This is a genomic window from Cryobacterium sp. TMT2-4, assembly GCF_004402575.1.
Lineage (GTDB): Bacteria > Actinomycetota > Actinomycetes > Actinomycetales > Microbacteriaceae > Cryobacterium > Cryobacterium sandaracinum.
This window is the reverse complement of sequence record NZ_SOGE01000015.1, coordinates 1-42,409: the sequence shown is the minus strand read 5'-3', so window position 1 is coordinate 42,409 and position 42,409 is coordinate 1. Positions and strand designations below refer to the sequence as shown.

37 protein-coding genes are annotated in these 42,409 nt (G+C 68.4%); 13 read left to right on the top strand and 24 right to left on the bottom strand.

From position 1 onward, the window contains the following. Nucleotides 1–177: 177 nt before the first annotated feature. Genes E3O54_RS04920 through E3O54_RS04905 form a run of 4 tightly spaced genes read right to left on the bottom strand, consistent with a single transcriptional unit; the run spans nt 178 to nt 4,637 of the window. The gene (locus tag E3O54_RS04920; RefSeq protein ID WP_134343297.1) at nt 178–1,041 is read right to left on the bottom strand and encodes an aldehyde dehydrogenase family protein; all 864 of its coding nucleotides are present in this window, start codon (nt 1,039–1,041) and stop codon (nt 178–180) included. After that, entirely contained in the window at nt 1,038–2,588 is a 1,551-nt protein-coding gene (locus E3O54_RS04915) for an aldehyde dehydrogenase family protein (RefSeq protein ID WP_104100252.1), read from the bottom strand. The genes E3O54_RS04920 and E3O54_RS04915 overlap by 4 nt, the downstream gene beginning before the upstream one ends. A 52-nt stretch (nt 2,589–2,640) precedes the next feature. After that, entirely contained in the window at nt 2,641–3,660 is a 1,020-nt protein-coding gene (gene deoC, locus E3O54_RS04910; RefSeq protein WP_134343298.1) for a deoxyribose-phosphate aldolase, read from the bottom strand. A gap of 26 nt (nt 3,661–3,686) precedes the next feature. Then, nucleotides 3,687–4,637, bottom strand: a complete 951-nt coding sequence (locus tag E3O54_RS04905; RefSeq protein WP_104100254.1) for a sugar-binding transcriptional regulator — start codon at nt 4,635–4,637, stop codon at nt 3,687–3,689. Nucleotides 4,638–4,763: 126 nt separating this feature from the next. On the opposite strand from E3O54_RS04905, the gene E3O54_RS04900 reads away from it, so the two are divergent. Continuing rightward, complete coding sequence (locus tag E3O54_RS04900) at nt 4,764–5,696, top strand: ROK family protein (RefSeq protein WP_134401056.1); 933 nt, start codon at nt 4,764–4,766, stop codon at nt 5,694–5,696. Between the two features lie 229 nt (nt 5,697–5,925). Here the strand turns inward: E3O54_RS04900 and E3O54_RS04895 are convergent, their stop codons facing one another. From E3O54_RS04895 to truB, 5 genes are all read right to left on the bottom strand, one after another. Beyond that, nucleotides 5,926–6,171, bottom strand: a complete 246-nt coding sequence (locus tag E3O54_RS04895; protein WP_134343299.1) for a hypothetical protein — start codon at nt 6,169–6,171, stop codon at nt 5,926–5,928. Further along, complete coding sequence (locus tag E3O54_RS04890; RefSeq protein ID WP_104100257.1) at nt 6,137–7,066, bottom strand: bifunctional riboflavin kinase/FAD synthetase; 930 nt, start codon at nt 7,064–7,066, stop codon at nt 6,137–6,139. Before E3O54_RS04890 ends, E3O54_RS04895 begins: the two co-directional genes overlap by 35 nt. Beyond that, nucleotides 7,063–7,506 (bottom strand): hypothetical protein, encoded by a 444-nt coding sequence (locus E3O54_RS04885; RefSeq protein ID WP_104100258.1) that lies wholly within the window; start codon nt 7,504–7,506, stop codon nt 7,063–7,065. The genes E3O54_RS04890 and E3O54_RS04885 overlap by 4 nt, the downstream gene beginning before the upstream one ends. 67 nt (nt 7,507–7,573) lie before the next feature. Further along, complete coding sequence (locus E3O54_RS04880; protein ID WP_134401055.1) at nt 7,574–7,942, bottom strand: hypothetical protein; 369 nt, start codon at nt 7,940–7,942, stop codon at nt 7,574–7,576. Then, a complete protein-coding gene (gene truB, locus E3O54_RS04875) occupies nt 7,939–8,916 on the bottom strand; it encodes a tRNA pseudouridine(55) synthase TruB (RefSeq protein ID WP_134401058.1) in 978 nt (325 codons plus the stop codon). Before truB ends, E3O54_RS04880 begins: the two co-directional genes overlap by 4 nt. Nucleotides 8,917–9,045: 129 nt before the next feature. On the opposite strand from truB, the gene E3O54_RS04870 reads away from it, so the two are divergent. Further along, nucleotides 9,046–10,050 (top strand): ketopantoate reductase family protein, encoded by a 1,005-nt coding sequence (locus E3O54_RS04870; RefSeq protein ID WP_104100261.1) that lies wholly within the window; start codon nt 9,046–9,048, stop codon nt 10,048–10,050. A 29-nt stretch (nt 10,051–10,079) separates the two neighbouring features. Here E3O54_RS04870 and E3O54_RS04865 read toward each other — a convergent pair whose 3' ends face one another. Next, nucleotides 10,080–10,736, bottom strand: a complete 657-nt coding sequence (locus tag E3O54_RS04865; protein ID WP_134401054.1) for a hypothetical protein — start codon at nt 10,734–10,736, stop codon at nt 10,080–10,082. A 79-nt stretch (nt 10,737–10,815) separates the two neighbouring features. On the opposite strand from E3O54_RS04865, the gene E3O54_RS04860 reads away from it, so the two are divergent. Further along, nucleotides 10,816–11,670, top strand: coding sequence for an A/G-specific adenine glycosylase (locus E3O54_RS04860; RefSeq protein WP_166784823.1), 855 nt, complete (start codon nt 10,816–10,818; stop codon nt 11,668–11,670). 101 nt (nt 11,671–11,771) lie between these two features. On the opposite strand, the gene rbfA is transcribed toward E3O54_RS04860, so the two are convergent. The 4 genes from rbfA to nusA form a co-directional block, all read right to left on the bottom strand. Then, nucleotides 11,772–12,302, bottom strand: a complete 531-nt coding sequence (gene rbfA / locus E3O54_RS04855; protein WP_134401053.1) for a 30S ribosome-binding factor RbfA — start codon at nt 12,300–12,302, stop codon at nt 11,772–11,774. A gap of 98 nt (nt 12,303–12,400) precedes the next feature. Beyond that, nucleotides 12,401–15,259, bottom strand: coding sequence for a translation initiation factor IF-2 (gene infB, locus E3O54_RS04850; protein ID WP_134401052.1), 2,859 nt, complete (start codon nt 15,257–15,259; stop codon nt 12,401–12,403). 76 nt (nt 15,260–15,335) lie between these two features. Continuing rightward, complete coding sequence (locus E3O54_RS04845) at nt 15,336–15,593, bottom strand: YlxR family protein (protein WP_134401051.1); 258 nt, start codon at nt 15,591–15,593, stop codon at nt 15,336–15,338. Between the two features lie 8 nt (nt 15,594–15,601). Further along, nucleotides 15,602–16,615 (bottom strand): transcription termination factor NusA, encoded by a 1,014-nt coding sequence (gene nusA, locus E3O54_RS04840; protein WP_134401050.1) that lies wholly within the window; start codon nt 16,613–16,615, stop codon nt 15,602–15,604. 155 nt (nt 16,616–16,770) lie between these two features. Between nusA and E3O54_RS04835 the strand changes: the two genes are divergently transcribed. Next, complete coding sequence (locus E3O54_RS04835; RefSeq protein ID WP_134343307.1) at nt 16,771–17,592, top strand: DUF1206 domain-containing protein; 822 nt, start codon at nt 16,771–16,773, stop codon at nt 17,590–17,592. 21 nt (nt 17,593–17,613) lie between these two features. Here the strand turns inward: E3O54_RS04835 and E3O54_RS04830 are convergent, their stop codons facing one another. Continuing rightward, on the bottom strand, nt 17,614–19,365 hold the full coding sequence (locus E3O54_RS04830) for a proline--tRNA ligase (RefSeq protein ID WP_134401057.1): 1,752 nt from the start codon (nt 19,363–19,365) through the stop codon (nt 17,614–17,616). Nucleotides 19,366–20,012: 647 nt separating this feature from the next. Then, nucleotides 20,013–21,173: a flavodoxin-dependent (E)-4-hydroxy-3-methylbut-2-enyl-diphosphate synthase gene (gene ispG / locus E3O54_RS04825; protein WP_174720143.1), complete on the bottom strand. Its 1,161-nt coding sequence runs from the start codon at nt 21,171–21,173 to the stop codon at nt 20,013–20,015. 141 nt (nt 21,174–21,314) lie between these two features. Here ispG and E3O54_RS04820 point away from each other — a divergent pair, with 141 nt between their 5' ends. Then, nucleotides 21,315–22,514 (top strand): acetyl-CoA C-acetyltransferase, encoded by a 1,200-nt coding sequence (locus tag E3O54_RS04820; protein ID WP_104100269.1) that lies wholly within the window; start codon nt 21,315–21,317, stop codon nt 22,512–22,514. A gap of 149 nt (nt 22,515–22,663) precedes the next feature. Here the strand turns inward: E3O54_RS04820 and E3O54_RS04815 are convergent, their stop codons facing one another. Beyond that, on the bottom strand, nt 22,664–24,043 hold the full coding sequence (locus tag E3O54_RS04815; RefSeq protein ID WP_166784821.1) for an RIP metalloprotease: 1,380 nt from the start codon (nt 24,041–24,043) through the stop codon (nt 22,664–22,666). Nucleotides 24,044–24,139: 96 nt separating this feature from the next. On the opposite strand from E3O54_RS04815, the gene E3O54_RS04810 reads away from it, so the two are divergent. Genes E3O54_RS04810 through E3O54_RS04800 form a run of 3 tightly spaced genes read left to right on the top strand, consistent with a single transcriptional unit; the run spans nt 24,140 to nt 26,881 of the window. Then, on the top strand, nt 24,140–25,498 hold the full coding sequence (locus tag E3O54_RS04810) for a serine/threonine-protein kinase (protein WP_347232583.1): 1,359 nt from the start codon (nt 24,140–24,142) through the stop codon (nt 25,496–25,498). Continuing rightward, nucleotides 25,495–25,926, top strand: coding sequence for a hypothetical protein (locus E3O54_RS04805; protein WP_104100271.1), 432 nt, complete (start codon nt 25,495–25,497; stop codon nt 25,924–25,926). The genes E3O54_RS04810 and E3O54_RS04805 overlap by 4 nt, the downstream gene beginning before the upstream one ends. Nucleotides 25,927–25,951: 25 nt before the next feature. Next, a complete protein-coding gene (locus E3O54_RS04800; RefSeq protein WP_104100272.1) occupies nt 25,952–26,881 on the top strand; it encodes a hypothetical protein in 930 nt (309 codons plus the stop codon). An 18-nt stretch (nt 26,882–26,899) separates the two neighbouring features. On the opposite strand, the gene dxr is transcribed toward E3O54_RS04800, so the two are convergent. Then, the gene (dxr, locus tag E3O54_RS04795; protein ID WP_104100273.1) at nt 26,900–27,982 is read right to left on the bottom strand and encodes a 1-deoxy-D-xylulose-5-phosphate reductoisomerase; all 1,083 of its coding nucleotides are present in this window, start codon (nt 27,980–27,982) and stop codon (nt 26,900–26,902) included. Nucleotides 27,983–28,047: 65 nt separating this feature from the next. Between dxr and E3O54_RS04790 the strand changes: the two genes are divergently transcribed. Together E3O54_RS04790 and E3O54_RS04785 are read left to right on the top strand one after the other, a co-directional pair. Further along, nucleotides 28,048–28,842 (top strand): 1-acyl-sn-glycerol-3-phosphate acyltransferase, encoded by a 795-nt coding sequence (locus tag E3O54_RS04790; RefSeq protein ID WP_104100274.1) that lies wholly within the window; start codon nt 28,048–28,050, stop codon nt 28,840–28,842. A gap of 76 nt (nt 28,843–28,918) precedes the next feature. Next, nucleotides 28,919–30,256 carry an aminotransferase class III-fold pyridoxal phosphate-dependent enzyme gene (locus E3O54_RS04785; protein WP_104100275.1) on the top strand — a complete coding sequence of 446 codons (1,338 nt, stop codon included), beginning with the start codon at nt 28,919–28,921 and terminating at the stop codon, nt 30,254–30,256. A gap of 108 nt (nt 30,257–30,364) precedes the next feature. On the opposite strand, the gene E3O54_RS04780 is transcribed toward E3O54_RS04785, so the two are convergent. Continuing rightward, complete coding sequence (locus E3O54_RS04780) at nt 30,365–30,850, bottom strand: OsmC family protein (RefSeq protein WP_104100294.1); 486 nt, start codon at nt 30,848–30,850, stop codon at nt 30,365–30,367. Nucleotides 30,851–30,986: 136 nt separating this feature from the next. On the opposite strand from E3O54_RS04780, the gene gabT reads away from it, so the two are divergent. Together gabT and E3O54_RS04770 are read left to right on the top strand one after the other, a co-directional pair. Further along, the gene (gene gabT / locus E3O54_RS04775) at nt 30,987–32,369 is read left to right on the top strand and encodes a 4-aminobutyrate--2-oxoglutarate transaminase (RefSeq protein WP_104100276.1); all 1,383 of its coding nucleotides are present in this window, start codon (nt 30,987–30,989) and stop codon (nt 32,367–32,369) included. A 16-nt stretch (nt 32,370–32,385) separates the two neighbouring features. Beyond that, nucleotides 32,386–33,408 (top strand): asparaginase, encoded by a 1,023-nt coding sequence (locus tag E3O54_RS04770; protein ID WP_233191307.1) that lies wholly within the window; start codon nt 32,386–32,388, stop codon nt 33,406–33,408. Nucleotides 33,409–33,423: 15 nt separating this feature from the next. Here the strand turns inward: E3O54_RS04770 and E3O54_RS04765 are convergent, their stop codons facing one another. Genes E3O54_RS04765 through E3O54_RS04750 form a run of 4 tightly spaced genes read right to left on the bottom strand, consistent with a single transcriptional unit; the run spans nt 33,424 to nt 37,556 of the window. Continuing rightward, nucleotides 33,424–34,230, bottom strand: a complete 807-nt coding sequence (locus E3O54_RS04765) for an ABC transporter permease (RefSeq protein WP_174720187.1) — start codon at nt 34,228–34,230, stop codon at nt 33,424–33,426. Then, on the bottom strand, nt 34,227–35,141 hold the full coding sequence (locus tag E3O54_RS04760) for an ABC transporter permease (RefSeq protein WP_104100278.1): 915 nt from the start codon (nt 35,139–35,141) through the stop codon (nt 34,227–34,229). The genes E3O54_RS04765 and E3O54_RS04760 overlap by 4 nt, the downstream gene beginning before the upstream one ends. 1 nt (nt 35,142) lies before the next feature. Then, complete coding sequence (locus E3O54_RS04755; RefSeq protein WP_134343311.1) at nt 35,143–36,342, bottom strand: ABC transporter ATP-binding protein; 1,200 nt, start codon at nt 36,340–36,342, stop codon at nt 35,143–35,145. 2 nt (nt 36,343–36,344) lie between these two features. After that, on the bottom strand, nt 36,345–37,556 hold the full coding sequence (locus tag E3O54_RS04750) for a spermidine/putrescine ABC transporter substrate-binding protein (protein ID WP_104100280.1): 1,212 nt from the start codon (nt 37,554–37,556) through the stop codon (nt 36,345–36,347). Between the two features lie 345 nt (nt 37,557–37,901). On the opposite strand from E3O54_RS04750, the gene ald reads away from it, so the two are divergent. Further along, complete coding sequence (ald, locus tag E3O54_RS04745) at nt 37,902–39,017, top strand: alanine dehydrogenase (protein ID WP_104100281.1); 1,116 nt, start codon at nt 37,902–37,904, stop codon at nt 39,015–39,017. A 91-nt stretch (nt 39,018–39,108) separates the two neighbouring features. On the opposite strand, the gene E3O54_RS04740 is transcribed toward ald, so the two are convergent. After that, nucleotides 39,109–42,114, bottom strand: a complete 3,006-nt coding sequence (locus E3O54_RS04740) for an FtsK/SpoIIIE domain-containing protein (RefSeq protein ID WP_134401049.1) — start codon at nt 42,112–42,114, stop codon at nt 39,109–39,111. Between the last annotated feature and the right edge of the window lie 295 nt (nt 42,115–42,409).

The following is a 42,409-nucleotide window of genomic DNA, read 5'->3' as shown; positions in this document are numbered from 1 at the left end:
AGTTTCTTTCCTTTGACAGTCAGAAACCTAGACAGGAAGCGGCGTGCGGCCGTTAAGGCGCTCCGAAACACCCACGGATACAGCAGGGGAGCCGAGATTTTGGGGTTTTGAGGCCCGGAAGGCGGTTTTGCGCCGTTTTGGGCAAAATCTCCGTCGAATTCGTCAGGCGGGCGCGGGCTAGATCAGGCCCTTCGTGTGCCAGATCGTCTTCGTTTCGGTAAACGCCAGGACGCGCGCCAGGGAGGGACTCGCGGCATCCGGACCGTTCTCGGGCTGCAGCACCCGGGTGAGGGTCTCGGCCGCGTCGATCTCGAGGTGGATCCAGTCGAGATCGCCGGCGCCAACCAGGTCGAGGGCGTTGACGTCGGCGTGGCTGGCCAGCCACGGCGCCATCTCGGCGGGAGACCCGGTGAGGATGTTGACTACGCCGCCGGGCACGTCACTAGTGGCGAGCACCTCGCCCAGGCTGATCGCCGAGAGCGGCATGACCTCGTTCGCGACGACGACCACGGTGTTGCCTGAGACCAGCGCCGGGGCGACCGCGCTGACGAGACCGAGGAGGGAACCCCCGGTCTGCGGCGCGATGATGGCGACGACGCCCGTGGGCTCCGGCACCGAGAGGTTGAAGTAGGGACCCGAAACCGGGTTGGCGTTGCCGGCCACCTGCAGGTACTTGTCGGCCCAGCCGGCGTACCAGACCCAGCGGTCGATGGCCTCGTCGACCTGGGCGAATGCTGCCGCGGTGCTCACGCCTTCCGACTGCACGATTTCGGTGACGAACTGGGCCCGGCGCCCCTCGAGCAACTCCGCGATGCGGTAAAGCACCTGGCCGCGGTTGTAGGCCGTGGCGCCGGCCCAGCCGCCGAGGGCCGAGCGGGCGGCGACGACGGCGTCCCGGGCATCCTTGCGGCTGGCCTTCGCGGCGTTGGCGAGGAATTCCCCGTCGTGGGAACGGATCTCGTAGACCCGGCCCGACTCACTGCGCGGGAACTTGCCGCCGAGGTAGAGCTTGTAGGTCTTGGGAACGGCGAGGCGGGTCACTTGGCTGCCTTCTTTCGGGAAACGGGAGTCTTCTCCGCGGCCGGCGAAGCAACGGCCGGTGCGATGGATGCCGCGGGCGCGGCCGTCACGGTGCGCGCGGCCGCGCGACCGGCGGCGGGCTTGAGGTATGCCGCGAGCCCGTGGCGGCCGCCCTCGCGCCCGTAGCCGGACTCTTTGTAGCCGCCGAATGGACTGGCCGGGTCGAAGCGGTTGAACGTGTTCGCCCAGATCACGCCGGCACGCAACTTGTCGGCGACGGCCAGCATCCGGCTGCCCTTCTCGGTCCAGATTCCGGCGGACAGTCCGTACGGCGTGTTGTTCGCCTTGGCGATGGCCTCGGCCGGGGTGCGGAAGGTCAGCACGGAGAGCACCGGGCCGAATACCTCGTCACGGGCGATGCGGTGGCTGGTGGAGACGTTGGTGAAGATGGTCGGCCTGAACCAGAAGCCGGCCTCGGGCAGCACGCAGTCCGGACTCCAGCGCTCGGCGCCTTCCTGCTCGCCGATGTCGGTGAGTTCCCGGATGCGCGCCAGCTGCTCGGCGCTGTTGATGGCGCCGATGTCGGTGTTCTTGTCCATCGGGTCGCCGAGGCGCAGCGTGGACAGGCGCGCCTTGAGGCGGTCGATGACATCGTCGTGGATCGACTCCTGCACGAGCAGGCGGCTACCCGCGCAGCAGACGTGGCCTTGGTTGAAGAAGATGCCGTTGACGATGCCCTCGATCGCCTGGTCTATGGGCGCGTCGTCGAAGACGATGTTCGCGGCCTTGCCGCCGAGCTCGAGGATGACCTTCTTGTCGGTTCCGGCGACCGAGCGGGCGATGGCCCGGCCGGCGCCGGTGGAGCCGGTGAAGGCGACGAGGTTGACGCCGGGGTGCCCGACGAGGGCCTTGCCGGTGTCGCGGCCGCCCGTGACGATGTTGACAACGCCGGCGGGCAGGTCGGCCTGCTGCAGGATCTCGGCGAACAACAGCGCGGTCAGGGAGGTGGTCTCAGCCGGCTTGAGCACGACCGTGTTGCCGGCGGCGAGGGCCGGGGCGATCTTCCAAGCCAGCATCAGCAGGGGGAAGTTCCACGGGATCACCTGGGCGGCGACGCCCCGCGCGGACGGCGTGGGGCCGACCCCGGCGTGGTCGAGCTTGTCGGCCCAGCCGGCGTAGTAGAAAAACCAGGCGGCAACCAGAGGCACGTCGACGTCGCGGCTCTCCTTGATCGGCTTGCCGTTGTCGAGGGTCTCGGCGACGGCAAGCTCACGGGCCCGCTCCTGCACAAGGCGGGCGATGCGGAACAGGTACTTGCCGCGATCGCTGCCGGAGAGCTTCGACCAGGTCTTGTCGTAGGCGCGACGGGCGGCGGCCACCGCCGCGTCGACATCCGCCGCGTCGGCGTGGGCGATCATTGCGATCTGCTTCTCGGTGGCCGGGTTGATGCTCTGGAACGGCTCACCCCGACCGGCGACGAACTCCCCGTCGATGAAGAGTCCGTAGTCCCCCCGAAGGTTCAGCACGGCCTGGGACTCCGGGGCGGGAGCGTAGTCAAGAAAGCTCATGGTTATTCCAATCAAGGTTGATCGAGTTGTCGGTGATCGAGCTTGTCGAGATTCAATCGATCGTCACGTAGTCAAGGCCGGAGTAGTGTCCGGAGGTCATCTTCTGGCGCTGCATCAGCACGTCGTTCAGCAGGCTCGACGCCCCGAACCGGAACAGGCTCGGCGTGAGCCATTCCTCGCCCACGGTTTCGGCGACGGTCACGATGTATTTGGTGGCGTCTTTAGACGTGCGAATGCCGCCGGCCGGCTTCACACCGACCTTCGCCCCGGTGAGGCGATGCCAGTCGCGCACGACCTCGAGCATGGAGAGGGTCACGGGCAGGGTGGCCGCGACGGGCACTTTGCCGGTGGAGGTCTTGATGAAGTCGCCGCCGGCCAGGATGGCCAGCCACGACGCGCGGCGCACGTTGTCGTAGGTACTGAGCTCCCCGGTCTCGAGGATCACCTTGAGGTGGGCGAAACTGCCGTCGGGGCGGCGGCAGCTCTGCTTGACCGCCACGATCTCGTCGTAGACCTGGCCGAACCTGCCGGACAGGAACGCACCACGGTCGATGACCATGTCGATCTCGTCGGCGCCGGCCGCGACGGCGTCGTGCACGTCGGCCAGCTTGATCGCGAGGGACGCGCGCCCACTCGGGAACGCGGTCGCGACGGCGGCGACGTTCACGCCGGCATCCGTGCCCGCGGAGTGCGCGGAGCCGAGAGCGGCGACGGCGTGCGGCACCATGTCGCCGTAGACGCAGACCGCGGCCACGCGAGGGCAGCTGAGGTCACCGGCGTCGGGCGTGAGGGCCTTGCCGACCAGGGACTTCACCTTGCCGGGGGTATCGGCCCCCTCGAGGGTGGTGAGGTCGATCAGGCTGATGATCTTGTCGATCGCCCACTTCTTCGAGCTGGTCTTGATCGAGCGGGTGCCGAGGTCGGAGGCACGCTGCTCCAAGCCGACGGCGTCGATGCCGGGGATGCCGTGCAGGTAACGCCGCAGATTCGCATCCGTGGCTTCGCCGCCGATGAGCGCCAGGGCGCGTTCCCCGGTGTTCAGCTGGGCCATGGCCGTTTGGCTGGTAGTCATGAATTGTCCTTGCGGTCGGGGTGCGGTCATGCGTTTTCTCCGAGGATGGCGAGTGCGGTGTCTTCGTCGGTGACGAGCACTGTGCACAGGCCGCTGCCGACGACGGCGCGGGCGATGGAGTGTTTGGAGCCGCCGGTGATCACGGCGATGGCGGTCTTCGCGTGACGCAGCGCTTCGAGCTGGATGCCGACGGTCCGGCCGTTGAGTTCCGGGTCGACGATGTTGCCGTTGCTGTCGATGTACCGGCCGACGATGTCGCCGACCGCGCCCTTGCGTACGAGCTCGGCGACCTGTTCTGCGGTGAGGTAGCCGCTGTCGACGAGAGCCGAGTTTTGGTCGGCCTGGCCGGCGCTGAACAGGTAGGCGGATGCCGCGGCGCCGAGGTTCAGCACGGCGGCGACGGAGCGGTCGGCTTCGATCGCGGTCTTGGTGTCGAGGCGCTCGAGGATGGCGGGGCTCGGCAGCAGCGTCGCCGCCCCCGAGGCCTTGTGAGCAATGGTGACGGCCGTCGCGGCTGCGGTGCCGGCGCGCCGGTTGAGGCTGACTCCGCCGTTGATCTGCACGACGTTGACGCCGCTGGCCCAGCCCTGGGCCAGGTGCAGCGACACCTCGTGCAGGGTGCGGCCCCAGCTGATGCCGAGCGTTCGCGGCACCGGGCGGAGGCCCGTGAGGTAGTCGGCGGCAGCTTGGGCGGTGCGGGACTGGAGTTCCTCGTCAGTGGAGACGCCGGCAGAGGAGACGACGATGGCATCCGTCAGCTGCGTGGTCTCGCGCAGCCGGCGTTCGATGGAGAGACGACGGGCGCGCGGGTGAACGATTTCGATGCGGATGAAGCCACTGGCCTTGGCCTGGGCGAGGAGCCGGCCCACCTTCCAGCGGGTGAGGCGGAGAACGGTGCCGATTTCGTCCTGCGTCTTGTTTTCCTCATAGTAGAGCTCGGCCGCGCGAATGGATAAGAGTTCGTCGGTGTCCGTCATGGTGCTCCGTTCCGTTCGGGTCCAGCCTAAGTCGCCGGTCTCCCCCGATCAACGCCTGTTGGTCATGTTGCTCATCTGCGCATTCGAGCATCGACCCTGCAACTCTGCACGCCCTAGGCTGATGTCATGCCCACCAGCTACGCTCTCGCCGTCGACCTCGGCGGCACCAAGGTTGAAGCCGCACTCGTCGACGAGCAGGGGGTCGTGCTCGCCGCCAGCCGGCACCGCGCCCCCACCGGCCCGGTCAAAACCGCCGAGGAACTCGCGGACAGTGTACGGACCGTTGTCACCCGCGCCCGAGCGAGCCTGCCGGTCGGAGACGCCCTCCTCGGCGTCGGCATCGGCACCGCCGGACCGATCACCGTGGACACGGGCACAGTCTCTCCGTTGAATCTGCCGGCCTGGCGGGATTACCCCTTACGGGATTGTGTCGCGGCCCTCGTGCCCGAGGCGCCCGTGCGCCTGCGCCTGGACGGCCTCTGCATCACGCTCGCCGAGCACTGGCTCGGCGCCGGGAGGGGCGCCGACAGCCTGATGGGCATGGTCGTGTCCACCGGCATCGGCGGCGGCCTGATCCTGGGTGGGTCCACCGTTTCCGGGCCGACCGGCAACGCCGGGCACATCGGTCACATCGAAGTCGGCGGGTTCGACGACGCCTGCGCCTGCGGCGGCACCGGATGCCTCGAGGCCGTCGCATCCGGACCGCGCACCGTGGCCTGGGCGCGCGCCGAGGGCTGGTCGGGCCTCACCGGCGAAGACCTCTCGGCCGCATACGCCGCGGGAGACCCGATCGCGATCAGTGCGGTCAAGCGCTGCGGCCAGGCCATCGGCCAGGCGATCGCCTCCGCGACGAACCTCGTGGACCTCGACGTGGTGGCGATCGGCGGCGGCTTCTCACACGTCACGCCGGACCTGTTCGACTACGTGCGAGCGGCCGTCGCCGAGCGCACGGTGTTCTCCTTCGCGACCCGGGTGCGCGTCGTCGCATCCGCTCTCTCCGGCGACGGCCCACTGATCGGCGCCGCGGCGCTCATCCACCGCGCCGATCTGGTCGCCTGAGTCACCCACTCCCCCGCCCGCGCGCCCTTGGCCCGCCCGCGCGCCCTTGGCCCGCCCGCGCGCCCTTGGCCCGCCCGCGCGCCCGCCCCTGAACCAATTCGACGGAGATTTTGCTCTCAGCCGGCATTGAGACCGGTCTCACCCGGTTTTTTGCCAGAATCTCCGTCGAATTCGTGAGGCCGCACGGGGCACTGGGCGGGCAGCAGGGCGCTAGGCAGGCAGCAGGGCATTAGGCAGGCAGCAGGACACTGGGCGGGCAGGACAGCACGGCGCCGGCCAGCGTAGCGGCCAGGGCGGCGCCGATCAGGAAGGCGAGCGGCCAGGTCCAGCCGCCGGCCAGCTGGTGCAGCAGCCCGAAAAGCAGCAGCCCGACAAGCAGCGGCGCGACCAAGTAGCCGACTCTCAACAGCGAGATGCCCGGTCCGGCCAGGATGCCCGCGTCAGGCCAGGATGCCGCGGACCTTTTCCACGTCATCGTGCATCTGCACGATCAACGGTTCGATTCCGGTGAACGCGACCATGCCGCGGATACGTTCGACGAAGGACACCTCCACCACATGGTCGTACAGGTCGATGTCCTGGTCGAGCACAAAGGCCTCGACCTGCTTCTGCGCCACACCGTCGAAGGTGGGGTTGTTGCCCACCGAGATGGCCGCCGGGTAGCGGATACCGGCATCCGTCAGCCAGCCCGCGTAGACCCCGTCCGCGGGGATCAGCCCCTCGGACGCCGGTGACAGGTTGGCCGTGGGAAAACCGAGTTCGCGTCCTCGCTTCGCGCCGTGCACGACCTCCCCGCGCACGGTCGGGTTGTGCCCGAGCAGGGTAGTGGCCGCGCCGACCTCGCCGCGGGAGAGCAGCTCGCGGATCCAGGTCGACGAGACCCGGCGCATCCGGTCTGGTTTCACGTCGTCGATCAGGCGCACGGTGAACCCGAACCGGTCCCCCAGCTCCTGCAATAGGTGCACATCGCCGGCGCCGCGAGCGCCGAACCGGAAGTCGCGGCCGACCAGCACGGTGCGCGCGTGAAGCCCCTGCACCACGATGCTCTCAATAAAATCCTCGGGCGAAAGAGCGGCCAACGCCGCGGTGAACTCGAGCAGAAGGGTGGCGCGCACGCCGGTCTCGGCGAGCAAGGCAAGCTTCTGTTCGGTGCTGATCAGGGTCTGTGGGCACTCCTGGGGGGCAAGCACGGCGAGCGGATGCCGGTCGAAGGTCACCACCACGGAGGCCAGTCCGTCGCTGTCGGCGAGTGCCTGCAACTCGGCGATGACCGCGCGATGCCCCGCGTGCACGCCATCGAACTTGCCGATGCTGACCGCGGAGGCCGGCCAGTCGGCCGGGATATCGGCGACGCCGCGCAGCACCTTCACTCGCGCACCTTACCGCTCCGGGACAGCCACCACATGCCCAGGACCGGCAGCACGAGCGGGATGAAGAGGTAGCCGCGGCCGTACAACGACCAGACCGAGTCGTGCGGAAACAGGGCCGGGTCGACGAGGCTGAGGGTGCCGACCACCAGCACGCCGGCGAACTCGAAGCCGATCGTGATCCAGGCCACGCGGCGCCAGCGTCCGCCGCTCCTGATCAGGGCCACCGTGGCGACGATGTAGACGACCGCGGCCAGCGCGGACAATGAGTAGGACAACGGTGCCTCGGCGAATTTGGAGGCGATCTGCACGAAGGAGCGGCCCGTGGCGGCGAGCGCGAGGAGGCCGTAGACGGCGATCAGCACACGCCCGATGCCGGTCACCGGGGTCGACCGAGCGCTCTCGGCGGGCGTCCCTGCGGCGTTGCTCTGCTCTGCGGTCATGGCTTCCTAATTATCGCAGCATCCGTGGATCTGATTTCACGGGCGCCGGACTTCTCGGCCCTGAATCTCACAGGCCCTGGACGGTCCAGATCTGCCACATGCGGTAGACCATCACGGCGACGGCCAGCCCGGCGACGCCCAAGATGACCGTGCTCCAGCGGCTACGTTCGATCAGCGCCCAGGCTGCGGCGGCCACGGGCACGAGAATTGCGCTGATCAGGTAGGTGTAGAACTCGAGCAGGCTGCCGGTCGCGGTGTTGCCCGTGAGCGGGGCGACGATCGCGACGACGAGTTGCACGATCAGCAGTAGCTCCACGAGCGCGGTGGCACCCATGGTGAGGTCGCTGGGTTTGCGCCCGGCCAGGCCGAGGGCGATGCAGAGTAGGCCGGCGAGGGTGGCCACGGCCAACTGGAGCCACATGAACCACTCGATCATGCGGTGGCCTTCGGGGCTGCCACGGTTTGCGCGGCATCGGCGACCTGATCAAGCGGGAAGTTGAGCAGGGACTTGGCGTAGTCGCCGCGGTACTCGACCAGGCCGACCAGCCGGCCGTCCGGCGCGACCGCGGCCACCGGGCCGGCCGGAACCGCCGTGCCGGCTTCGGCGTCGGTGCCGACTGCGCCGTCCACCGCGATGCGCTTGCCGTGTCCGAGGTCGATGGCCTGCTGCTCTGTCAGGTCGAGGCGTCCCAGGATGCGCGTGGCGGCATCCGTCGGGCCGATCAGTCCGGCAGCGACGTCGAGTTCGGCGAGCGGCTGGGCCATGTCGATGCCGAACGGGCCGATCCGGGTTCGGCGCAAGCTGGTGAGGTGGCCGCCGACATCGAGGGCGGCGCCGAGGTCGCGGGCCAGCGCCCGGATGTACGTGCCGGAGGAGCACTCCACCCGCACCTCGAGGTCGAGGAAGCCGTCGCCCGGGGTCAGGGAGAGCAACTCGAACGCGCTCACGGTGACGGGGCGGGCCGGCAGGTCCACCTCCTCGCCGGCGCGCACCCGGGCGTAGGCGCGCTTGCCGTCGATCTTGATGGCGCTGACGGAGCTGGGCCGCTGCGTGATGGCGCCGGTGAGGGCGCCGATTCCGGCCGCGACGGCTTTCGGCGTGACGGCGGCCACGGCGTCGACGGATGCCCGCGCCAGCTCTTCACCCTCGGCGTCGTCGGTCGTCGTCGACGTACCCAGTCGAATTGTTGCCAGGTATTCCTTGTCGAGGCCGACGACGTACGTCAGCAGGCGGGTGGAACTGTTGATTCCGAGGATCAGCAGGCCGGTGGCCATCGGGTCCAGCGTGCCGGCATGGCCGACCTTGCGGGTGCCGGCCAGGCGGCGGGTGCGGGCGACGGCGTCGTGGCTGGTCCAGCCCTGGGGCTTGTCGACCAGGAGGAGTCCGCTGACGGTGGTGCCGACCTTCATCGACCGCTGCCCGGGCGTCCGTTCGACTATCGGTTCGCTGGCTGGCCCGCCGGATGCTTCGTTCATTCTTGACATGGTATCCGGCCCCGGTCCGGCGCTGACCCATCGGGCGCGACCTAGGCTGGGGGGATGAATATTGCGGTGATCGGAGCCGGCGCCCTCGGCGGCACGTTCGCGACCCTGCTCGCCCGGGCCGGTCATACGGTGACCGTGACGGCGCGCGGACCGGCGCTGGCGGCCATCCGGGCCGAGGGGATTTCACTGACCGGGGCCTTCGGAACCGTACGCCAGCATCCGCTCGCGCTCGAACGTCTGGCCCGGACCCCGCAGCTGACGCTCGTCTGCACCAAGGCCCAGGATGCGGCTGCGGCCATCGGCGAGAACGCCCGGGTGCTCGACGGCTCCCCCGTGATCGTCGTGCAGAACGGCCTCGACGGGGTGCTCACGGCGGGCTCTCTGCTGCCCCGCTCGGACTGCTTCGGCGCCCTGTCGATCATCGCGGCGAATTACGCGGCACCCGGCCAGGTGACGATCACAACCGCCGCGCCCACCTATCTGGGCCGGGGAACCGGCGCCGCGGATGCCGCCACGCTCGCCTGGCGGGACGTGCTCGCCGGCGCCGTGCCCACCGTCGCCCTCGACAACTTCGTCGGTGCCCAGTGGACCAAACTCGTCGTCAACATGCTCAACGCACTACCCGCGATCACCGGGATGAGCGTTCAGAATGTCATCGACCACGCCGGGCTGCGCCGCGTGATGACCGAGAGCATGCGCGAGACCGTGGAGGTGGGGATGAAGCGCGGGGTGCGTTACGGCAGCCTGCAGGGGCTCGGCGACCGGCCGTTGAGAGCCTTCTCGCGGCTGCCGCCGGCCCTCGGCCAGGTGCTGCCGCTGAGGCTGAAGGCCCGCATGGGCGACGTGCCGAACCTGGGTTCGACGCAGCAGAGCCTGAAGCGCGGGCAGCTCACCGAGGTCGACTTTCTCAACGGCGCGGTGGTGCGGGAAGCCGCCCTGGCCGGCGTGCGGGCGCCCGTGAACGAGCTGCTGACAACTCTCGTGCACGAGGTTGAGGCACGCGGGGTGTCGCTGGCCCCGTACGACGTGCTCGAGCGGTTCGCGGCGCTCCGCCGATGACCGTCACGACCCGTGACCCAAGACCCCGATCAGCAGCTGTCGAGGAACACACGGCGCGGGTCGGCCGGGTTGCTCACGTCGACGATGGCCGTGGCCCGGCTGCGCGGACGCACCTCGCCGCGGTACAGCCGGTCGGCGACCTCGTGCTCGGTGACCATGCCGGTATCCTCGGCACCGCCTGGTCCGAAGCGCACCGCGTCCGCCTCGGTCTCCACCATAACGCTGTACGACCACAGGTCGCGCAACTCCTTGCGGTTCAGGTACTCGCCGTCGAGAATCAGCGTGGCGTCGGACGGCCCGGTCAGCCAGGTGGGCTGGATCCAGGCATCCCGGTCGGCGTCGAACGCTCGGGTGACGAAACCGGTGCTGCCACCCAGCCGGAACGGGTCGAGCAGCACGCGCCGCAGCAGCGAGAAGTCGTACAGGTGGCGCAGCAGCCGCTCGGGAGATTCCGGGCCGAAGCGCTCCTGCTCCGCGCGCGACCGCCGGAAATCGCGCAGGGAGGCTGAGAACACCGGATGCTCCCGCTCATCGAACACGGCGGCCAGGTCGTCGGCGAAAGCGGCGCGCTCCGCGACATCCGTGCCGTCGATGGCGACGACCGTGCGACCGAGACCGTAGACGCCAAGGATTTCGGTCGCGAGTTCCCGCAGGAACTCGATCCGGGGAGTGGAGGCAAGCTTCATCTTTCGAGCCTAGGTTAGAACGGTGAATGCCACGCTCACGCTTGCTCCTGCAGCCGGCTCCCCTGCCCTCAGCCTCGCCATCAACGCCTGGTTCCGGGGCAATGCTCGCGACCTGCCCTGGCGCCGGCACGGCTTCGGCGCCTGGGGCGTGCTGGTGAGCGAGTTCATGCTGCAGCAGACCCCGGTGAACCGGGTGATTCCCCGCCTTGCGGAGTGGCTCGAGCGCTGGCCGACCCCGGGGGACCTCGCGGCGGTCCCGCCCGGCGAGGCGGTGCGGGCCTGGGCAAACCTGGGCTACCCTCGCCGCGCTCTGTGGCTCCACGCGGCCGCGGTGGAGATCACCGAGCGGCACGATGGGGTGGTCCCCGCCGACGTCGACGCTTTGCTGGCCCTCAGCGGGATCGGCGACTACACGGCCAGGGCGGTCGCCGCGTTCGCTTACGGCCTGCGGCATCCGGTCGTCGACACCAACACCCGGCGCGTCATCGCGCGCGCCGTGGCCGGCCAGGCCGAACCGGCCCCACCCAGCCGCACCCGCGACCTTGACGCCATGAGCGCGCTGCTCCCACTTCCCGTGAGCGACGCCGCCGTATTCAACGCCGGCATGATGGAGCTGGGCGCCGTGGTCTGCACCGCCAGGATCCCCCGGTGCGATGACTGCCCCATCCGCGCCGCCTGCGCCTGGCGCCTGGCGGACTACCCGCCCTATTCCGGCCCGCGCAAAGCCGTGCAGAAGAAGTTCGAGGGCAGCGACCGAAAGGTGCGCGGCTTGATCATGGCCGAGCTTCGCGCCACCCGGCACCCGGTGACGGATGCCGAGATCACCGACCTGTGGGCCGACTCACCCCAGCGTGACCGGGCCTTGGCGGGCTTGCTGTCCGACGGCCTCGCCATTGCCACGGCGCCCGGCGAGTACACCCTGCCGCAGGAATAAGCCTCTTCGGGCGCGAGAAAAGCCGAACCGGCCCGCACACCGCTGACGGGTGATGCGGGCCGGCACGGCCGGCCGGTCACTGACCGGCAGGTGTTGCTTCCTTACTTCTGCAAATCCGACCCGGCGGGAACTTCGGCGTGTTGGCCGCCCCCGGGCTGCACCTCGTCGTCTTCCTCGTCGTCGCCTTCGTCTTCGTCGTCGTCGTCGTCGTATTCGCGCGGCTTGACATAGGGGTCCTCGTCGCCGGCATACTTCGCCGTGCGAGCCTGCTCCTCGACCTGCGTGTCGCGCTCGCGCGCCTCACGCAGCAGGTCGTCGATCAGGGCCGCGTTCTCCGGGATGGCGTCCGCGATGAATTCGAGCGACGGCGTCAGCCGGGCGGTGATGTTCTTGCCGACCTCGCTCCTCAGCATGCCGGTAGCCGCCTTGAGCGCTGTCGCGCTGTCGGCTCGTTCCTCCGCCGAACCGTAAACCGTGTAGAACACCGAGGCGTGCTGCAGGTCACCGGTCACCTTCACGTCGGTGATGGTCACGAAGCCGAGCCTCGGATCGCGGAGTCCGCGTTCGATGCGCTTGGCCACGATGACCTTGATGCGGTCGGCCATTTTCCTGGCGCGTGCCGGATCTGCCATGGTCTAACTCCTATTGTCGAAAAATTACCGAAGGTGCGGGCCCCGCCGCGTTCGAGTTCAGGAACCCAGCGAAACCCACACCCATCATCCGTACGTCCTTAGACCCGCGGCTTTTCCTTCATTTCGATCGTCTCGATTTCGTCACCGATCTGGATGTCGTTGAACTTGCCCAGGCCGATACCACACTCGAAGTCCGTACGGACCTCGGTGACATCGTCCTTGAACCGGCGCAGTGACTCGATGCCCAGGTTGTCTCCCACGACGACACCGTTGCGGATTACCCGCGCCTTGGCGTTTCTCGTGATGACGCCCGACCGTACGATGACGCCGGCGACGTTTCCGAACTTGGAGGAGCTGAACACCTCGCGGATCTCGGCGACACCACTCTGCACCTCTTCGAACTCGGGCTTGAGCATTCCCTTGAGGGAGTTCTCGATGTCCTCGAGTGCGTTGTAGATGACCGAGTAAAAGCGCACATCCACGCCTTCACGGGCTGCGCGTTCGCGTGCCTTCGTGTCGGGGCGCACGTTGAAGCCGATGATGATGGCGTTGTCGACGGTGGCGAGGTTGACGTCGCTTTCCGTGACCGCACCGACTCCGCGGTGGATGATGCGCAGCTGAACCGAATCGTCGACCTCGATCTTGAGCAGCGACTCTTCCAGGGCTTCAACAGCACCGGAAACGTCACCCTTGATGATGAGGTTGAGTGATTCAACCTTGCCCTCTTCGAGTGCACGGGTGAAGTCTTCGAGGCTGATCCGCTTGCGGGCCTTGGCCAGCAGGGCGTTGCGCTCGGCGGCTTCGCGCTTCTCGGCGATCTGACGAGCCGTGCGGTCTTCCTGAATCACCAGGAAGGTGTCGCCTGCACGCGGCACGCTGGAGAGGCCCTGAACCTGGACGGCACGGGACGGGGTTGCGGCGAGCACGGGCACGCCGTTCTCGTCTGCCATCGCACGAACGCGGCCGTAGGCCGTGCCCGCCACGATGGAGTCCCCGACGTTCAGTGTTCCCGACTGGATGAGCACGGTCGCCACGGCGCCACGCCCCTTGTCGAGGCGAGCCTCGATGGCCACGCCGCGAGCGTCCTTGTCCGGGTTGGCCCGCATGTCGAGACCGGCGTCAGCGGTGAGGAGCACGGCGTTCAGGACTTCCTGGATGCCGGTGCCCTGCTTCGCCGACACGTCGACGAACATGACGTCTCCACCGTATTCTTCGGCGACGAGACCGAACTCGGTGAGCTGCTGGCGCACCTTCTGCGGGTTGGCGCCGGGCTTGTCGATCTTGTTGACTGCAACCACGATCGGCACGTTGGCGGCCTGGGCGTGGTTGAGCGCCTCAATCGTCTGCGGCATGATGCCGTCGTCCGCCGCGACCACGAGGATCGCAATGTCCGTCACCTGGGCACCACGGGCACGCATGGCGGTGAACGCCTCATGGCCCGGTGTGTCGATAAAGGTGATGGCGCGTTCAATGCCCTCGTGTTCGGTGATGACCTGGTAGGCACCGATGTGCTGCGTGATGCCGCCGGCTTCGCCCGCGGCCACCTTCGCGTTACGAATGGCGTCCAGGAGCGCGGTCTTGCCGTGGTCGACGTGACCCATGACGGTGACGACGGGGGGACGGGCGACAAGCTCGTCATCCGTCTCGTCTTCCAGCTCCTGGTCGATGTCGATGTCGAAGGCGAGCAGCAGCTCGCGGTCTTCGTCGTCCGGAGAGACCATCTGAATCTTGTAACCGAGCTCGGAGCCGAGAACGTCGAACGTGGCCTCGTCGAGCGACTCGGTTGCCGTGGCCATCTCACCGAGGTGGAACAGGACCGTGACCAGGTTTCCGGGGCTCGCGTCGATCTTGTCGGCGAAGTCCGTGATGGACGCACCGCGGCGCAGACGCACCACGGTTCCGCCGTCGCCGCGGGGTACGCTCACGCCACCCAGCGACGGAGCCTCGCGCAGCTCAAACTCTGCTCTCTTCGTCCGCTTGGACTTGCGGGCCTTGTTCTTGCCGCCACCGCGACCGAACGCGCCAGCGGTTCCGCCGCCGGGGCCGCGACCGCGACCTCCGGCGCCGCCACCACCGGCAGGACGGGGCGGGCCGAAGCCGGGGGCTCCGGCCGGGGCGCCACCAGGACGCTGGAAGCCGGGGCGTGCGCCGCCGGCACCACCCGGAGCGCCACCGGGACGCTGGAACGCACCCGGACGCTGACCGAAACCAGTCGGGCGCGGGGCCTGCCCGGGTCCACCCGGACGAGGTGCACCGGGGCGCGGGGCCGCGGGGCGCGGAATGTTACTGGGCGAAGACGTGGACGGCGGGCGCTGACCCATGCCCTGCGCGCTCGCAAACGGGTTGTTGCCGGGACGCGGACTCGGGGTCTTGCCCATGCCCTGGTTGCTGGCGAACGGATTGTTGCCCGGACGAGCCGCCGGCGGCTTCGGCACGGACGCACCGGGCTTGGCTGCGCCCGAAGCGCCACCCGCGGTCTTGGCGACCGGGGCATCCGTCGCGGACACGGTCTCGGTGACGATCGCGGCAGCCGCAGCCTTTGCGGCAGCCGCAGCCTTCTCTGCAGCCTGAGCCTGACGCTCGGCGACTGTGAGCGGGGCAGTCGGCATCGGCGGGGCGTCCGCGGCGGGAGCAACCGCTGCTGGGACCTCGACGACGGGACGTACACCCGGCTTGACGGCCAGCTTGGCCGGGGACGGACGTACGCCGCCCGGCTTTGCGGGGGTTGTCGCGGCAACGGGGGTGGCGGCGGCTGGGGCTGTAGCAGTGGCGGCGGAAGCCGCGGTGCTGGAGCCATCGGCCGCCAGGGCGGCGCGCAGACGGCGCGCTACCGGGGGTTCAACGCTACTGGACGGGCCCTTGACGAACTCGCCCATCTCTTTCAATTTAGCAAGGGCAACCTTGCTGTCGACGCCGAGCTCGCTAGCGATCTCGTGTACGCGTGGTTTCGCAGCCACAATTCTCCTGTTCCGGGTCTGCACCCGGAAAGGGGCAGACCGTTAGTAACGGACGGGTCTCATTTCGAGCCGCTCATTAGTTATCCATAAGCCTGTTCAGCCTGTTCTCTAGTTGATTCGCGTCCATTGAACTGGTCACGCGAAGGGCACGCCCGAAAGCGTGTCGCCGCAGTGCGTCCCGGAAGCACGCGGTAGTGGGATGCAGCCACGCGCCTCGCCCAGGCAGAGTGGCGGTTTCATCCACCACGAGTTCCGATTCTTGGGCTACAACCCTCAGAAGTGAGGATCGCGGAGCGCGCAAACGGCATCCAATGCACGTTCTAACGGGATTCATCGTACCCCCTATTCCGTGTCCTCCAGAATGCTGTCCGGCTGAATGTCGATTTTCGCACCCGTGAGCTTGGCCGCGAGGCGCGCATTCTGACCTTCCTTGCCGATCGCCAGCGACAGCTGGTAGTCGGGAACGAGGGCTCGGACGGCCTTGATCGATTCGTCGATCACGTAGGAACTGGTGACCTTGGCCGGCGACAGTGCGCTGGCGACGAAGGTGGCCAGGTCTGGCGAGTAGTCGACGATGTCGATCTTCTCGTTGTTGAGCTCCACGGTGACGGCGCGCACGCGCTGGCCGAGTTCGCCGATGCAGGCGCCCTTGGCATTGACGCCGGGCTCCGTGGCGCGAACGGCCATTTTGGTGCGGTGACCGGCCTCACGGGCAAGCGAGACGATTTCGACGACGCCGCTGGCGATCTCCGGCACCTCGAGGGCGAAGAGGCGACGCACCAGCGAAGGGTGCGTGCGGGACACCGTGATCTGCGGGCCTTTGAGGCCCTTGCCGACGGCAGTGACATAGACGCGAATGCGCTGTCCGTGCACGTAGCTCTCGCTCGGCACCTGCTCTTCGGGCGGCAGGATCGCCTCGATCGTGCCCAAGTCGACGTGGATCATGCGCGGGTTCGGACCCTGCTGGATGATCCCGGCGACGATCTCACCCTCGCGGCCCTTGAATTCACCGAGCACAGCGTCATCGGCCAGGTCGCGCAGACGCTGGTTGATGACCTGCTTGGCCGCGAAGGCCGCGATGCGACCGAAGTCGGTGGGGTTGTCGACGGCTTCGCCGACGACGTTGCCCTCTTCGTCGTGTTCGGGCACAAAAATGTCGACGTGGCCGGTCTTGCGGTCGAGGACGACGCGCGCTACCGGCTCTTCCTCGACGACCTGCTTCGTGGAGACTTCACCCTGCTGGGTGTGCTTCACGTAGGCCGTCAGAATTGCTTGCTCAATGATCCGCACGAGTTCCTCGAAGGGAATCTCTTTCTCGCGCTCCAACTGCCGCAACACGCTGAGGTCGATGTCCATGGCCGGCCTCCTCTATTCAGATCTTGCCGCCGCGAAACTGCGCAGCGGGCTCGTCCTAGATTAGCCGAATCCCCGGACGCCCGTCACCCGACCCAGGCCCGTCCCGCGCCGAAACTGCCTTCCCCTCGGCCCGAGCGCGGCGCTACGCTGGGCGGATGGCCGCCGATTCCGTATCCGACAACGCTCACCACGCTGCACGCACCGTCGAGGGCAGCCGCACCTTCCAACTTCTGGCCCGCGCCGGTTATGCGGTGAACGGCCTGCTTCACATCATGATCGGCGCCATCGCAATCAGCGTGGCAACGGGCGCCGGTGGCGAGTCGGCAGACCAGTCTGGCGCGCTCGGGCAGCTGGCCCAAACCCCCGGCGGCGTGTTCGTGCTCTGGACGGTGGTTCTCGGCCTGGCCTCGCTCGGCCTCTGGTATCTGGTACAGGTGTTCCTTGAACCCGCCCAAGATCCGAAACGCAAGTGGGCCCACCGCGCCGTCCTGATCGGCAAGGGTGTCGTCTTCCTGTTCATCGCGGGGACGGCGTTCACGTTCGCCCGCGGAGCCTCGGCAAGCTCGTCGGAAACAGCCAGCGACTCGACCGCGAGACTGCTGTCGATTCCCGGGGGCGTCGTGCTGCTCTTCGTCGCCGGCCTGGCCGTGGTCGTGATCGGCGGCGTCTTCGTTCACCGCGGCGCCAGCCATGGCTTCACCGACAGCATCACGGTGCCCGGCGGCCCGGCCGGCACGGTGGTCGTCATCCTCGGAACCGTGGGCTACATAGCGGAGGGCATCGCGCTGGCCGCCGTGGGCATCCTTTTCACCGTGGCGGCTTTCACGCTCGACCCGGAGAAGGCCACCGGCATGGACGGTGCGCTGAAATCACTCGTGGCGCTGCCGTTCGGGGTGGCGATCCTGGTGCTGGTCGGCGCCGGAGTGATCGCTTATGGCGTGTACTGCTTCGCCCAGGCGCGGCTCGCCCGCCTCTGAACCTTCAGCCGGGCCGGGCGCTCAGGCGAAGCTGGCGGCCAGTTCGGCAATGGCCACCTGGGTGCGCCCACCGGTGCGACGGTCCCAGAGTTCCACGATGCCGTCGGCGGCGCCACGGCCCACGATGACGATGACGGGGATGCCGATCAGTTCCGCGTCGCCGAACTTGACGCCCGGCGACACCTTGCGGCGGTCGTCGTAGAGCACGTCGCGCTGGGTGCTCTCCAGCATGGCGACAACGGTTTCGGCAGTCTCGAAGACGACATCGTCCCGGCCGGTGGCGATCACGTGCACGTCGAACGGCGCGACCGTCTCGGGCCAGATCAGCCCCTTCGGGTCGTTGTTGAGTTCGGCGATGGTGGCGAGGATGCGGGTGACGCCGATGCCGTAGGAACCCATCGTGACCGTGACGAGCTTGCCGTTCTCGTCGAGAACCTTGAGGCCGAGCGCCTCAGCGTACTTTCGGCCGAGTTGGAAAACGTGGCCGATCTCCATGCCGCGGGCCAGCTCCACCGGGCCGGAGCCGTCGGGCGCGGGATCGCCGACGCGAACCTCGGCGGCCTCGATGGTGCCGCCCAGCGCGAAATCCCGGCCGGCGACGAGACCGAAGACGTGGCGGTCGGGCTCGTTCGCGCCCGTGATCCACTCGGTGCCCTCCACGACGCGCGGGTCAACCAGAAAACGGATGCCGGTGGTCGACTTCTCACCGAACACCGCTCCGTTCGCGCTCCAGGGTCCGATGTAGCCCTTGACCAGCCCGGGGAACTTGGCAAAGTCCGTTTCGTTCGCGGCCTCGACCTCGGCGGGGGTGACGGCCACCTCGACGCGCTTGAGGTCCACCCCGCGGTCGCCGGGGAGGCCGATCACGAGGAGTTCACGGGTGCCGTCGGGTTGGATGAGCGCGAGGACGACGTTCTTGAGGGTGTCCGCGGCGGTCCAGGCGCGGCCGTCGGGACGCGGATGATCGCTGTTGGCCCGGTCGACCAGGGTCTGGATGGTGGGGGTGCCCGGGGTGTCGAAGACCTCGGCGGCGGGGAAGCCAGCCCAATCGATCGATGGCGGGACGACCGTGCGGAACGCCTCGATGTTGGCCGCGTAGCCGCCGGCCGAGCGTACGAAGGTGTCTTCGCCGACCGGGGTCGGGTGCAGGAACTCTTCGCTCTTGGAGCCGCCCATTGCGCCGGCATCCGCCTGAACGATGACGTACTCGAGGCCGAGCCGGGTGAAGATGCGCTCGTAGGCGTCGCGCTGAGCCTGGTAGCTCGTGTCGAGGCCGGCATCCGTGTAGTCGAAGGAGTAGGCATCCTTCATCGTGAATTCGCGGCCGCGCAGCAGCCCGCCGCGGGACCGGGCCTCGTCGCGGTACTTGTCCTGGATCTGGAAGATCGACAGGGGCAGGTCCTTGTAGGAACTGTAGAGGTCCTTCACGAGGAGTGTGAAGACCTCTTCGTGGGTGGGGGCGAGGAGCAAGTCGCTGCCCTTGCGGTCCGTGAGCCGGAAGAGGCCGTCGCCGTATTCGTCCCAGCGGCCCGTGATCTCGTAGGGTTCCCGCGGCAGCAGGGCCGGGAAGTGCACCTCGAAGGCGCCGGCCGCGGCCATCTCCTCGCGCACGATCGTCTCGATCTTGGCCTTGACGCGCAGACCGATCGGCAGCCACGCGAAGATTCCGGGGGCTTGGCGGCGGATGTAGCCGGCGCGCACCAGCAGGCGGTGGCTGGTGACCTCGGCGTCCGAGGGGTCTTCGCGGAGGGTACGGAGGAAGTAGTTGGACATACGAATAGGCACTCACCCACTTTACGGCGCGCGGACAGACGTCGCGGCGCACCCGGTGGACGCCGGCACCTGTTCCGCGGTCCGCCGGATTCCACAACCCGCGCCGCGAACCGTCTTGACCGAGGTGCCGCCAGCGGCGGTCGCACCAGCGGCGGTCGCGCCAGCGGCGGTCGCGCTCGCCGAGACCTGGCGACCCGACGTGCGGAGGCCCCCGCCCCGGGCATCCGTTGCGGCCGGTCGCTAACCTCGGAGATTTTCGCAACACGCCGCACAATACGGCGCCAAAACCGGTGTGTCTCAAAAATTCCCGCGTTTACGTGACAACGGATGCCCATGACGAGTGTGCGCGGCTGGCCCAGCGACGCACCGCGACGCCGAATGACCGCACGTTCCGGCCGACGAGTCCTTCCCATCAGAGCCCCGGCAGTTTCCCTCTCCCGAACGAATTCGACGGAGATTCTGCCGGAATCGGCCCTAGAGCCCGCGAAAAGTCCCCACTACGTGAAAATCTCCGTCGAATTGGTTCAACGCTGGTACGGTGCTCCACCTGTGATGAACGTCATGCACGCGGCGCCTGAGATCTGATCTCCCGGACGCGACGCGACGCGACCCAGCGAATGGGACTCGCTGGACTCGTTGGATCTCGACTAGTTGGAGCCGACCGTCACGACGGGGGCGCCGAGGGAGTCTTCGCTCGGCGGCATCTCGGCGGCCATCCGGTTGGCCTCCTCGATCAGGGTCGCGACGATCTCCGACTCCGGCACGGTCTTGATGACCTCGCCGCGCACAAAGATCTGGCCCTTGCCGTTACCCGACGCCACGCCGAGGTCGGCGTCGCGGGCCTCGCCCGGTCCGTTAACGACACAACCCATCACGGCAACCCGGAGCGGCACGGTCATGCCCTCGAGGCCGTCGGTGACGTCGTTGGCGAGCTTGTACACGTCGACTTGGGCGCGACCGCAACTCGGGCAGGACACGATCTCCAGCTTGCGCTCGCGCAGGTTCAGCGACTGCAGGATCTGCAGGCCCACCTTGATCTCCTCGGCCGGGGGCGCGCTCAGCGACACCCGGATGGTGTCACCGATGCCTTCGCCGAGCAGGATACCGAACGCCGTGGCGCTCTTGATGGTGCCTTGGAACGACGGTCCGGCCTCGGTGACGCCGAGGTGCAGGGGCCAGTCGCCGCGTTCGGCGAGCAGCCGGTAGGCCTTGACCATGATCACCGGGTCGTTGTGCTTGACGGAGATCTTGAAGTCGTGGAAGTCGTGTTCCTCGAACAGGCTGGCTTCCCAGACGGCGCTCTCGACGAGCGCCTCCGGGGTGGCCTTGCCGTACTTCTGCAGCAGGCTCGGCTCGAGCGAGCCGGCGTTGACGCCGATGCGGAGGGAGACGCCGGCTGCTTTGGCCGCGGCGGCGATCTTGCCGACCTGGTCGTCGAACTTGCGGATGTTTCCCGGGTTGACGCGCACGGCGGCACAGCCGGCGTCGATCGCGGCGAACACGTAGCTCGGCTGGAAGTGGATGTCGGCGATGACCGGGATCTGGCTCTTCATCGCGATGATCGGCAGCACCTCGGCGTCGTCGCGGCTGGGCACGGCGACGCGCACGATGTCGCAGCCGGATGCCGTCAGCTCGGCAATCTGCTGCAGGGTCGCGTTGATGTTCGTGGTCGGTGTCGTCGTCATCGACTGCACGCTCACGCGCGCGTCGCCGCCGACGAGTACCTTGCCGACCTTGATCTGACGCGTCTTGCGACGCGGAGCGAGAACTTCAGGTACTTTGGGCATTCCCAGGTTGATTGCAGCCACGGCGACAGCTTACGCGGCGAGACCGGGCGAAATCTGAACGGATGCCGGATGACTCCCGACGGTCGGGGCCACCGCCGGAACGCATCGCCACCCCTACCCGATCGGCCCTCGGCCCGATCGGTCTTCTGAAGGAGATCCGCTATGAACCACAGTGCCGTGAACAGCAGCGACGTCGTCATCCTCGCGGGCTCGCGCACACCGCAGGGTCGGGTGAACGGGCAGCTCTCAGGCCTCACCGCCGTGCAGCTGGGAACCGCTGCCATCACCGGGGCGCTCGCCCGCGCCGGCGTGACACCCGATCAGGTGCAGTTCGTGCTTATGGGCCAGGTCCTGCAGGCCGGCTCCGGCCAGAACCCGGCCCGGCAGAGCGCGATCGGCGCCGGCATCCCGTGGAACGTTCCGGCAATGACACTGAACAAGGTGTGCCTCTCGGGGTTGGCCGCCGTGATCGACGCGGCCCGGATCATCCGTCTCGGTGAAGCGGATGTCGTCGTGGCCGGCGGCCAGGAATCGATGTCGAACGCCCCGCACCTGCTGCCCGGCTCGCGCACGGGCTGGGCCTACGGCAGCGTCACCATGCTTGACCACGCCGCCAGCGACGGGCTGACGGATGCTTTCGACGGCCTCTCTATGGGCCTTTCCACCGAGCATGTCAACGGGCGGCTCGGCCTGCTTCGGGCGGACCAGGATGCCATCGCGGCCGCCTCGCATCAGCGCGCCGCCGCCGCCGTCGAGAACGGCGTCTTCGACGACGAGATCACCCCGATCAGCGTTCCGCAGCGGAAGGGCGAGCCGCTCCTGGTCGCCACGGACGAGGGTGTGCGCGGCGACAGCACCACGCAGACGCTGGGCCGGCTGCGCCCGGCCTTCACCGAGGACGGCACCGTCACGGCCGGCAACTCGTCGCCGCTGAGCGACGGTGCCAGCGCCCTCGTGCTGTGCAGCCGCCGCTTCGCCGACGACAATGAGCTCAGCTGGCTGGCGGTGGTGGAGTCCTCCGGCCAGGTCGCCGGACCCGACAACTCGCTGCACTCACAGCCGGCGAACGCGATCCACCGCGCGTTGGAGCGCCAGGGCTGGGCGGCCAACGAGCTCGACCTGGTCGAGATCAATGAGGCCTTCGCCGCGGTGTCGCTCGAATCGACCCGGGAGCTCGGCCTCTCCCCCGAGCAGGTCAACATCCACGGCGGCGCGATCGCCCTCGGGCATCCGATCGGGGCCTCGGGCGGCCGCCTCGCGCTGCACGCGGCGCTTGAGCTGGCCCGGCGCGGCACCGGTAAGGCCGCCGTCGCCCTCTGCGGCGGCGGCGGCCAGGGTGAGGCGCTGCTGCTCTCGCGCTAACGCCCGTACCGGACGCCGCTCGCAGACGCCGAGAGTCGCCGTTTTTGCCCAGTTGACCTGGCGGAACGGCGACTCTCGGCATTTTCGGCGAATCTCGGCGAATCTCGCCGGGCAGAGCCGCGGGGAGCTGCGCCGGGACGCGCCGCGGATCAGCCGAAGATGTTGATCGGTTTGACGATGTCCGCGTAGATCAGCAGCAGGCTCATGGCGCCGAGCACCACCACGACGGCGAAGGTGAGCGGCATCAGTTTCGCCGTGTCGACGGGGCCCGGGTCGGGGCGTCTGAACAGCTTGGCGATCTGACGCCGCAACCCTTCCCAGAGCGCGCCGGCGACGTGTCCGCCGTCGAGCGGCATCAGCGGCACCAGGTTGAACACGAACAGGGCCACGTTGAGCGAGGCCAGGAGCCCCAGCATGCTCGCGATCTTGCTGTTCACCGGGATGGCGTCGATGCTGGCGATCTCGCCGGCGACGCGGCCGACCCCGACCACACTGATCGGGCCGTTGGGGTCGCGCTCCCCCGGTCCGAAGGCCGCGTTGGCGATATCGATCATGCGCTGCGGCAGGTTCGCGATCATGTGCACGACCGCGCCGATGTTCTCGCCCACCGCGGGCAGCACGGCGGTCGCCGGCTGCGGCACGAACTCGCCAGCCGGGCCGATTCCGACGAAGCCGACCTCCTGAGTCCTCGGCTCGCCGGCGGCATCCTCTTCGATCTCGCCGTCGGCATCGCTCACGTAGCGTTCGGTGAGTTTCGGGGTGATGGTCAGGGTCTGCTGGGTGCCGTTGCGTTCGACGACGGTGGCAAGCGGGATGCCCGGCGACTCGCGAATGATCTCGGTGGACTGGTCCCAGCTGTCGATCGGGGTGCCGTTCATGCTGACCAGGCGGTCGCCCGGCTGCAGGCCGGCCGCGGCGCCGGGCGCCTTCTCGTCGGTCGGTTCGCAGGTCTGCCGGGTGCTCGTGGCCGGCAGCACGCACTCGGACACGCTGCCGACGCTGGTGCTGGCCTGGGCCGTTCCGAAGCCCATCAGGAGCACGGCGAAGAGCACGACCGCGATGAGGAGATTCATCGTGGGCCCGCCGAGCATGATGATGACACGCTTGAAGACGGGCAGGCGGTAGAACGCGCGGTGCTCCTCGCCCTCACCGATGGTGTCGGCGCTGGACTGGCGGGCGTCGTCGACCATGGTGGCCATGGCGCCGGGCTTCTTCTCCGGTTCACCCTCCTGCACCAGCTGGTTGAAGAAGCCAGTGCTGGATGCCTGCACTCTGCCGCCCTTTTTGGCGGGCGGGAACATGCCGATCATGGCGATGTAGCCGCCGAGCGGGATGGCCTTCACGCCGTACTCGGTCTCGCCCTTGCGACGGGACCATAGGGTGGGCCCGAAACCGATCATGTACTGGGTGACCTTGACGCCGAAGAGCTTGGCGGGAAGCAGGTGCCCGATCTCGTGCAGGCCGATGGACAGGGCAAGGCCGACCACGACGATCAGAACGCCCAGAATATACAGCAGCACGGTTTCCACAGTCGTAGATTACCCACTCCACCCTGCGAGGGCGCTGGCTGTTCCCCCTGCAAGGTGTGGTTTGCTTGACTTTACGGATCCACGAGGAGGTTCCCTCTGTCCAAGCCACACGCCGTCGGTCCCATCGGCATCAGCCTGGCCGACCGTTTTCGTATCGACGCTCTGCTCGGAACGGGCGGGATGGCATCCGTTTACCGGGCCACCGACCTCTTTCTGGGGCGTACGGTCGCCGTGAAGCTGTTCCGTCTCGACACGGCCGACGACGCCGGGCCCGAGCGCCAGAGCGGCGAGGTCACGGTGCTCGCGAGCCTCAACCACTTCGCCCTGGTCACCCTGTTCGACGCCGGCACGGCCGTGATCGACGGAGTCTCGCGCACTTACATCGTGATGGAGCTCGTGGACGGCACGGACCTGCGCAGCAAGATCGCCGACGGGGCCCTGCACCCCGACGAGGTGGCAGCCATGGGCGCCGACCTCGCGGAGGCGCTGCACTACGTGCACGCGCGGGGCATCATCCACCGCGACATCAAGCCCGCGAACGTGCTGCTCGCACCGTCGGGCTTCCCCGGCCGCGCCATGCATGCCAAACTCGCCGACTTCGGCATTGCCCGTCTCTTCGACGCGACCCGCCTCACGGCGACCGGGTCTCTGCTCGGCACGGCCGGCTACCTCAGCCCCGAACAGGCACTCGGCAACACCATCGGCCCGCCCAGCGACGTCTACTCGCTCGGACTCGTGCTGCTCGAATGCCTCACTGGCGAGCGCGCCTTCACCGGAACGGCGATCGAATCGGCAATGGCCAGGCTGCAGCGGCAGCCGCACATCCCGGCCCATCTCGGCCAGCGCTGGGCCGCTGTTCTGGGCGGCATGACCATCCGCGAGCCGGCCGACCGACTCAGCGCGGGTGACGCAGCCGTGCAGCTGCGACGCCTGGTCAGCGGGGAGAACGTCGCCGATGTCACCGCAGTCACCGTGGCAATGGGGGCTCCGGGGGCCACCGAGCTTCTGGAACCCACCGCCGATCTGGGCGCCAACGAGCTGTTGGAGCCCACTGCCGTCCTGGGCGCCACCGAAACCCTCGAGCCCACCGCGGCCCTCAGGGCCGCGACCCTCGAGCCGACTGCGGTTCTGGCCGTCACGAAGGTCATCACTGCCCCGAAACCCGGCGCGGATTCCCCCACCGAGTTTCTGACGCCGGCCGGCGCTCCGGCCCGCTCACCGGGCCGCGCGGCGGAACGGTCCCCGGGTAGCGCCCGTGGCACCACCATCGCTCCCGCGTGGCGCCGGCCCCGAGTGCTCGCCTCGCTCGGAGTCCTGGCCGCGCTCATTCTGCTCGCCGTGGTGGTCTTCACCCCGCGGGTGGCTGAACCGGCCACGCCCGCCGCTACCTACCCGGCCGTCGACGGCTCCCTCGGCACCAATCTGAAGCGACTCCAGGAAAGCGTGACGCCATGATGCCTCGGGCCCGCCTAACACTCGCACTGGCCGCGGTCACGCTCGTCGCGTCCACCCTGACCGGGTGCGGGAGCACACCTCCCGACCTGCAGCAGAGCACCGCAACCGAGTTGCAGGCCGGTGTGCGGAACGTCACAGCGGCCGCCGCGGCCGGCGACTTCGAGGCCGCCCAGGCCTCGCTCGAGGCCGTCCAGGCCGACCTGCTGACCGCGGCCGCGGCGGACGGGGTGAGCGCCGCCCGTGCTGCCGACATCCAGTCAGCCCTCAACCTGGTGTCCGCGGACCTGACCGCCGCGATCGAGGCGAGCAAGCCGGAGCCGACCGTGGCCCCGGTTCCAGCCCCGAGCCCGACGTCCGTTGACAACGGCAACGACAAGGACGACGGTAAATGCAAGAAGAACGACGACGGCTGCGACGACGAGGACTAGCGTCGGCCTCAATTCAGGAGGATACATGCCCCAGCAACTGATCGTCGGCGCCGGCATGGTCGGACGACCGCTCGCCGAGCGTCTGATGATTCGAGGAGACCAGGTGACCGTCGGAACACGCTCCGGCGCGGCGGCACCCGGGGTAGAATCTGTCGTGCTGAACGCGAGCGACGCCCAGACCTTCACCCGGGCGGCAACCGGCATGTCGACGATCTTTCTGTGCATCAACCCGCGGTACACCGACTGGCCCACCCAGTGGCCGCCGGTCATCGACGCGGCGCTGACGGCGGCATCCGTCACCGGCGCCCGCCTGGTGATGATGGGCAATCTCTACCCGTACGGGTCTCCGACCGGGCCGATGACCGAGCATTCGCCGGAAACGACCACCGAGACGAAGGGGCTCGTGCGCAAGGAGCTCTGGCACCGGGTGAGGGACGCGCACGACCGCGGCGAGATTCGGGCCGTCGAGGTGCGGGCGAGCGATTATTTCGGGCCGGGCGTCGTCGGCACTGCGCATCTCGACGACCGGTTCTTCAGAGCCATCCTGGAATCGAAGACCGCCCGGGTCGTGGGCCGGCCCGGGCGCGTGCACAGCTGGAGCTACCTGCCCGACATCGTGACAACTCTCGTGGCCGCCGCCGACTACCGGGGCGACTGGGGCCGCCTCTGGCATGTGCCGAGCACGGCCATCACCCGTGACGACATCGCCGCCCAGCTCAACCGCCGCTACGGCACGCACGGCACGGTGGCGGGCTACCCGCAGTGGCTGCTCAAATCGCTCGGCGCGCTGAACCCGATGATGCACGAGATCTGGGCCTCGAGCTATCAGCTCAGGGTGCCGTACATCATCGATTCCGCCGAAACCGAGCGCGAGCTCGGCGTCGGCAAGACCCCGTGGCCGGATGCCCTCGCCGCCACCGCGGACAGTTACCGCAGCTCAGGCGACACGGCCTAAGCTGCGTGGCCGGCTTTCTCAGCGGGCGAGGAGCTTGTCCGCCGCGGCGCGGGCCCACGCCTCGGCGCCGACGAGCGACTCGCGTGTGAGCGGGCCGTCCTGCTCGTGCCGTTCGACGACACGCTGGATGGTGTCGACGATGTCCAGAAACCCGATGGTGCCGGCGTGGAAAGCTGCCACGGCCTGCTCGTTCGCCGCGTTGAACACCGCGGGGTAGGTGCCGCCCGCGCGCCCGACCTGCTTGGCCAGGTCGACGGCCGGGAAAGCCGTCGTGTCGAGGGGCTCGAAGGTCCAGTCCTGCGGGATGGTCCAGTCGATCGGGGTGCCGACCGCCGCGACGCGGTTCGGCCAGTCCAGCCCGAGCGAGATCGGCAGACGCATATCCGGCGGGGACGCCTGGGCGATCGTCGATCCGTCGATGAATTCCACCATGGAGTGCACGACGGACTGCGGGTGCACGACCACATCGATGCGCTCGTATTCCACGTCGAAGAGCAGGTGCGCTTCGATCACCTCGAGGCCCTTGTTGACGAGGGTGGACGAGTTGGTCGTGACGACGAGCCCCATCTCCCAGGTAGGGTGCGCGAGCGCCTCGGCCGGCGTGACGTCGGCGAGCTGCCCGCGTCGTCGGCCACGGAACGGGCCCCCGGATGCCGTCAGCACCAGGCGTCGCACCTCGCCGGCCGTTCCCGAGCGGAGCGCCTGCGCGATGGCGGAGTGCTCGGAGTCGACGGGCACGATCTGTCCCGGCGCCGCCAGCGACTTCACCAGGTCGCCGCCGACGATGAGCGATTCCTTGTTGGCCAGGGCCAGCGTGCGACCGGCTCGCAGGGCGGCGAGAGTCGGCCCGAGGCCCACCGAGCCCGTGATGCCGTTGAGCACCACGTCGGCCTCGACGTCGCGCACGAGCTCTTCGGCCTCGTCCGCGCCGAGCGCCGTGTGCTCGACCTCGAACTCGGCGGCCTGCGCCTCGAGCATCGTCCTGTTGTTGCCGGCGGAGAGCCCGACCACCTCGAACCGGGTGGGGTTGGCCTTGATCACATCGAGGGCCTGGGTTCCGATCGAGCCGGTCGACCCGAGAATTACAACTCGTCTGCGCATCCTGCAATTTTAGGTGGCGCCGCCGCCTTTCGTGGCGGGGCGGGCCGTGGCGGTAGGGTCCAAGGATGACCGGTTCCAAAGAAGATTCCCAGGATGCAACTCCCGTCGACCTGTCGGCGGAGGAATCGGAGCGCACGAAGCGCCCCGGATTCGTCTACTTTCTCGGTTACGGCATCATGGCGCCGATCGCCCGGCTGGTATTCCGCCCCACCATCATCGGCCGGGATAACATCCCGCGCAGCGGCCGCGTCATCCTGGCCAGCAACCACCTGTCGTTCATCGACAGCATCGTGATTCCGCTGGTCGCACCTCGGCGCGTGCAGTTCCTGGCCAAGTCCACCTACTTCACCGGCACCGGGTTCACGGGTTTCGTCTCGCGCACCTTCTTCACCTCGATCGGAGCGGTCGGGGTCGAACGCGGCGCGGGGCAGGCCGCCCAGGACGCTCTCGACGCCGGCCGCAACATCCTCGAATCCGACAGCGCGTTCGCGATCTACCCGGAGGGAACCCGTTCCCTCGACGGCCGCCTGTACAAGGGCCGCACGGGCGTGGCATGGCTCGCCCTCACCACGGGGGCCGTCGTGGTTCCGGTCGGGCTGATCGGCACACAGGAGATCCAGCCGGTGGGAGCGAAATTCCCGCGCATCCGCAAGGTCACGGTCACCTTTGGCGAGCCCCTCGACCTGAGCCGCCACGGTTCCGCCGAGTCCGGCAAGGCACGGCGCGGCGCGACCGACGAGATCATGGCCGCGATCCACGCCCTGTCCCGTCAGGAATTGGCCGGCCGGTACAACGAGTCGCCGCCCTCGGGAACCCTGCAAAAGATCGCCGACCGGGTCTTCCCGCGCGAACGCGTCTAGCCGCTTTCGGACCGGCCGAGCCGAGCATCCGTCGCCCGGAAACACCGCGGAAACGGGCGCGACCTAAGCTGGGGTCATGTCTGACACGTATTCGGTACCCCAGGAGCGCAAGCTCGTCACCGCCCTTCCCGGCCCCAAGTCGGTCGAATTGCAGGAACGCCGCCTGCGCGCGGTTTCCCGCGGTGCGGGCACGCTGGCGAACATCTATATGGATCACGGAGCGGGAGCGATCCTCGTCGACGTCGACGGCAACCAGATCATCGACCTCGGCTGCGGCATCGGCGTGACCACCATCGGTCACGCGAACGACGAGGTGGCCGCGGCCGCCGCGGCGCAGGCCGCCAAGCTCACCCACACCCTGTTCACCGTCACCCCGTACGAGAACTACGTGGCCGTCGCGGAGAAGCTCGCCGAGATCACCCCCGGCGACTTCGAGAAGCGCTCCATCCTGGTGAACACCGGCGCGGAAGCCGTCGAGAACGCCGTGAAGATCGCCCGCAAGTTCACCGGCCGGCGCGCCATCGTTGCGCTCGACCACGCGTTCCACGGTCGCACCAACCTGACCATGGCGATGACTTACCGCCCCTGGCCCGAGCGCGCCGGAATGGGACCGTTCCCCGGCGAGATCTACAGCGTGCCGACCAGCTACCCCTACCGTGACGGCCTGACCGGCGAAGAAGCCGCCGAGAAGACCATCGACTACATCAACACCCACATCGGCGCCACCGAGATCGCGGCCTTCTTCATCGAGCCGATCCAGGGCGACGGCGGCATCGTCATCCCCGCCCCCGGATTCTTCAAGCGCCTGAGCGAATTCTGCACCGAGCACGGCATCGTCTTCGTCTCCGACGAGATCCAGGCCGGCATCGCCCGCACCGGCGCCTGGTACGGCATCGAGCACCACAACGTGGTGCCGGACCTCGTCACCACCGCCAAGGGCATCGCCGGCGGATTCCCGCTCGCCGCCGTCACCGGCCGCGCCGACATCATGGACTCTGTGCAGCCCGGCGGCATCGGCGGAACCTTCGGCGGCAACCCGGTCTCGACCGCGGCCGCCCTCGCCGTCTTCGACCTGATCGAGCGAGACGACCTCCTCGGCGAGGCGCGGCGCGTCGAGAAGGCCCTCTGGGCACGCATCGGCGACTGGCCGAAGCGGTTCGCGGTCGTGGGCGACGTGCGCGGCAAGGGTGCGATGTTCGGGGTGGAGCTCGTTCACCCGGGCACGAACACACCGTACCCCGAGGCTCTCACCGCGATCATCAAGCACGCGACCACCAACGGCGTCATCGTGCTGGATGCCGGCAGCTGGGACTCGGTGCTGCGCATCATGCCGTCGGTCGTCATCTCCGAGGCGCTGATCGACGATGCCGCCTCCGTTATCGAGGAAACCCTCGCCGCCTTGTCCGGCCCGTAGCACCGATAGAACCCCGGGTAGGTGGCGGCGAGCGTGCGGCGGAAGCCGTCTGATCGCCGCCGCAGGGAGCACGGCCACCGACCGCACGTTGCGGTGACCGGGTCGGCGTCACACCTCAGTATCGGCGAGCGCCACCGTCTGCGGCTGGTGAATGACGGGGAAGTTCACGGATGCGCCGATGAAACAGAGGCCGGCGGCCTCCGCGTGCAGGGACTGCGCGAGTTCGACCTGGCCGGGGTCGGCAACCGTGACGCGCGGTCGCAGGGTCACCTCGGTGAAGTGGCCGCCACCATCCGTCGTCTGGGCCATCGACCCGGTCGCGTCGTCGGTATAGTCGACGACCTGCACGCCGTGCTTCACGGCGACGTGCAGGTAGCTCATCAGGTGGCATTCGCTGAGGGCGGCCAGCAGCAGTTCCTCCGGGTTCCAACGGTCGGCGTCCCCGTGGAAGGTCGGATCGGCCGATGCACTTATCGGCTCCTTGCCGGGGGCGGTGATCAGGTGATCCCGGCCGTAGTCCCGGTAGCTGCTCGTGCCGGTGCCTCGGTTGCCTGTCCAGGCGATGTTCACGGCGTAGTGGTGGTGTGCACCGATCACGGCGCCTCCTTCGATTTGCGCGGCTCTGCGGGCCGATTCGCGGCCGACAACGGGCCGTAACACGGCCAGGGAACCGATTGTCGCAGCAATTCGCCGCGCCTCCCGTCGCATCGATCGGTAAACTGGTCAGATCATGACTGACACGCTGACGCCTTCGACCTCCCCGTCCACCCCCGCCGCACTGGTTTACACCGTGCCGCAGGAACGCAAGATCGTGACCGCGATCCCGGGTCCGCGCTCGAAAGAACTCCAGCAGCGCAGGCTCGCCGTCGTCTCCGGCGGCGTCGCATCCGCTTTGCCCGTCTACATCGCCAAGGCGAACGGCGCCATCCTCGTCGACGTCGACGGCAACCAGTTCATCGACCTGGGCGCCGGCATCGGTGTGACCACGATCGGCCACACCGAGACCAGCGTGGTCGCGGCCGCCGTCGAACAGACCCAGGACTTCATCCACACCCTCTTCACCATCACGCCCTACGAGGAGTATGTGCGCGTCTGCGAGCTTCTCGCCGAGCACACCCCCGGCTCCTGGCCGAAGAAGTCGGTGCTGATCAACTCGGGCGCCGAGGCCGTCGAGAACGGTGTCAAGATCGCCCGCAAGCATACCGGCCGCCGCGCCGTCGCCGTGCTCGACCACGCTTACCACGGTCGCACGGTGCTGACCATGGCCATGAACTACAAGGCCATGCCCTACGCCACCGGCTACGGCCCCCTCGCCAGCGATGTCTACCACGCCCCCAGCTCCTACCCGTATCACGACGGTCTGAGCGGGGCGGATGCCGCGGCGCGCACGATCGCGTACCTCGAGAAGGTCGTCGGACCCACCGACCTGGCTTGCCTGGTCGTCGAGCCCATCCAGGGTGAGGGTGGCTTCATGGTTCCGGCCGAGGGCTACTTCAACGCCCTGCAGACCTGGTGCACCGCGAACGGCGTCGTCATGATCGCAGACGAGATCCAGAGCGGCATGGCCCGCACCGGCAAGTACTACGCCAGCGAGCACTTCGGCTGGACCCCCGACCTCGTGCTCACCGCCAAGGGCATCGCCGGCGGCATGCCGCTGGCCGCCGTCACCGGCCGCGCCGAGATCATGGATTCCTCGCAGCCCGGCGGCCTCGGCGGAACCTTCGGCGGTAACCCGGTCTCCTGCGCAGCGGCCATAGCGGTCTTCGAGTCGATTGAGCGAGGCGATCTGCTCGCCGAGGGTGTGCGTATCGAGAACACCCTGCGCGCCGGCCTCGGTTCTCTCAAGGAGAAGTACGACATCATCGGCGAGATCCGCGGTCGCGGCGCCATGATCGCCATCGAACTCGTGCAGCCGGGCACCGGTGACACGGAGAAGGCGCCGAACGCCGCCGCAGTGTCCTCCATCGCCGCCTACGCCGCCCAGCACGGCGTGTTGCTGCTCACCGCCGGAACCTACGGCAACGTGCTGCGCTTCCTCCCGAGCCTGGCCGTGAGTGATGCCCTCCTGAACGATGCCCTCTCGGTCATCGACGACGCCATCGCCGCGCTTTAGGCGCGAAGCACACACCGTGACAACGACATTCGAGGTGCCAATCCACGCCGGGCAGACGTTCTTCGTCCCCGATGCGGTCGAACTGGCCGTGGTCGAGCGCAGCGGCTTCATCGAATCGAGGCATGCCGGCAGCGCGGTCGTGCTCACCAGCGAGGGCGCGGTCCTACGCGCCCTCGGCGATGTGACCACCCCGATCTTTCCGCGGTCGTCGATGAAGCCCTTCCAGGCCATCGCCGTGATGGCCAGCGGGGTCACCCTGCGCGGGGAAGACGCCGCCATCGCGACCGCCAGCCACACCGGAACGCAGCGCCACGCCGACCTCGTGCGCGGGCTCCTCGCCCGCGCCGGCATCCCCGAGACGGCGCTCGCCTGCCCGGCGGCCTGGCCGGACGACTCCCCCACCCGCGACGCCCTGGTGCGACTGGGGGCCGCCAAGGCCCCGATCTACATGAACTGCTCGGGCAAGCACGCCGCGATGCTCGTGGCCTGCCAGCAGAACGGCTGGGCGCTGTCTGGATACTTGGAGCCGGCGCATCCGTTGCAGAAGCGCATTCTCGACGTGGTGGAGCGCTTCACCGGCGAGCGGCCGTCGGCGTCGGGCATCGACGGATGTGGCGCGCCGGTTCACGCGCTGTCCCTCACCGCTTTGGCACGCGGCATCGCCCGCATCGCCACGTCCAAGTCAAACTCGCCGTTCGCGATCTACCGCGAGGCCGGCTTCCTCGGCGAGGCAATACGGCAGAACGGCTGGGTCATCGCCGGACCCGGCATGCCCGACACGGTCGTGATCGACCGCCTCGGACTGTTCGTGAAGACCGGCGCGGAGGGCATCTGCGTCGCCTCCGCCGCCAACGGCACGACGGTCGCCCTCAAGATTCTCGACGGCAGCCTGCGGGCAACCACCATCGTGGCCCTGCGTCTGCTCGCGGACTCCGGTGCGATCGCACACAGCGACGTCGAGGCCATTCTGCCCGAGCTGCACCTGATGGTGCTGGGCGGCGGGCTCCCGGTCGGGGAGATCCGCGCCAGCTACGTGTAGGGCGTGGGCCGGGAGTCAGCCCAGTTTTGCCAGCCGTTTCTCCTTGGCCGCCCGGGATACCTGGGCGGTGACCACGATCACCAGGGCGAAAATGAACACCGCCGACGCGATCACGTTCGCCTCGGCCGGGATCCCCCGGGCGGCGGACACGTAGATGTACTTGGGGAACGTGGTGACGGCGCCGGAGTTGAAGTTGGTGATGATGAAGTCATCGAAGCTCAGCGCGAAGGAGAGCAGCGCGGCCGCCAGGATGCCGGGCAGCAGGAGCGGAAAGGTGATCCGCGCGAACACCTGGGTTGCCGAGCCGTAGAGGTCCCGGCCGGCCTCCTCGAGCGCGGGGTCGAGGCTCGCGACACGCGCCTTGACCGTCACCACCACGAAGCTGATGCAGAACATAGTGTGAGCCAGAATGATCGTGGACATGTCCTTCGGAACGCCGAGCGACAGGAACTGCGCGGCCAGGCCGGCGCCGAGCACGACTTCCGGCGTGGCCATCGGCAGGAACAGGAGCAGGCTCGTCTGCGACCGGAACCGGAACCGGTACCGCACGAGGGCGATCGCGATCATGGTGCCGAGCGTGGTCGCGGCCACCGTGGCCACCACGCCGATCAGGATGCTGTTGCCGAACGCCTCGCAGACGGCGCCGTTCTGCACTTGGCACACGTTCAGCCACTTGTCGAAGGTGAACCCGCGCCAGGTGATGTTGGACTTGAGCGAGTCGTTGAACGAGAACACGAACGTGTAGACGATCGGCACCATCAGGAAGATCAGCGCCAGCACCGTGTAAAGCGGCAGCAACCACTTGCCCAGGGAGATTTTCACAGCAGCTCCTCCGTGCCCGACCGTTTGACGTAGACGCTCACGATCACCAGGATCACCGACATCAGGATGATCGACAGCGCGGCCGCCGCCGGATAATTCTGCAGCACCAGGAAGTTGGCCTCGATCACGTTACCGATCATCTGGGTGTCCGGTCCGCCGAGGAAGTCCCGGCTCGCGTTGATGTAGTCGCCGGCCGCCGGGATGAAGGTCAGCAGGGTTCCGGCCACGATGCCGGGCATCGACAGCGGGATCGTGATCTTGCGGAACACGTCGAACGGATGCGCGTAGAGGTCGCTACCGGCCTCGAGGTAGCGCAGGTCGAGCCGTTCGAGCGTCGTGTAGAGCGGCAGGGTCATGAACGGGATGAAGTTGTAGGTGAGCCCGAAGATGACGGCGAAAGCAGTGCCCGTGAAATGGGCATCCGGTGCCAGCAACGACAGAGCCTTGAGCGAGGTGATCACGAACGACTCGTCGGACAGGAGCTGCTTCCAGGCCAGGGTACGCAGCAGGAAGCTGATGAAGAACGGGGCGATCACCAGCACCAGCATGAGGCTCTGCAGCAACGGCCAGGGCCGCGCCTTCACGCCGATGAAGTACGCCAGCGGGTAGCTGAACACCAGGGCGAGCAGCGTGGCGATCAGCGCGTAGCCGAAGGAGCGCATGATGTGCGGCCAGTAGGCCGTGATCACGTCGACGTAGTTCTCCCAGCGGAAGGCGTAGGAGTACTGGCCGACGTCGCCGAATTCCGAGGGGGCCTGGAACGACGTCAGCAGCAGCGAGACGAGGGGGGCCAGAAAGAACAGCACCAGGTAGAGGATGCCCGGCAACAGCAGGAGCAGCGCGATCGGGCTCTTCCGGCGCGGCGCCGGTTCGGGCGCGGTGGTGCTGGTGGAGAATGCCGCGAACGCCACCCTAGGCTCCCTCAAGCTCCGTGAGCAGGGAGGAGCGTTTCTGGGTCGCGATGCTCCGGGTGCTGTCGTCCGCCTCGAAACGGGGCTCCGCCGAGGCGTCGTCCTCGAGCCCGAAGCCGTGTTCGATGTTCCAGTCCAGCCAGACCTCGGACCCCTCATGGGCGACGGGGCCGAACGCCATGTTCTGCGCGAAGACGATGAGGGTGCCGACGCCGACGACCTCGACCAGGTACTGGGTGCTGACCCCGCTGAACGAGACGTCGATCACCCGGCCGGGACCCATCAGGTTGCGGGCGACGTCGGCGACGGGCTCGGTCACGTGCAGGGTCAGCTTCTCCGGGCGGACGCCGATCGTGACCTCGCCGGTGTGCCGGTGCGCGCGCGCCGCCGGAACCACGATTTTCTGGCCGGCCACGGCCACGGAGATGGCCTCGCTCGTGCTACCGACCACGGGGCCGGTGAACAGGTTCGACTGGCCGAGGAAGTTAGCGACGAACGCCGTGCGCGGCAGCTCGTAGAGTTCCTCGGGGGCGCCCATCTGCTCGATCCGGCCCTTGTTCATGACCGCGACGGTATCGGCCATGGTCATGGCCTCCTCCTGGTCGTGGGTGACGTGCAGAAACGTGAGGCCGACCTCCTCTTGGATGGTCTTGAGCTCGAGCTGCATCTGGCGCCGCAGCTTCAGGTCGAGCGCGCCGAGGGGCTCGTCGAGCAGCAACAGGGCCGGCCGGTTGACGATCGCGCGGGCGAGGGCCACGCGCTGCTGCTGTCCGCCGGAGAGCTGTTGCGGGCGGCGGGCGGCGAGGTGGTCCAGTTCCACCAGGCGGAGCGCCTCGTGAGCCTTGGCGACCGGGTCGTCCATCCGCCGGCGGCGCAGCCCGAAGGCGACGTTCTCCAACACTGTCATGTGCGGGAAGAGGGCATAACTCTGGAACACCGTGTTGACCGGACGCTGGAAGGATTTCTGGTTCGTCACATCCGTGCCCCCGATCAGGATGCGCCCGGCCGTCGGTTCCTCGAGGCCGGCCACCAAGCGCAGGGTCGTGGTCTTGCCGCAGCCGGACGGGCCGAGCAGCGCGAAGAACGACCCCGCGGGGATCTTCAGGTCGAGATGCTCGATAGCGGTGAAGCCCGGGAACCTCTTCTGGATACCCACCAGCTCCAGGTCGGCCCCCGCGCTGGCGAATTCTCCGTTGGCCATCCCTACGAGCCCAGCAGGATGCCCTGGAAGGCGGCGTCGTACTTTTGCTCCTCCGCGCCGGTCAGGGTGCGGAAGACGCGAGCCTTGGCCAGGGTCGTGTCGTCCGGGAAGATCAGCTGGTTGTTCGCGAGCTCGGGGTCGATCGCCATCGCGGCTTCCTTGGCGCCGGCGACGGGGGTGATGTAGTTCACGTAGGCGGCGACCTCGGCGGCGACGGCCGGGTCGTAGTAGTAGTCGATGAGTTTCTCGACATTCTTCTTGTGCGTGGAGCCGATCGGCACCAGAAAGTTGTCGTTCCAGAGGGTGCCGCCCTTGTCGGGGACCACAAACTCCCATTTGTCCCCGTTCTCGGCGTTGAGCTGCACGATGTCGCCGGACCAGACGATGGCGGCGAGGGTGTCCTCGTTGATGAGGTCTTCCTTGTACGCATTGCCCTTGATGTTGCGAACCTGGCCGTCGCCGACCTGTTTCTCCAGCACGTCGATCGCGGCGAAGAACTCGTCGTCGCCCCAGTCGCCCGCGATGTCGACACCCATGTCGAGCATGATCAGTCCCATGGTGTCGCGCATCTCGGACAGAACGCCGACCCGGCCCTTGAGGTCGGAGCTCCACAGGTCCTCGACCGAGGCGATGCCGTTCGGAAGTTTCTCCTTGTTCCAGCAGATGCCGGCGAACCCGCCCTGCCACGGCACGCTCATCTTGCGGCCGGGGTCGAAGCCCACGTCTTTCAGGGACGGGAGCAGGTTTTTCAAGTTGGGGATGTTGGCCTGGTCGAGTTCCTGGGTGTAGCCGAACCGGATCCAACGGCCGACCATCCAGTCGGTCAGGCAGACGGTGTCGGCGCCGATGTCCTGGCCGAGGGCGAGCTGGTCCTTGACCTTGCCGTAGTAGGTGTTGTTGTCGTCGACGGCCTCGGTGTACTCGACCTTGATGCCGGTTTCGGTCGTGAACGCATCCAGTGTGGGGTAGTCGCCGGCGTCATCGACGTCGATGTAGAGCGCCCAGTTGTCCCAGCGCACGAGCTTGCTGCTGTCGGACTCGTCGGGGGCGGCGGTGGGCTTCGTGGCCCCTCCGGTCGAGCATGCGGCGAGCGCCAGGGCTGCGGCCCCTCCACCGGCTCCGGCGAGCAGAGCGCGGCGCCCCATCGTGGTCGCCCGGGCCTGACGGACCAGCTGAGCGATCATGGGATCTGCGGGCAACGGCCTGGGCTTCATGGTCGGGTCTCCTTGCACTTCTCAGCGGATGAGCTCTCACAGCTTTCATTGCGAGTTGCTAGATACTTGCACAGGAGCGCCCCCTGCGCACCCAAGAGTGACCGAATCGTTAATTTCTGGTCAGATCACGCACGAAATCAGCACTCTATGGCGACACTCTCAATCGAAATGAGCTGTTCGGCGGCGGTAGGATTTCGCTCAGGCCAGAGTGGTCCACCGCCCGGAGGTCCACCGCTGAGGGTTTGAACCAATTTGACGGAGATTTTCACCATAAAGGCCGTTTTTGGCCCCAAAAACGGTTTTTGAATCAAAATCTCCGTCGAATTCGGTAGACAAGGGAGCGCCATGAAGGTCGCAGTTCCGGCAGAAATCAAGAACAACGAGTTCCGGGTGGCGATCACCCCGGCCGGCGTACACGACCTCGTGGCGCACGGGCACGAGGTGTTGATCGAAACGGGGGCCGGGCTCGGCTCCGGGCTCAGCGACGAGAGCTATGCGGCGGCGGGCGCGACGATCATGCCGGATGCCGCGTCAACCTGGGCTGCCGCCGACCTGCTGCTCAAGGTGAAGGAGCCCGTGGCCAGCGAGTACGGTTATTTTCGCCCCGATCTGCTGCTGTTCACCTACCTGCACCTGGCCGCGGAACCAGCCCTGACCCGTGCGCTGCTGGAGGGCGGTGTCACCTCGATCGCCTACGAGACCGTGCAGCTGCCGACGCGGGCGCTGCCGCTGCTCGCGCCGATGAGCGAGGTTGCGGGCCGCCTGGCACCCATCGTCGGCGCCAACGCGATGCTCAAGCCCAACGGCGGACCGGGCCTGCTCGTGCCCGGGGTGCCCGGAACGCATCCGGCTCGGGTCACCGTGCTCGGCGGCGGTGTGGCCGGCACGGCAGCCATGCAGGTCGCCCTCGGGCTCGGCGCCCAGGTGACCGTGCTCGACACCAACCTGTTCCGCCTGCGCGAAATCGACGCGCTGTACTACGGGCGGGTGCAGACCATCGCCTCGAACAGCTACGAGATCGACCGGGCGCTGGTGTTGTCCGACCTGGTGATCGGATCGGTCCTGATCCCCGGGGCCAGGGCCCCCAAGCTGGTCAGCAACGAGCTCGTGTCCCGGATGAAGCCGGGCAGCGTGCTCGTGGACATCGCTGTGGATCAGGGCGGCTGCTTCGCCGACTCCCACCCGACGACGCACGCCGATCCGACGTTCACTGTGCATCAGTCCCTGTTCTACTGCGTGGCGAACATGCCCGGGGCCGTGCCGAGCACGTCCACCTATGCGCTCACCAACGCCACGCTTCCCTATGTTCGGCTGATCGCGAACCGAGGCTGGAAGGACGCGCTCCGAACGGATGCCGCGCTCGCTTTCGGCCTGTCCACGGTCGGCGGCCTCATCACCAGCGGCCCGGTCGCGAGTGCGCACTCGCTGCCGCTCCGCGGTCTGGTGGACGCGCTGGCCTGATCCACGGCGGGACGGCGGCGGGGCCGGCACCGCTGAACTGTGCTGCGGGACTGTGCTGCGGGACTTCGCCCCGGGACTTCGCGGCCGGCGGCTACACGACCTGGGCCCGCAGCGTGGCCCGGTGCACGGCGCCGTCCGGGCGCAGTACCCACACCCGACCTCGGTTGGGTGCCAACGGCGGAGGCAGGTCCCGGCGTCGGCTGATGGCCCGGTAGTCGGCCAGGCTGCAGCCGTCGAAGACCAGGTCCGCGTGCGGGCGCAGGGCACCCAGCAGGGACCACTGCGCCTGCCACGCGTCCACGTCTCCGACGAAGGCGGTGCCTGATTGTGACTCGCTCAGCCGGAGCGATGCGCCTGCCTGCGCGGCCTCCGCCAGCTCGCCGTGGGACACCGCCGCGAGGTCGACGACCCGCGCGCCGGGGACCGTTCCCAGCACTGCGGCCGAGCGGGACGGCGAGTCCGACACGACGAGAAGGGTCTGCCCGGGCCGCCCCAGGAGCGCGGCGGCATCCGTGCGTGGCTCGATGTCCCGCTGCGCCGCGACATCCGGGATTGCACCGCTCTGCTCCGGCGCGAGGAGCTGGATGCGATGGTCCTGCCAGCTCCCGCCGCCGGGCGGAAGGCGGTCGTCGAACAGGGCAGCCACTCCTCCGGCCGCGACGTGCTCGGCGACATCGGGCAGGCGCAGCACCAGCCGTCTCTGACACAGGGCAGGCAGGGACTGCAGCGATCCGGTGAGCCTTTGCGCGGCGATGACGATCCGCAGGCCGCCCTCCGCGCCGTCGCGGAGCAGCCCGGCGAGCAGTTCGAGGGCCGCCGGACGGTGCTCCTGGTCCCAGCGGGCATGCACGCTATCGAAGTCGTCGAGAAGCAGCAGCCTGGCAGCCGGACTCCCGCCGGCGTCGAGGCATTGGCGCGCCTTGACGAGGCAGTCCCACACCGCCTCGACGTCCGCTCCGAGCAGCACGGCATCTCCAAAGGGCGCGAACCCCGCCGCGACCGACGCAAGCGCAGTTGACTTGCCCGAGCGGGGACCGCCGATCACGAGCAGGCTGCCCTCGGCGATCGGCTCGTAGCGGGCCACCCGGTAGCGCTGCAGTTCCGGCTCGTCGAGCAAGCCCAGCAGACCGCCGGGCGCGGCACGAGCGTCGGGAACGGCACGGTCGTGCCCGGCCGCCACCGCGGCGCCGCCGAACGCACTCTCGTCGGCCGCCGTTCCGCCCGCGACGAGGGCGAGGAGGTCCTCGCGGCTTACCGTCTGAGGCAGCAGGTCGAGCCAGGGGCGCCGAGGGTTCGGCGCATCGGCATCCGCGACTGCGAGGGAGCGGATCTCGCGCGGCGAGGTCGTCGCCACCTGGCAGAGCACGGGCCCCGAGGAGTCCGCGGCGATCAGGCAGCGGCCGGCTTGGTCCGCGCCGAGGGCCGCGGCCGCATCCGTGCCCAGCACCGCCACGCTGTCGGCGCGGTTGTTCACCCGCAGCGACACCCGCAGCGTGCAGTTGGCGAGCAGGGCGTCACGCACCACACCGGTGGGCCGCTGGGTGCAGAGGATCAGGTGCACGCCCAGCGACCGGCCCCGCGCGGCTATGTCGACGAACAGAGCGTGCAGGTCGGGGAATGCGGTGAGCATGGTCGCGAATTCGTCGACCACGATCACGAGCCGCGGAAGCGCCCCGCCGGCATCCTGCCTCCGCAGGTCCACGATGTCACGCGCGCCGGCACGCCCGAGTACGCGTTCGCGATACCGCAGCTCGGCGGCCAGGCTGGCCAGCGCCCGGGCGGCCTGGTGCACGTCCAGGTCGGTGATCAAACCCACGCAGTGGGGAAGGGCGCAGAGCGGGGCGAACGCGGCCCCACCCTTGAAATCGACCAGGAGGAACGTCACCTCGTCGGGGCCGGCCGCCGCCGCCATCGCCGCCACCCAGGTCACCAGCAGTTCGCTTTTGCCGCTGCCGGTCGTGCCGCCGACGACCGCGTGCGGCCCTGCCCCGACCAGGTCGAGCGACACCTCCCCCGCTTCTCCCACCCCGATGACGCAACGGAGGTTCGGCGATTGGGGCTGCCCATGCGGTGCCCGATACCCGGGCTGGAAGCCAGAGAGCTCACCAAGGGCAACGGATGCGGGGACTCGCCGCGCATTCTGGACCAATCCAGCCGCCGAGGCCCGGGCGCTTAGCACGCGGGCGACCACGATCGCCTGTTCGACGGTAATCAGCTCGGGCCGGAAGCCACTCCCCCAGGCGTGCACGCTGGAGCGCAGCACCTCAGCCCGGCCGGGACCCTGCACCCGCACGATGGTGTCGCAGCCCCACGGCAATTCGGCAAGAGTGCCGGCCAGGGCGACGACCAACCCCGACCCTTTGGGTGCCCCGCCCAGGGGTGCCCCGCCCGACGGCGCCTGGCAGATCACGAGGCGGCGGGCGCAGGACTGCCCGGTGTCATGCGGGAGGGCGACCGCCCATTCCCAACCGCGATCAGGCACGGTGAGTCCGACCTGGTCTGGAGCCAAGGAGCAGGCCAGCTGCACCAGCAGCCCGCGGGCCAGCGCCTGCCCGAGCGACAGCGGTCCGACGATGCCGATACCACCGCCGGCATCAGCGTCGATCGGTGCCTCGGTGAGCGTGGCCGCCCAGTCGCGCACGTCGCGATGCTCGTCGGAAGCGGCGCCACCGTCGAGGCGTAGCCCGCTGGGCACCGCACCGGAGCCCAGGCTCACGTCTGCTCCCGAACCGGTCCAACGGATGGCGGCGTGCGGGGCGGCGACGATGCTGTTGGCCGAGGGCGTGCGCCGCCAGTGCGCGCGAAGCAGCTCCTCATGGCGCAGGGCCACCTCGGCCCGCAGTGTCGCCAGTGCCTGCCCCTGGTCGAGAGCGTTGGTACGCCGGGTGCGGCGGCCCGTGCGCCGCGCGTCGAGCATGCCGGCCACGGCGATGACCGGGCCGAGCACCGCGAAGATCAGCACGAAAGCTGAGCCCGTGATCAGCCAGATTGCCCCGGCCGCGGCCAGCGGCGCCACGCTCGCGATGAGTGGGAAGCCAGGCGGCGGCAGGTCGGCCGGGCGGGTGGGGAGGGTCAGCGGGACATCGGCTCGGATCACCGCATCAGTCCATCACTCCGGGGCAGGCGCCACCGCGCGCGCCGGCATCGGTCCCGGGATGACGGCCGGCCGGGTTGGGGAGGGGCCGGCTGAGTGAGTCCGGATCGATCGGTTGCATCGCTCACAGCGTCGAACGAATTCGACGGAGAATCTCGTTTAAGACTGCTTTTGCAAAGTATTTCGGGCTGTTTTGGGCAAAATCTCGGCTCTCCTGCTGCTTCTGTGGGTTAAACCCGGCCGGGGAGCACTGGTTTGTGGCCGCCGAGGCTGAGCATGGCGAGGGCGATGAGGGCGT

Excerpts from the sequence above, each read along its gene's own strand:
- rbfA (WP_134401053.1), bottom strand. The coding sequence starts at position 12,302 with ATGGCAGATCCGGCACGCGCCAGGAAAATGGCCGACCGCATCAAGGTC.
- E3O54_RS04755 (WP_134343311.1), bottom strand. The coding sequence starts at position 36,342 with ATGGCCAACGGAGAATTCGCCAGCGCGGGGGCCGACCTGGAGCTGGTG.
- E3O54_RS04900 (WP_134401056.1), top strand. The coding sequence starts at position 4,764 with ATGCCCACCAGCTACGCTCTCGCCGTCGACCTCGGCGGCACCAAGGTT.
- E3O54_RS04895 (WP_134343299.1), bottom strand. The coding sequence starts at position 6,171 with ATGACGTGGAAAAGGTCCGCGGCATCCTGGCCTGACGCGGGCATCCTG.
- E3O54_RS04870 (WP_104100261.1), top strand. The coding sequence starts at position 9,046 with ATGAATATTGCGGTGATCGGAGCCGGCGCCCTCGGCGGCACGTTCGCG.
- E3O54_RS04885 (WP_104100258.1), bottom strand. The coding sequence starts at position 7,506 with ATGACCGCAGAGCAGAGCAACGCCGCAGGGACGCCCGCCGAGAGCGCT.
- E3O54_RS04880 (WP_134401055.1), bottom strand. The coding sequence starts at position 7,942 with ATGATCGAGTGGTTCATGTGGCTCCAGTTGGCCGTGGCCACCCTCGCC.
- E3O54_RS04905 (WP_104100254.1), bottom strand. The coding sequence starts at position 4,637 with ATGACGGACACCGACGAACTCTTATCCATTCGCGCGGCCGAGCTCTAC.
- gabT (WP_104100276.1), top strand. The coding sequence starts at position 30,987 with ATGACTGACACGCTGACGCCTTCGACCTCCCCGTCCACCCCCGCCGCA.
- E3O54_RS04785 (WP_104100275.1), top strand. The coding sequence starts at position 28,919 with ATGTCTGACACGTATTCGGTACCCCAGGAGCGCAAGCTCGTCACCGCC.
- truB (WP_134401058.1), bottom strand. The coding sequence starts at position 8,916 with ATGAAGGTCGGCACCACCGTCAGCGGACTCCTCCTGGTCGACAAGCCC.
- E3O54_RS04845 (WP_134401051.1), bottom strand. The coding sequence starts at position 15,593 with ATGAATCCCGTTAGAACGTGCATTGGATGCCGTTTGCGCGCTCCGCGA.
- E3O54_RS04750 (WP_104100280.1), bottom strand. The coding sequence starts at position 37,556 with ATGAAGCCCAGGCCGTTGCCCGCAGATCCCATGATCGCTCAGCTGGTC.
- E3O54_RS04865 (WP_134401054.1), bottom strand. The coding sequence starts at position 10,736 with ATGAAGCTTGCCTCCACTCCCCGGATCGAGTTCCTGCGGGAACTCGCG.
- E3O54_RS04800 (WP_104100272.1), top strand. The coding sequence starts at position 25,952 with ATGCCCCAGCAACTGATCGTCGGCGCCGGCATGGTCGGACGACCGCTC.
- dxr (WP_104100273.1), bottom strand. The coding sequence starts at position 27,982 with ATGCGCAGACGAGTTGTAATTCTCGGGTCGACCGGCTCGATCGGAACC.
- E3O54_RS04915 (WP_104100252.1), bottom strand. The coding sequence starts at position 2,588 with ATGAGCTTTCTTGACTACGCTCCCGCCCCGGAGTCCCAGGCCGTGCTG.
- deoC (WP_134343298.1), bottom strand. The coding sequence starts at position 3,660 with ATGACTACCAGCCAAACGGCCATGGCCCAGCTGAACACCGGGGAACGC.
- ald (WP_104100281.1), top strand. The coding sequence starts at position 37,902 with ATGAAGGTCGCAGTTCCGGCAGAAATCAAGAACAACGAGTTCCGGGTG.
- nusA (WP_134401050.1), bottom strand. The coding sequence starts at position 16,615 with ATGGACATCGACCTCAGCGTGTTGCGGCAGTTGGAGCGCGAGAAAGAG.
- E3O54_RS04830 (WP_134401057.1), bottom strand. The coding sequence starts at position 19,365 with ATGTCCAACTACTTCCTCCGTACCCTCCGCGAAGACCCCTCGGACGCC.
- E3O54_RS04790 (WP_104100274.1), top strand. The coding sequence starts at position 28,048 with ATGACCGGTTCCAAAGAAGATTCCCAGGATGCAACTCCCGTCGACCTG.
- E3O54_RS04805 (WP_104100271.1), top strand. The coding sequence starts at position 25,495 with ATGATGCCTCGGGCCCGCCTAACACTCGCACTGGCCGCGGTCACGCTC.
- E3O54_RS04835 (WP_134343307.1), top strand. The coding sequence starts at position 16,771 with ATGGCCGCCGATTCCGTATCCGACAACGCTCACCACGCTGCACGCACC.
- E3O54_RS04820 (WP_104100269.1), top strand. The coding sequence starts at position 21,315 with ATGAACCACAGTGCCGTGAACAGCAGCGACGTCGTCATCCTCGCGGGC.